Origin of the sequence: Yersinia sp. 2540 StPb PI (genome assembly GCF_052217165.1) — a bacterium.
In the GTDB taxonomy this organism is placed as follows: domain Bacteria; phylum Pseudomonadota; class Gammaproteobacteria; order Enterobacterales; family Enterobacteriaceae; genus Yersinia; species Yersinia enterocolitica_E.
On the sequence record NZ_JAZGQC010000001.1, the window covers coordinates 5,016,351 to 5,074,021 of the forward strand.

Consider the following 57,671-nt stretch of genomic DNA (forward strand, 5'->3'; position numbering starts at 1 on the left):
GCATGGAGTGGTTGGCGGCGCATGACGTGGCATTGGATAAGCAGGGCCGCGTAGTGGCCCCTGAGAGCACTGATAATGCGTTTCAGACCAGTAACCCGAAAATCTTTGCCGGTGGCGATATCGTCCGTGGCTCTGATCTGGTGGTGACAGCCATCGCCGAAGGCCGCAAAGCCGCAGATGGCATCATGAATTATCTGGAAGTCTGACAGTAAAAGTATCCTGCCATAGACTTAACACTAGAGGGCTGGTTATCCAGCCCTTTTTACTGTTTTTTTCCACGCACATCCACTTCAACTCAAGATTTTGTAACAATCTCAACCACCTTATTTGCAGCAATTTATAGCTGAAGCGCTATAGTAAAGGCCGAGCTCCGATAGGTTTATGCTTTCCGTACTTATACTTTCTGTATCTATGCTTTTTGGCCTGACCCCATGGCCAGCCTTATTGTTACGCCTTGTTTTAAATAAAGGATTATCTGTTATGAAATCTCACTTACTTTTTATTGCTGGCGGCTTGCTGGCGATCAGCAGCAGCGCATTGGCTATGTCTTTGAATTATCAAGAAGTTGGTTATAATATTGAGGCGCGTGGCGCGCGCGCTGTGGTAGCCGAGCTGGCAAAAGCGGGGCAACTGCCTGCGGTAGAAAATAATATTAAGCTGGGTGATGACAACTGGATTGCCATGGCCCCTAAACTGGCCGATGCCGGTAATGCGAATTTCACTGCTGGGGTGAAATCGGCACTCTCTTCTGCACTGATTTATAACCCGGCCGCAGTACTAAAAGCGGTGAGCGACAGTAAAACACTAACGGTATCAGATATTTGTACCGCACCGGCAGATGTCAAAGACAGTGCTGCCAAAGCCAGCTTCCAACAGCGCGCATCTCATACCTTATCGACTATCAGAAATAGCGATATGATGAGTCAACGTGATAGCTGTCTGGCTGAGTTGAAAAAGCTGTCTTAATTATTGGTTATTTGGCAGAAATAATAAGGGCGGCTAATGCCGCCCTTATTGGGTATGGTAACGCTTGGTGCAAAAGAACAGTGTTGTTCGTTACTTAACAACCCGTAATGCTGGGCGACCACCGCTACGTGGCGGTTTTGGTGGCTCATCATCCGGTGAATGACTATCGTCCTGTGATACCTGAGTATCACCAGTGACTAATGTCAGGTTCTCAGCCGGTGCCGTCTCGCTACCTTCCTCTGTGAAAGCCTCAAAATTGCCATCAGCATCAGAATCGTAAGCTTCTTCAGGCTCAAACATAGTGCCAGAGCCGTTTTCACGCGCATAGATAGCCATTACCGCAGCCATCGGCACGGTAACTTGACGAGGAACGCCACCGAAACGGGCATTGAAACTTACACCCTCGTTACCCAGCTCCAAATTACCCACGGCACGCGGTGCTACATTCAATACAATCTGCCCATCGCGGGCAAATTCCATCGGCACCGAAACACCCGGCCGGGTGACATCCACAACCAGATGCGGAGTCAGTTGATTATCAATCAACCACTCGTAAAATGCGCGCAACAGATAGGGACGGCGCGGAGACATATCCGACATCTCCATAACAATTAACCTCGGGTTTTCAGGTGCATTTCACGTTCAGCTTCAGTCAGGGAAGCCAGGAACGCATCACGCTCAAACACACGTGTCATATAACCCTTCAACTCTTTAGAGCCAGCACCGGTTAACTCGATACCTAATACAGGTAAACGCCACAGCAGCGGAGCCAGATAGCAATCAACCAGGCTGAATTCTTCGCTCATAAAGAAAGGCATTTCATTAAATACCGGCGCGATAGACAACAGAGCTTCACGTAGCTGCTTGCGGGCTGCTTCAGCTTCCTGAGCATTACCTTGTTCGATCTTATGCATCAGGGAATACCAGTCTTTCTCGATGCGATTCATCATCAAACGACTGCTACCACGTGCAACAGGGTATACCGGCATCAATGGAGGATGAGGGAAACGCTCATCCAAATACTCCATGATGATGCGGGATTCATACAATGTTAACTCGCGATCAACCAAAGTAGGAACGGTCTGGTAGGGATTGAGGTCAATCAGGTCCTGCGGCAGATTACCAGCTTCAACCTGCTCAATCTCAACACTGACACCTTTCTCCGCCAGTACGATACGTACTTGATGGCTAAAAATGTCGGTCGGGCCGGAAAACAGCGTCATTACCGAACGTTTGTTGGCAGCGACAGCCATGAAAACCTCCAAGATTATCTAGAAAACAGTGCGAATAGCCCACGGTTAGGTTGCTATCCTGAGTCGTTTTACCGCCGGTTCGTCATCTCGACAGCTGTTGCCGTAAATAAGCCTTGGTCGAGATAGTTATTCAGCCAGGGAGATACACGGACGCCAACAGTTCGCCGAACAGGCACAAAAGTGGGTGATAGTTTACCAGATTTTGCATGTTTTGTGGGGATGGTGCTGCGATTTCGTGATTAATTGTTTATCAGACAACGGTTTAGCAACGAAAATATAATATGTGATGCTATGGAAAGTGGTTTTTCAGGCATAAAAAAACCCGGTGAGACACCGGGTTTTTACCATTAATCTGATGCCGTAGAGGCAAAAAATTAACGTTTGGAGAACTGTGGACGACGACGTGCTTTACGCAGACCCACTTTCTTACGCTCAACTTCACGCGCATCACGCGTTACGAAGCCAGCTTTACGCAGTTCACCACGAAGAGACTCGTCATATTCCATCAGTGCACGGGTAATACCGTGACGGATAGCACCAGCTTGACCAGAAATACCACCACCTTTAACAGTGATGTACATGTCAAACTTGCTAACCATATCTAGCAGTACGAGCGGTTGCATAACAACCATACGGCCAGTTTCACGACCGAAGTACTCTTCGATGCTACGTTGGTTAATAACGATATTACCGCTACCCGGCTTAAGAAAAACGCGTGCAGCAGAACTTTTGCGGCGACCAGTGCCGTAGTATTGATTTTCAGCCATTGCCATAATCCCGATTAAATGTCCAGAACTTGCGGTTGCTGCGCCGCATGATTGTGCTCAGTACCCGCGTAAACTTTCAGTTTACGATACATTGCACGACCCAGCGGACCCTTCGGCAGCATGCCTTTAACCGCGATTTCAATCACACGCTCAGGACTGCGGGCAATCATCTCTTCAAAGGTCGCTTGTTTGATACCACCGATATGACCGGTGTGACGGTAATAAATCTTGTCTGTACGCTTGTTACCAGTTACGGCAACTTTTTCTGCGTTCAGAACGATGATGTAATCACCAGTATCAACGTGCGGGGTGTATTCCGCTTTGTGCTTGCCGCGTAAGCGACTAGCCAGTTCAGTAGCGAGGCGACCTAAGGTCTTACCGCTCGCGTCAACAACATACCAGTCGCGTTTTACAGTTTCTGGTTTAGCTGTGAAAGTTTTCATTATAAAAGCTTACCCAATTAATAAGTTACACGTTGGTGAACACCCAAACGTTCAAAAACAGTTGAGGCTCACACGACCATCAGTCCAGCAAACCTACCCCTTCGAATAGCCAATGCCGGCACTATCAAAGTTTTTGGGAAAAAAACTTTGTTGTAACGTGGGGTCGCAAGATTATAGAGAAGTCGACGTTAAAGATCGAACTGTTTTTGACGAGAAAGGTATAAATTAAACATGTTAAGTTAGGGCGAAGGAAAATCGCCCACCACAGAATAGCATTTTAGCGGGTCAAAAGTGAATAACGGTCGTGCAGATTATCCCTATGGCAGATGCGGTAAAGAGAGATACTCTTCACTTTGCATCTCTTGTAACCGCGATAAACAGCGTTGATATTCGAATTTAAGGCGCTCACCGCAATAAATATCGAACATTGATACTTCTGCCGCAATAATCAATTTTACCCGCCGTTCATAAAACTCATCCACGAGTGCCAGAAAACGCCTGGCCGTATTCTCATCTCGCGTCTCCATGCGGTGGACGTTGTGCAGTAATACCGTGTGATAGAGCTTGGACAGTGCAATGTAATCCAACTGGCTGCGGGCTTCTTCACACAGTGTATGGAAATCTACCGCCAGAACACCCTGTGCTGAGCAAATAGCAGGCAATGGCCGATGGTTAACTTCCAGTATCGGCGCTTGGTCCCCCTCTTTACCGGCCAGTTTGACAAAAATATCGTCCATCGCTTGTTCAGTTTGTGGATTCAAGGGCGTCAGATAAAGATTTGCCTGAGTCAGGGTCCGCAGGCGGTAATCAATCCCCGCATCGACATTCATCACATCACAATACTGTTTAATCAATTCAATGGCTGGCAAGAAGCGGGCACGCTGTAAACCATTATGATACAAATTATCCGGTGGAATATTGGAGGTGGTAACCAACGTGATACCTCTGGCAAAGAGTGCCTCCAGCAATGTCGCCAGTAACATGGCATCAGTAATATCCGAGACAAAAAACTCATCAAAGCACAGCACATCAGTCTGTGCTTTGAAACCGTCGGCAATAATCTCCAGCGGATTTTCATGACCTTGCAGCTCAGTCAGTTCTTGATGTACCCGTAGCATAAAACGGTGGAAATGCAGTCGCAGCTTGCGCTCACCCGGCAAGCTGTGGAAAAACAGATCCATCAGCCAGGTTTTACCCCGCCCAACACCGCCCCACATATACAGCCCCTGGGCGGGTCGTATGGGGGGCCGGGGTACTGCTCGCCCAATCAAACGGTTCAGCCGCCCGCGCAGACTCGCGCGGGTCGGCGCTATACTCTGGCGTTGATTTAGTTCCTGATAAAGCCTATCCAGCCGTGCTACAGCACGCCGTTGTACCTCATCAGGTTGGTAGTCGCCGGCATCAAGTGCCTGCTGGTAAAGTGCTGTAGGTGTACTTGGTTGCATGTTTATCAACAATCCCTGATAAAATAGTTATCTACTTTTTGCGCGACTTTGTTGCTGATTTATCGGGCAATCGCCGCATTTACCGACACTGCCACTGCGAAGAAAGCCTGATAACCATAAGCAAAGTTGCATCAGGATTCCACTCCGACAAGGTTAACGGTTATAGTGGGTATTATTAAGTGAAAAAGTCCTGCTGAACAATGAAGTCAAAAAAGGAGTCATCATGACCTGGGAGTATGCGCTTATTGGGTTGGTTGTTGGTATCGTGATTGGCGCGGTGGCTATGCGCTTTGGCAACCGCAAATTGCGTCAGCAGCAAGTGCTGCAAAATGAGCTGGAGAAAAGCAAAACTGATTTGGAAGAGTACCGTCAGGAACTGGTTGGGCATTTTGCCCGCAGTGCTGAGTTGTTGGATAATATGGCTCGCGACTATCGCCAGCTCTACCAACATATGGCGAAAAGCTCCAATAACTTATTACCGGACTTGCCACTGCAAGATAACCCGTTCCGCTATCGTCTGACTGAATCTGAAGCAGATAATGATCAGGCACCGGTAAAAATGCCACCTCGGGATTACTCTGAAGGCGCATCGGGGTTATTACGCCCGGAGCATCAGACCCGCGATTAAGCACGCGTTTAGCTATCATACTGACTACGGTGGGGTGCATCTCACATTACCGTGGTCAGTACATTTACACTTCTATACTTACCTCTCCTTGAATTGCTTCATAGCGAGCCTTATATCAAGCCATATCTTAGGATGCTTATATTTAGGACAGCAGTAGCCTTTTGAAATAAGTGAATTTTTTAGCTAATCCAGAGTCTTAATTTACAACGGGCCTGTAACAGCCATTCATCCTATTCATTCACCGTTAGGTATTGAGAGAGTTTAAATCAATGAAGAAAAAGTCATTATTTCTTAGTGCGCTGGCAATGAGTGTCGCCCTGGGTCTCGCGTCTGTTCCAATGGTGAACGCAGCAGCACTGCCGGCAGCCGTGGCCGGGCAGGCAGTTCCTAGTCTGGCACCGATGTTGGAAAAAGTTTTGCCCGCGGTAGTCAGTGTTCATGTGTCAGGAACACAGGCACAACAGCAACGTTTGCCGGAAGAATTCAAATTCTTCTTTGGCCCGAATGCACCCGCCGGTAAAGAAAGCAGCCGTCCATTCGAGGGGTTAGGGTCGGGTGTTATCATTAATGCCGAAAAAGGCTATGTGCTGACAAACAACCACGTTATCAATAATGCGGATAAAATTCGCGTTCAGCTCAATGATGGTCGTGAATATGATGCGAAGCTGCTAGGACGTGATGAACAAACCGATATCGCGTTATTGCAGTTAACCGATGCCAAAAATCTGACCGCGATTAAAATGGCCGATTCCGATAACCTGCGAGTGGGTGATTTTGCCGTTGCTGTCGGTAATCCATTTGGTCTGGGGCAAACAGCAACATCGGGGATTATTTCCGCCTTGGGTCGTAGTGGCTTGAATTTGGAAGGGTTGGAAAACTTTATCCAGACCGACGCCTCCATCAACCGTGGTAACTCTGGCGGCGCGCTAGTTAACCTCAATGGTGAATTGATTGGGATTAACACCGCAATTCTGGCCCCAGGTGGCGGCAACATCGGTATCGGCTTTGCTATTCCAAGTAACATGGCGCAAAACCTCAGCCAACAATTGATTGAGTTTGGCGAAGTGAAGCGCGGGTTGTTGGGCATTCGTGGCAGCGAAATGACCGCTGACATGGCCAAAGCCTTTAATATTGATGCTCAGCGTGGCGCTTTTGTCAGTGAAGTGCTACCAAAATCAGCCGCATCTAAAGCAGGCATCAAAGCCGGTGATGTGTTGGTTTCTGTTGATGGGAAACCCATCAGTAGCTTTGCTGAGTTGCGGGCCAAAGTGGGCACCACCGGGCCAGGTAAAGCCATTAAAGTTGGCATGCTGCGCGATGGGAAACCGCTTGAAGTCACCGTAACCCTGGAAAACAGCAGCCCAACGTCAACTAGCGCAGAAACCTTATCGCCATCATTGCAGGGTGCATCCCTGAGCAATGGGGAAATAAAAGGGGGCAGTAAGGGCATCAAAGTTGAGAGCGTGACCAAAGGCTCACCTGCAGCGCAATCTGGTTTGCAGAAAGATGATGTGATTATTGCTGTAAACCGTGTCCGGGTTCAGGATATTACTCAGTTGCGCAAAGCCCTTGATGCGAAACCGGCGGTAATTGCACTGAATATTGTGCGCGGTGAAGAGAATATTTACCTGTTAATACGCTAATTTGCAGAAAAATCGGACACAGCACAATGCTGTGTCCGCCAAACTCATGCTATCCTCCTGTCATCCATCCATTTACGCCTTAAACCTCATGTTTCTTAAGCTATTGCGTTCTATTATTTTGGGGCTAATTATTGCCGGTGTCTTGCTGGTCGCAATACCTATGCTCCGTAGTCCGGGCCATATCTTTTCCGGCAAGAGCAATAGCATAGATGAAGAGGTTCCAGCCAGTTATAACCAGGCGGTACGCAGAGCTGCCCCTGCGGTGGTTAATGTCTATAACCGTAGCCTAAGCTCGACACAAGATGGACTGGCTATTCGTACATTGGGTTCTGGCGTAATCATGAGTGATAAGGGATATATCCTTACCAACAAGCACGTTATCAATAATGCTGAACAGATAATTGTGGCACTACAAAATGGCCGAGTATCCGAGGCATTACTTGTGGGTTCCGATGGCTTAACTGATTTAGCGGTACTAAAAATTGATGCGGTGAACCTACCAGTAATTCCAATCAATATTAATCGTGCCCCCCATATCGGTGATGTCGTGCTGGCAATTGGCAACCCTTATAACCTTGGCCAAACCGTCACCCAAGGGATTATCAGCGCCACTGGACGTATTGGTTTAAGTGATTCCGGGCGACAAAACTTCCTTCAGACCGATGCTTCAATCAATCAGGGGAATTCTGGCGGGGCGCTGGTGAATACCTTGGGCGAACTGATGGGAATTAACACTCTGTCCTTTGATAAGAGCAGTAACGGCGAAACACCGGAAGGGATTGGTTTTGCGATTCCAACAGCACTTGCGACCAAAGTGATGGAGAAGCTTATCCGTGACGGTCGAGTGATACGTGGCTATATCGGAGTTACCGGCGAGGAATATCCGCCCTTCAATGCCAGCGGCAATAGTACGGATCGGGTGCATGGGATTAAGGTCAATGACATATCAGCTCATGGCCCCGCAGTAGATGCAGGTCTGCAAATTGGCGATATCATCCTTAGTGTTAATAATAAACCTGCGACATCCGTTATCGAAACGATGGATCAGGTAGCAGAAATCCGCCCCGGTACCACCATCCCTATCTTATTGTTACGTAACGGCCAACAGATGACGGCACAAATCACTATCAGCGAGTTAGATCAAAATGCCGTGCTAGGTCATCAGACAACACCACAACCGTAATAGTCATCTTGAAATTCGGGTAAAAAAGCGGCCAACTGCACTTATATCGTGATGGACGAAGAGTTTAGCCATAAAAAATGCCAGCGCGATATCATCGGCTGGCATCTGTTTTTCTTGCGTTTTAGCGGGTTTATTCGCCTTTTATACGCTCAATCTTGGCACCCAAGGCACGCAATTTATCTTCGATACGCTCGTAGCCACGGTCGATATGATAAATACGATCAACGATAGTTACCCCGTCAGCAATACAGCCCGCTAATACCAAACTGGCTGAAGCACGCAAATCAGTGGCCATCACCTGGGCACCTGATAGTTGCTCAACACCATAACAAATCACGGTATTGCTCTCGATTTCTGCATGTGCGCCCATCCGAATAAGCTCAGGCACATGCATGAAGCGGTTCTCAAAAATGGTCTCAGTGATAACACCGGTTCCTTCCGCCACCAAATTCAATAAGCTGAATTGAGCTTGCATATCAGTTGGGAAACCAGGGTGCGGCGCAGTGCGTAGCGTAACCGCTTTCGGACGCTGCCCATGCATATCAAGGCTTATCCAGTCGTCGCCAATCTCAATATCAGCACCCGCTTCACGCAGTTTAGCCAATACCGCATCCAGCGTATCAGGCCGAGTTTGACGGCACACAACCTTACCACCAGAGATGGCCGCTGCAACCAGGAAAGTACCGGTTTCAATGCGATCAGGCAGCACACGATAAACACCACCCCCCAAGCGAGCAACGCCCTCGATGGTAATTCTGTCAGTACCTGCACCACTGATTTTCGCACCCAGCGTATTGAGGAAATTAGCCGTATCGACAATTTCCGGCTCACGGGCCGCATTCTCAATCACAGTGGTGCCTTCAGCTAATGTGGCAGCACTCATAATGGTAACAGTCGCGCCAACGCTGACTTTATCCATGACGATATGCGCGCCTTTCAGGCGGCCATCGACGGATGCTTTAACATAGCCCTCTTCCAGCTTGATTTCAGCACCCAGTTGTTCCAAACCGGAAATATGCAAATCAACCGGACGCGCACCGATAGCGCAGCCGCCGGGTAAAGAGACCTGGCCTTTGCCAAAACGGGCAACCAGTGGCCCCAATGCCCAAATAGAGGCACGCATGGTTTTGACTAAATCATAAGGAGCGCAAAACTCATCCACGCCGCTGGCATCAACAAAAACTGAACCAGAGTCATTACGCTCAATTTTTGTGCCTAATTGGCTGAGCAGCTTAATGGTGGTATCAATGTCTTTTAGCTTTGGGACATTTTGCAACTCTACTGGTTCTTCAGCCAGCAACGCAGCAAACATTATTGGCAATGCGGCGTTTTTCGCTCCTGAAATAGTGACTTCACCGCTTAGGCGAGTCCGCCCCTGCACACGAAATTTATCCATTGTGACCACTCTCTGTTGTCAATTCGAATTTACTGCCCGCCTTAGAACTGTCGACGCTTCGTTAAACAGCTCTCGGGCCAACAGCATTAAAAGCCGTTTAGTTTGCGATCCCGTTGCCACTCTTGCGGCGTATAGGCCTTAATTGATAAGGCATGAATACGGTTATCAGCGATATATTCCATCAAAGGCGCATACACAGCCTGCTGTTTTTTCACCCGGCTCATATCGGCAAATAACTCACCGACAGCAATCACCTGAAAGTGGCTGCCATCACCGGTAACATGCGCTTCTTGTAATGCTAATGCTTGCATCAGCACGTCTTTAATTTCGTTAGTATCCATAAGATTCATTCTATTTTAAGAGGATCGTTATTTTTAAGTGAAGCATAGCCAGCCAAACATATTAGTGGAATACGGCGAGCTCCGAAACTAAAGAAAAGCCCCTGTTTCGTTGTTACGCACAGGGGCCTTTGAATATCTTTGGCTTTTATACCCTTCTTACCTGGGTATAGCTTTTGGTATAGACGACACAGAAAGCCGCGAACTTAACTAACGAGCCATTTCTACCGGAATGATGTGCTGGAGGTTGTACAGCTCAATCAGAGTAGACAACCGATCACTGACACCAGTAATCGTTAATGAGACACTTTGTTTGCCTGCCGGTTCATGAAGAGAATGCAGTTCGCGAAAGTGCACCAGCAATGCCAGACCGGATGAGTCGACACGCTGTAATTGGCTGACATCAATATGAGTCTTACCCGCCAATAACGCCTCACGCTGCTGCCAAAGTGGTAGCAGTGTTTCACGATCTAATTCACCTCGCAGCACCAGCGTTTCTTGCTGTGACTGCCAGCTCAATTTATCTACCATAATTATTGCTTATCTAACGTAATTGGCTGTTTCGCGGCGATCAACAACTGCTTAGTCAGGCCATCAACCCCTTGCTGACGCAGGATAGAAGCCCACTCATTTTGCTTAGTGCTAATCATGCTAACCCCTTCGGCTATCATGTCATACGCCTGCCAGTTACCGGTTTGGCTATTTTTACGCCATTGAAAATCTAAACGCACAGGTGGTCGGCCATTTGGGTCAAGAATAGTCACGCGAATAGCAACAATATTGGCATCACCCAGTGGTTGGTCTGGTGCAACATCGTAAGTTTGGCCGTGGTACAGCGCCAATGCCTGACCGTAAGCCTGTTCCAGATATTGACTGAACGCATTGAAGTACGCTTCGCGTTGCGCAGGGGTCGCCGCTTTATAATAGCTACCCAGGACTAACGCACCGGCGTATTTGATCTGGACAAATGGCAACAGTTCTTCACGTACGATAGTGCGCAAATAGTCTGGGTTCTGTTTGATCTTAGGTTGTTCGGTTTTTAAGCGCGTGAATGTTCTTTGCGCGGCTTCATCCATCATTCGGTATGGATTAGTTTGATCGACAGCATTCGCCAGTGGTGCTACCACCAGCAACGCAACCATAAGTAAACGTTTAAACATTCAGAGACCCTCTTAAGGATGTTGAGTTGCAGGTAAGCTGCCGTTATCTGTCGGTGTGGGCGCCGCTGCCGTTGGGGCTGCTGGCTCACTTGCTGGCGCATCAGAATTACCATCCCCGCCACTCTTGTACAAGAACTGGCCGATAAGATCTTCCAACACCAGTGCAGATTTGGTGTCTTGAATTATACCGCCATCTTTCAAAATAGTGGTGCCCATATCCGGGTCTTCAAAACCGACATTTAGTGCCAGGAACTGTTCACCCAATAAGCCAGAAGTGCGTACCGCCAAAGAGCTGGTATCCGGGATATGGTTATAACGTTGCTGAATATCTATCGCCACACGTGGGCTGTAGTTTTTGGTATCCAGCGTGATGTCAGCCACCCGCCCCACCACAACACCGCCAATTTTGACCGGCGAATTGGTTTTCAGGCCACCCACATTGTCAAACGTTGCATAAATTCGATAAGCCGGCTGGTTGCCTACTGATTTGATATCCGCAACCTTCAGGCAGAGAAATACGACCGCCAGAATAGCAATCAGTATAAACAAACCTACCCAGACTTCACTTTTCTTCGTTTGCATCGACTCAATTCCCAAACATCAGTGCTGTCAGCACAAAATCCAATCCCAATACCGCCAGCGATGAATGCACTACGGTACGGGTCGTTGCCCGGCTAATCCCTTCAGATGTTGGGATCGCATCATAACCATTGAACAGCGCAATCCAGGTCACAGTAATAGCAAATACCAGACTCTTAATTAGGCAATTCAGTAAATCGGTACGCCACTCCACAGCATTTTGCATCGCCGACCAGAAGAAACCGCCATCGATCCCTTTCCAGTCAACCCCCACCACAGAGCCACCCCAGATACCGACGGCAACAAAAATAGCGGTTAATAATGGCATACTGATAAGACCTGCCCAGAACCGGGGAGCCACCACTCGGCGCAGCGGGTCGATTGCCATCATTTCCAAACTGGAAATCTGTTCAGTGGCTTTCATCAAGCCAATCTCCGCGGTTAGAGCAGAACCAGCGCGACCGGCGAACAACAGTGCGGTTACCACCGGCCCCAACTCACGTAGCAGTGATAAAGACACCATCATCCCAAGACTGGCTTCAGCACTGTATGTGGTGAGGATCAAAAAGCCCTGTAACCCCAGAACCATGCCGATAAACAGACCGGAAACCACGATAATCAGTAGCGATTGCACACCGACGCTATAGAGCTGTTTAACCAATAATGGCCATTGTTTTCGCGGTTCAGGCCGCCCGACAAGGGCATTGAATAACATTAAACCCGCGCGACCAAAGGATGCGCTGACATTAATGCCCCGGCGCCCTAAAGACGCTAACGCCTGTACTAACATGAATACTCCATCAGCCTATCTCCTTCGTATTTGAAGCTACAGGGGGTTAGCTACGATAACTCCCGAACCACTTAACCGAGTAAGTTCATCGGGCTTCGCTCGCTTACTGCCTACCTGCAAATCCAATTACTTTGGGTATAACAGCTCAGTTTTATAATCACCGGCCGGGAAACGGAAAGGCACCGGCCCGTCGGCAATACCATCAAGGAACTGGCGCACCTGCATATCGCTATTGGCTTGCAACTGTTCCGGTGTTCCTTCGGCAATAACATGCCTTCCGGCAACAATATAGGCATAATCAGCAATACTAAGGACTTCAGGCACATCGTGGGAGACCACCACGCAAGTCACGCCTAATGCATGATTCAGCTCATCAATCAGTTTTACCAGCACCCCCATAGTTATAGGGTCCTGACCCACAAATGGCTCATCAAACATAATTAATTCAGGATCAAGGGCAATGGCCCTTGCCAGTGCAGCACGCCGCGCCATACCGCCGGATAGTTCGGCAGGCATCAGATTAGCCGCCCCACGCAGCCCCACGGCTTCCAACTTCATCATCACCGTACTGTGCAGCAATTCCTCCGGCAAACGGCTATGTTCGCGTAATGGGAAAGCCACATTCTCAAACACGGTCAAATCAGTGAATAACGCACCAGATTGAAACAGCATGCTCATTTTCTTACGCACATCATACAAACGCTGACGTGAAAGCGCCGGAATATTATCACCATCAAACCAGATTTCACCTGCATCCGGTACAAGTTGCCCACCGATCAGGCGCAACAATGTGGTTTTACCAATTCCTGATGGCCCCATAATCGCAGTCACTTTGCCGCGGGGGACCGTCATGTTGATATCGGCGAATATCGGACGCTCACCACGGGTAAAACTCATCCCGCGGATCTCTATCAAATTCGACGACAATTGCTTCATTATCATTCGTCCCTTTAGGCCTTTAATTACTCATCCGAGCGCCAATGCTACATCAAATGGCGGCAACGAGCACAATGGGAAGTATTTTGGCAACTTATTGTCACTTTTTCGTAGCCAAAGTTGCCATAAGTTTTACTTTTCTGGCACTCACAGTCAAAATTAGGGTTAACTCAAAAAAGAGCGTAAAACGCTGTTAGTTGTTTTTACCCATGGGCTAGCTGTTTTCAACCGAAAATGGGTTACCAACAGTCAGCTTCTACCAACGGATCGGGATTATATACCCAAAGTAATTGGAGTTGCAGGTAGGCAGCAAGCGAGCGAAGCCCGATGAGCTTACATTAAGTAAGTAATTCGGGTGACAAATCTGCCGGGAGCTGATTTGAACGCTGCTTGCAGCGGCCTCAACGAGGTGAGGCCCATGGATGGGCCGAGTAAAGAACGTAGCTAACACTCCTGTAACTTCAAGGACGCCGGGTATACCTAATAAAGGACTTTGCATGTTTCTTGCGATAACACTATTAATCATCGGCTTGGTCTTATTAGTGTATGGCGCTGATCGATTAGTTTATGGCGCCGCTGTGTTATCCCGTTCTTTCGGCATCCCCCCCCTTATTATTGGGATGACCATCGTCGGTATCGGCACATCGCTACCTGAGTTGATGGTTTCGGTGACTGCAGCACTGAATAATCAGACCGATATGGCGGTTGGGAATGTGCTTGGCTCTAATATTACCAATTTACTGCTGATTGTCGGTGGTGCCGCCCTTATACGCCCATTAACAGTACGATCAGAGATTTTACGCCGTGAATTACCGTTGATGCTGGTAGTGACGGTGCTATGTGGTTTCCTGCTGGCTGATAACCATCTCAGCCGTGGAGATGGTATTATTTTGCTGGTAGCAGCGGCGGCGTTTATTATTCTGATGCTGAAAATTGCCCGTCTGGCCCATGCGGAAGGCAATGACATCCTGACTCGCGAACAGTTGGCTGAATTGCCTCAAGACAGTAGCAATACCGTCGCTCTTTTGTGGTTAGTGTTAGCTTTCATTATCTTGCCGCTCTCGGCCAAAATGATTATCGATAATGCCACGGTCATTGCCCGGGTCGCAGGTGTCAGTGAACTGGTTATAGGGCTGACTGTTATTGCCATCGGCACCAGTTTACCTGAACTGGCTACTTTTATCGCTGGCGCGTTGAAAGGGGAAGATGATATGGCGGTCGGCAATATCATTGGTTCGAACATTTTTAATATTGTGATTGTGTTAGGTGTACCTGCTCTGCTCTCCCCTGGCGACATTAATCCAGAAGCTTTCCAGCGCGACTATTGGGTGATGCTCGGTGTCAGTGTGATATTTACCCTTCTTTGCTTGGGGCGTAAACATCGCATCAGTCATATGGCAGGTGCTCTGTTATTATGTGGGTTTATCGCTTATCTAGCGGTGCTGTTTTTTGCACCCTTTAATGTGGCATAACCATGTTCATTCAATGGGAACCAAGTATGTCTTCTTATGATTTACAGCCAGCAACTGATTCACCGTCGGGTATTAACTCATTGCCTAGAGTGGATTTTCAACAGGCGGGTAAACAGGTGCTACAGATTGAGCGCGAAGGACTGGCACAACTCGATCAATATATTAATGACGATTTTGCCAAAGCCTGCGATGCAATATTTAACTGTCATGGCAAAGTTGTGGTTATGGGGATGGGCAAATCTGGCCATATTGGTTGCAAAATTGCCGCCACCTTCGCCAGCACGGGAACACCTGCCTTTTTCGTCCACCCCGGTGAAGCCAGTCATGGCGATCTCGGCATGGTCACGCCACAAGATATTGTGCTCGCCATCTCTAATTCAGGGGAATCCAACGAGATCCTCGCTCTCATCCCGGTTCTAAAGCGCCAAAAAATTCCGCTAATCTGCATGAGCAATAATCCTGAAAGTAGCATGGGTAAAGCGGCCGATATTCATTTGTGCATCAAGGTCCCACAAGAGGCCTGCCCATTAGGGTTGGCGCCGACCACCAGTACCACGGCCACCTTGGTGATGGGGGACGCGCTTGCAGTTGCATTGTTACAGGCTCGAGGCTTCACGCCAGAAGATTTTGCTCTCTCCCATCCAGGCGGAGCACTGGGGCGCAAGTTACTGTTGCGAATCAGCGATATCATGCACACTGGTGCAGAGCTCCCGCACATCAGTCCCGATGCGTCATTACGCGATGCGTTACTGGAAATTACTCGGAAGAATCTGGGTTTAACTGTCATCTGTGACGATTTGATGATGATTAAAGGTATCTTTACCGACGGTGACTTGCGCCGGATATTTGATTTGGGTGTCGATCTGAATAACGCGAAAATTGCGGATGTGATGACCAGTGGCGGTATTCGAGTCCCTCCAACCATGTTGGCTGTGGATGCACTCAACCTGATGGAGTTGCGCCATATTACCGCCGTACTGGTCGCAGATGGCGATCAGTTGCTGGGTGTGGTGCATATGCATGACATGCTGAGAGCCGGCGTGGTCTAACCGTGGACTGTCTGGTGAATAAAACAGCTAACAACGCTGCAACGTCAAGTAAGAAGGGTTTCCCAAATTAATTGGGGTTGCAGCTAGGCCGCAAACGAATGCATCCCGATGAGCTTGCATAGTCAAGTGATTCGGGTGAAAGAGAGCAGCTAACAACGCTGCAACGTCAAGTAAGAAGGGTAAAATGAGCGACACCGTATATCAGGACACATGCTATGGACCAGTAGCCGACACTGTGATGTCACGTGCGGCGAAAATTCGCCTACTGATTTGTGATGTCGATGGTGTGATGTCCGACGGCCTGATTTATATGGGTAATCAGGGCGAAGAGCTGAAAGCTTTCAACGTGCGTGATGGCTATGGTATCCGCTGCCTGATAACCTCAGGTATTGAAGTAGCCATTATTACTGGCCGTCGCGCAAAATTACTGGAAGACCGCGCCAACACCTTAGGCATTACCCACCTTTATCAAGGGCAATCTGATAAGCTGGTGGCCTATAACGAATTGTTGGTAGCATTAGCATGCCAGCCTGAGCAGGTTGCTTATATTGGGGATGACCTGATTGATTGGCCGGTCATGGCACAAGTTGGGTTATCTGTTGCAGTCGCGGATGCCCATCCGTTACTTCTTCCCAAGGCACATTATGTGACGCGAATCCATGGCGGGCGCGGTGCAGTACGCGAGATATGTGATTTGATATTATTAGCTCAAGATAAACTTGAAGGTGCCAAAGGATTGTCGATATGAGTAAAACAAGACTATGGATAACATTATCCTTGGCACTGATTGCTTTGGCATTGATTGGCTGGAATATATCCGGCTTTAATCAGCAGGACACGCAAACCGTGGCCACTGATAATGAGCCCTCTTCGCAGAGCCAGCATACTGTGACCGTGGTATTCAATCCGGTCGGGCAATTGAATTATAAATTGGTGGCGGAAGACGTACAAAACTTCAGCACTCAAGAGTTAACCTGGTTTACCAAGCCGGTCATGACTCTGTTTGCGGAGAATGCAGTCGCCACTTGGACAGTGCGCGCCGACCGCGCCAAACTGACCAATGATAAAATGCTGTATTTGTATGGTCATGTTGAAGTTGATAGCCTGACACCAGACGCACAGTTACAAAAAATTAAAACCGATAACGCCCAGGTTAATTTGATCACTCAGGATGTATCCTCAGACGATGAAGTTACCCTCTTTGGTGTTGGATTCACATCTAACGGCATGAAAATGCGTGGGAACTTGCGGGACAAAACCGCTGAGCTGATTGAAAAGGTTAAAACCTCTTATGAAATCCAAAAATAAACTTCGTCATTTTTTGCTTGCCAGTTCACTTTTGGCCGCAAGCCTGCCCGCTCTGGCGTTAACGGGTGATACTGATCAGCCCGTCACGGTTGACTCCGTTAAACAAGCGTTAGATATGGAGGCCAATACTGTCACATTTACCGACAATGTGGTTATCAAGCAAGGTACCATTGAGATTAAAGCTGATAAAGTCGTGGTTACGCGCCCAGGCGGAGATCAAAGCAAAATGGTCATTGAAGGTTATGGTAATCCAGTAACTTTCTACCAGATGCAAGACAGTGGCAAACCCGTAAAAGGCCATGGGCAGAAACTGCGTTATGAAGTCGCAAATGATTTTGTGGTGTTGACTGGCAATGCTTATCTGGAGCAACTTGATAGTAATATCAAAGGTGATCGCATCACTTATCTGGTGAAAAAACAGCAGATGGAAGCCTTCAGTGATAAAGGCAACCGCGTCACCACCGTGTTATTACCGTCCCAATTACAAGACAAAGGGCCAGCAGCTTCAGGCCAAAAGAAGAGTAAGTAATCATTTATGGCAACATTAATCGCAGAAAAGCTGGCTAAGGCGTACAAAGGCCGTAAAGTGGTCGAAGACGTAAGCCTCAATGTGAAATCCGGTGAGATAGTGGGCCTGCTTGGGCCGAACGGCGCAGGGAAAACCACCACTTTTTATATGGTCGTCGGCATTGTCCAGCGTGACGCCGGGCGTATTGTGATTGATGATGAAGATATCAGCCTCTTGCCTCTCCATGAACGCGCCCGTCGCGGTATTGGTTATTTACCGCAAGAAGCCTCTATTTTCCGCCGCCTGAGTGTATTTAACAACTTAATGGCGGTGCTGGAGATCCGTAAAGACCTCTCGGCTGAGCAGCGTGAGGAACGGGCTGATGAATTAATGGAAGAGTTCCATATCACTCATTTACGTGACAACTTGGGGCAATCGCTTTCCGGTGGTGAACGCCGCCGTGTTGAAATAGCCCGTGCACTGGCGGCAAATCCTAAGTTTATTCTGCTGGATGAGCCTTTTGCCGGGGTTGATCCGATTTCCGTTATCGATATTAAAAAAATTATTGAACATCTACGCGACAGTGGTCTTGGCGTTCTTATTACCGACCATAACGTGCGTGAAACGTTAGACGTCTGTGAGCGGGCTTATATCGTAAGCCAGGGTCATTTAATCGCTCACGGTACGCCACAGGAAATCCTGGCTGACGAACAAGTTAAGCGTGTTTACCTCGGTGAAGAATTCCGTCTCTGACCTTTTTCCCATACCCAATAGATTTCAAGGTGCAGAAAGGCGGCAAACAATAAAATCGGTCATAAATCGATTTAAACAGCATTTATGCTAGCCCGCAGGTGCGGCCAAGTAACCGGCAGCCAATACCCCTGCAATTTGAAAGATGACGGATATTCCGTCATCCATAAAGGAAAATTGATACCGCATTATGAAGCAAGGTTTGCAACTCAAGTTCAGCCAACAACTGGCTATGACTCCGCAGCTTCAACAGGCTATTCGCTTGTTGCAGCTTTCTACACTTGAACTCCAGCAGGAGATTCAGTTAGCGCTGGAGAGTAACCCCCTGCTTGAGCAAACTGATCTTCATGAAGAGATAGATGCAAAAGAGACCGTAGACAGTGAATCGCTTGATACCCGCGAGGCGCTGGAACAAAAAGATATGCCTGAAGAGTTGCCACTTGATGCCACCTGGGATGAGATCTACACCGCAGGCACGCCATCAGGAATGGGCAATGATTATAGCGATGATGAGTTGCCGGTTTATCAAGGGGAAACGACCCAAACGCTGCAAGACTACCTGATGTGGCAAGTGGATTTAACCCCATTCTCTGATACTGATGTTGCCATTGCGACCTCTATCGTGGATGCGGTCGATGAAACCGGTTACCTTACGGTGCCACTGGAAGATATTCTGGAAAGCATGGGGGACGAGAACGTCGCACTGGATGAAGTAGAAGCGGTGCTTAAGCGGATACAACACTTTGATCCTATTGGTGTCGCGGCACGTAACCTGCGTGAATGTCTGTTGGTACAGTTGTCACAATATGACAAAGATACCCCCTATCTTGCCGAAGCACGTCTGGTGGTTAGCGATTATCTGGATTTGCTGGGTAACCATGATTTCCGTACGATGATCCGCTTGAGTCGGCTAAAAGAAGATACACTTAAAGAAGCGATCGGCCTGATTCAGTCTCTGGATCCGCGTCCGGGTCAATCCATCAATACCGGGGAGTCCGAGTACGTCATTCCCGATGTTTTGGTGCGTAAAGACAAAGATCAATGGACGGTCGAGCTGAATGCCGATAGCATTCCACGCCTAAAAATCAACCAGCAGTATGCGGCGATGGGTAGCAGTACCCGCAATGACAGTGACGGGCAGTTTATCCGTAGCAATTTGCAAGAAGCAAAATGGTTGATAAAAAGCCTTGAAAGCCGCAATGAAACACTGCTGAAGGTGGCGCGTTGTATTGTAGAGCAGCAAGTAGCGTTTTTTGAGAATGGGCCTGAATTTATGAAACCCATGGTACTGGCCGATATCGCCCAGGCTGTGGATATGCATGAGTCGACAATCTCTCGCGTGACCACGCAGAAGTTCCTGCACAGTCCACGGGGTATTTTCGAGCTAAAATATTTCTTCTCCAGCCACGTCAATACCGATAGCGGAGGTGAAGCTTCTTCCACTGCAATTCGTGCACTGGTGAAAAAATTGGTTGCAGCAGAAAATCCTGCTAAACCTCTTAGTGACAGTAAGCTGACCACATTATTATGTGAACAAGGCATCATGGTGGCACGGCGTACCGTCGCGAAGTACCGAGAGTCGTTATCCATCCCGCCGTCAAATCAGCGTAAACAGTTGGTTTGACCTGAACTGAGAAGGAAGACACTATGCAGCTCAATATTACCGGACATCATGTCGAAATAACCGAAGCATTACGCGAGTTTGTTACCACTAAATTTGCCAAACTTGAGCAATATTTTGATCGCATTAACCAGGTATATGTGGTTTTAAGTGTTGAGAAAGTAAAACAAATTGCAGAAGCAACGGTACATGTGAATGGAGGCGAGTTGCACGCAAGCTCAGAGCAGGAGGATATGTACGCCGCAATTGATATTTTGGTTGATAAACTGGCCCGCCAGTTGAACAAACATAAAGACAAATTGAAACAACACTAAGAATCCTTGCGACTGTTATACCCAAAGAACATGGCGTTGCAGGTAGGCAGCAAACGAATGACAAATCGGCCAGAAGCCGATTTTAATCGTATTTCTGCAAGCAGGCTTATTGATCTCGATGAGCTGACTAAAGTCAGTGATTCGGGTAAGTCAACGTAGCGAACAACCCTGTAGTTTCAAGTACAAAGGGTATATTCACCCATAAAGGTTCTACACTCGCTACATAACCGTTTCCCGCGTCGGGAGTGAATCCCCGCTGGAAACGGTTTAAAACAGCGCTTAAGTGAAAGATGAGATGATCAACGATCCAGCATTGCAATTAAGCTCGGTATTAAATATCGAGTGCACCAAAAGCTCCGTACATTGCTCAAGTAAAAAACGGGCTTTGGAAATTATCAGCGAGTTGGCTGCCAAGCAACTTAACCTACCTTCACAGGTAGTTTTCGATGCTGTCTTAACCCGCGAACGTATGGGCAGCACCGGTATTGGTAGTGGTATCGCGATACCTCATGGCAAGTTGGAAGAAGACACACTGCGTGCAGTGGGTGTATTTATCCGTCTGGAACAACCTATTGCCTTCGATGCTATTGATAACCAACCGGTTGATCTGTTATTTGCCTTGTTGGTTCCGGCAGATCAATGTAAAACTCACTTACACACTTTGTCTTTAGTGGCCAAGCGATTAGCTGATAAAACAGTGTGTCGGCGTCTGCGTGCAGCACAAAGTGATGATGAGCTTTATCAAATCATTACTGAATTACCACCGGAAACGGCGTAATTGGGAAAGTGGAAACTATTTTATCCGTTATGCCCGGATCTTGTAGCCGGAATATAGGGTTCTAATGTATACCCAATAAATTTCAAAATGTGGGCAAGCACTCAACACGCCTACAACTTGAAAGATAACGGGGATAAATACCAAGGGGAGTTACTCACATGGTGCTGATGATTGTCAGCGGCCGTTCCGGTTCAGGGAAGTCTGTTGCTTTGCGCGCATTGGAAGATATGGGCTTTTATTGTGTCGATAACTTGCCTGTGGTTCTGCTGCCGCAATTGGCGAGTACACTTGCCGATAGGAATATCTCTGCCGCAGTGAGCATAGACGTACGTAATATGCCTGAATCACCTGAGGTATTTGAACATGCCATGACTCAACTGCCGGACAGCTTTTCACCACAGTTGCTGTTTTTGGATGCCGATCGCAATACTTTGATTCGTCGCTATAGCGATACCCGTCGCTTGCATCCGTTATCGACCAAAAACCTGTCATTAGAAAGTGCTATTGATGAAGAAAGTGACCTGTTGGAGCCTCTGCGCTCACGGGCTGATCTGATCATTGATACCTCTGAAATGTCAGTGCATGAATTGGCTGAGATGCTGCGTACCCGCCTGTTGGGTAAACGTGAACGCGAATTGACGATGGTGTTTGAGTCCTTTGGCTTTAAACACGGTATCCCCATCGATGCCGATTATGTTTTCGATGTGCGTTTCTTGCCAAACCCGCACTGGGACCCTAAATTACGCCCAATGACAGGTTTGGATAAGCCAGTAATCTCTTTCCTGGATCGCCATACCGAAGTACATAACTTTGTGTATCAGACCCGCAGCTATCTGGAACAGTGGCTGCCGATGCTGGAAACCAATAACCGCAGTTATTTGACGGTTGCCATTGGTTGTACTGGTGGTAAACACCGCTCGGTTTATGTCGCTGAACAGTTGGCCGATTATTTCCGCGCTCGCGGCAAAAATGTCCAATCACGCCATCGTACTCTGGAAAAGCGTAAATAATGACAATCAAGCAGACCGTTGAGATCAAAAACAAGTTGGGGATGCACGCCAGACCCGCAATGAAATTGTTCGAGCTGGTTCAGAGTTTTGATGCTGAAGTAATGTTACGCAACGACAGCGGTACCGAAGCTGAGGCCAGCAGTGTTATTGCACTGCTGATGCTGGATTCAGCCAAGGGCCGTCAGATTGAGGTTGAAGCGACCGGCCCTGATGAAATTCAGGCGCTGGCGGCAGTGATTGAGTTATTTAATTCCGGCTTTGATGAAGATTGATTTTCACCGCTCAGGTGAGCGGTGCCCAAACAATCACTAATGGGTGAAGCACACCACCTTTGCAATTCAACATTTTCACACCTATCCCCCTTAACCGTCGTCCACGCTGACCGATCCGCGTGATTATCGCCTTTTGGTGCTATCCCGGTCCTTTCAATTAAATACAGCGCCCCCCTTTTCACTGCCAGAATGCTAACTGATGGTCACCACCAACAGCATGACTCCCATCCCAGCTCCGATACTCCTCCCTTTCAGCGGCATCGATAAATCGTGATGTTCTTATCTGTTGGCCGATACAACGGAGTTTCCTGTTATATCAGTGCCGGCCACACCTGTTGCCCTCTATTCCCGATTGTTCCTCCATTTATAGCTCGCTATAGCTGGATTGATGTTTATTTTTGTGAAAATTTGAATTTTAAATCCAATTTAAATCAAAGCATTACATTACCTCCGTTACCTATTGTTAACAATTGTGAGTTTAATCGCATTTACTTGCTGAAAAAACCCTTATTTTTAACTTTATTAAACATTAAATAACTAAAATTAACATCCTCTATTTCTGTACAACGCCAGCGCGATAACCAAACGGATTTTCGCTGAACCTTGTTCCCCTGCAAATAACTAAAATAAGAGGCTCCATCATGTCTGAATCACCCACTGAACAATTAGTGATACCTAACGCGGTCCCTGCGGAGAACCATGCCTATCGCAAGGCTGCGTGGCATATTTTACCCTTACTGATGCTGTGCTATGTCGTCGCTTATTTAGATCGGGTTAACGTTGGCTTCGCCAAATTGCAGATGGCGGATGACTTACAATTTTCAGAGGCGGTGTATGGATTCGGCGCCGGTATCTTTTTTATTGCCTACTTCTTTCTGGAAATCCCCAGTAACCTGATGCTGCACCGCGTAGGGGCACGGTTGTGGATTGCGCGCATTATGATCACCTGGGGCATCATCTCGGCAGGGATGGCTTTTGTCACCACACCGATGTCATTTTACGTAATGCGTTGCTTGCTGGGAATTGCAGAGGCTGGATTCTATCCCGGCGTCATTCTTTATCTTTCTTATTGGTTCCCAACTAACCGCCGTGGCCGCATGTACGCCTTATTCGCCACTGCCGTTCCATTATCCGGCGTGATAGGCGCACCGTTATCGGGTTGGATCATGGGCGCATTTAATGGATTCCATGGCTTTGCGGGTTGGCAATGGATGTTTATCCTGGAAGGTATCCCATCCGTTTTAATCGGTATTTTGGTGATTTTTAAACTGACTGACCGTATCAGTCATGCCAAATGGCTAACCGACGAAGAGAAAAAGATCTTACAAACCAACATTGATAACGACACACAACATCATGTCCACAGCAGCCTGAAAGAGATTTTCCTGCAACCCCGAGTCTGGTTGCTCACGCTTATCTATTTCTGCCTGATTGCAGGTTTCTACACTATCGGCTTCTGGTTACCAACACTGATCAAAGAGAGTGGGGTAAAAGACGTACTGAGCATTGGTTTGTTAAGTGCCATTCCTTACGGTGCCGCCGCCCTGACCATGATCGTAGTATCACGTAGTGCTGACCGTTTGCGCGAACGGCGCTGGCATCTGGCTTTAACCGCGACATTGGGCGGGATCGGGATGATTATTTCCGCCAGTTTCAGTGACAACATCGTTATTGCCATGATGGGCTTAACTCTGGGTGCCATGGGGGCATTGAGTACCTTGCCACTATTTTGGAGCCTGCCAACTGCGTTCCTCGGTGGAACCGCAGCCGCAGCCGGCATCGCTCTGATTAACTCCTGGGGCAACCTGGCAGGCTTTGTCGCACCTTATATGATGGGCTACCTGAAAGACCTGACCCAAAGCACCACTACCGGAATGCTGATTATTTCCACCATGCTATTTATTGGTGCGGCGCTCGTATTTTTAGTCCCGGCCAAGACAGTAAACCGCTAACAATGCAGATAAAGGATAAGACGATGAACATAATGGTAACAGGAGCGGCGGGCTTTCTTGGTCGTCGATTGATTGAACATTTACTGACACAGGATTATCTGACCGACCAGCAAGGTCAGCAGCGCCTGATCAGTAAGATTATAGCCTGTGATGTGGTGCCTCTGGAGGCGATTACAGATGAACGGGTACAGGTTTTTTGCGGTGATATCGCTGATCCGCACTGGCTTGCCAGCGTTTTTAATCAACACGTTGACACCGTTTTCCACCTGGCAGCGATTGTCTCCAGTCAGGCAGAAGAAGATTTTGATTTGGGTATGCGGATCAATTTTGATGCTACCCGCAGTTTACTCGAGCGCGCTCGTCAGCTTGGACACTGCCCTAAAGTGATTATCACCAGTTCAGTGGCGGTATTTGGCGGTGAGTTACCGGCTGTCGTGCCGGATGAACAGGTATGGTCGCCTCAGAGTTCCTATGGTACGCAAAAAGCATTAAACGATTTATTGTTAGCAGACTATAGCCGCCGGGGATTTGTTGATGGTCGTAGCCTGCGTATGCCAACCATTGTAGTACGCCCAGGAAAACCAAACCGCGCGGCCTCCAGTTTTGCCAGCGGCATTATCCGTGAGCCGTTGCAAGGTATTGACGTGGTTTGCCCTGTTAGCCTGCAAACACCGTTATGGCTGCTATCGCCGAAGATGGCAATTAATAATCTTATCCATGGTCACCAATTGGATGCCAGTCAACTTAAGGGTGGGCGGGTGATTAATTTGCCTGGGCTATCTATTACCGTACAGCAAATGATTGATGCATTGCGGCGTATTGCGGGTGACGCTGTCGCTGATCACATTAAGATTCAGCAAGATCCATTAATTGAGAAGATCGTAAGCTCTTGGCCTGGGGATTTCGCAGCGCATTATGCCAAAGCATTAGGCTTTAAGAGCGATAAGGATTTTGACAGTATCATCAATGATTTTATCCTCGGTAATTTACCTGGCAAGCTAGTCAAATCACTTGAATAGCGGGCGACAAAATCAGGTTGTATTCCCTCTGGTGATAATGCCATCCAGAGGGCGGCCATTGGCATTACTCATCAGATAATTGAAACCAATCCTGATGAGTAATCGTTTGCTAATCGCAAAAATGCGGCTTTTACCCCTTGCAGAGAAACCACACGCGAGTATAATTCGCCACAATTTGCCGGGAGATATGATGGAAAGCCAAGTGCGTTTTGTTGAAAATGACCCTCTCGATGGTCGACAAAATTGCCTGCCAACAGGCAGCCAACTGCCGTTCTTTCTCCCGTTGCTAAACCGATCCCGTAAGGCCCCTCGTTGAGGGGCTTTTTTTTGTCTGCTGATCGGTGCCGAATTAAGCATTATCACCAATTAAAATATATACCCTAAATAATTCGAGTTGCAGGAAGGCGGCAATTGAGTAAATCCCCAGGAGCTTACTTATTTTAAGGTCAACGACAAGTAAGTCACCGGGATGAGCAAAAGCAGCCAACACACATGCAGCTGGAAGTATAACGGGTCATAGAGGAGAGCGAAAAATGGCCAACACGTTGTATCACAAACATATCATCTCAATTAACGATTTATGTCGCGACGAACTGGAGTTGGTGCTGCGTACCGCCGCCAGCCTGAAAAGTAGTCCGCAACCTGAGTTGCTAAAACACAAAGTGATCGCCAGTTGCTTTTTCGAAGCCTCGACCCGCACTCGTTTGTCATTTGAAACCTCCATACACCGTTTAGGTGCCTCAGTGGTCGGTTTTTCTGATAGCAGTAATACCTCCCTTGGCAAAAAAGGCGAGACGCTGGCAGATACTATGTCAGTCATCAGTACCTATGTGGATGCCATTGTCATGCGTCACCCACAAGAAGGGGCGGCCCGTCTGGCCGCTCAGTTCTCGGGGAATGTACCGGTAGTTAATGCCGGTGACGGTGCAAACCAGCACCCGACGCAAACACTGCTCGATCTGTTCACCATTCAGGAAACCCAAGGCCGGCTGGATAACATCAATATCGCCATGGTCGGCGACCTGAAATATGGCCGTACCGTGCACTCACTCACGCAGGCGCTAGCCAAATTCACCGGCAACCGCTTCTTCTTTATCGCCCCGGATGCTCTGGCAATGCCTGCTTATATCCTGCAAATGCTGGCAGAAAAAGGTATCGAATACAGCCTGCACGAAAGCATTGAAGAAGTGGTGCCAGAACTGGATATTCTCTACATGACCCGGGTGCAAAAAGAGCGCCTTGACCCGTCAGAGTATGCCAATGTCAAAGCGCAGTTTATCTTGCGAGCGGCTGATTTGAATGGCGCGAAAGAGAATCTCAAAGTGCTACACCCGCTGCCAAGAATTGATGAAATAACCACCGATGTCGATAAGACCCCTTATGCCTACTATTTCCAACAGGCAGGTAACGGGATTTTCGCACGTCAGGCACTGCTGGCACTGGTTTTAAACGCAGAATTGGCTCTTTAAGGGGGATTGAACATGACTCAGGATTACAAACTACAGGTTGAAGCGATTAAATGTGGCACTGTGATTGACCATATTCCGGCACAAATCGGCTTTAAATTGTTGTCGCTGTTCAAACTGACCGCCACTGATCAACGTATTACTATTGGATTGAATCTACCGTCTAAACGGTCAGGACGTAAGGATTTGATTAAAATAGAAAATACCTTCCTGACAGAGCAACAGGCCAACCAACTGGCGATGTATGCACCAGATGCTACCGTTAACCGCATCGATAACTACGAAGTGGTGAAGAAACTGACCCTAAGCCTGCCAGAGCAGATCGATGGCGTCCTCACTTGCCCAAACAGTAACTGCATCAGCCACAATGAGCCAGTCGACTCCAGCTTTAAAGTAAAAGCACAACAAGGTGAAATCCACCTTAAATGTAAATATTGCGAGAAAGAGTTTGATCACCAGGTAGTGCTGCAAGCGGATTAAGTGCTGCAAGCGGATTAATGCTCGGCTTAAGCGAATATTGCTGCCCGTTAATATTTACAATAGTGGCAATATTCGCAGCAATGCGACATCGCAAATTTGATTCACGTGGGTTGCCGTAATCTACCCCATCTTTATAATATAGAAATAATTAAACCCAATAGATTTCATGGTGCAGGAAAGCGGTAAACGCTGGCCCGCAGGATGAGGCTTATAGTCCCGATGAGCGCATCACGCTAAGTGATTCGGGTAATTGAGCGCAGCCAATATGCCAGCAACATGAAAGATGACGGGTTCCTTCCGCATTACGTAACCAGGAGTCAACATGTCACGCAATATCAGCACTGAGCTCGCCCCTGCCGCCATCGGCCCTTATGTTCAAGGTGTCGATCTGGGTAGTATGATCCTCACGTCAGGCCAGATCCCTGTTGATCCAAAAACAGGTTTGGTCGCCGATGATGTATCAGCACAGACGCGTCAGTCACTGGAGAATGTAAAAGCTATCGTTGAAGCCGCGGGTTTGAAAGTTGCCGATATCGTGAAAACCACTGTATTTGTGAAAGATCTGAATGACTTCACCACAGTTAATGCCACTTACGAAGCTTTCTTTACTGAACACAATGCGCCATTCCCTGCACGTTCATGTGTTGAAGTTGCGCGTCTGCCAAAAGATGTGAAGATCGAAATCGAAGCTATCGCGGTACGTCGTTAATTCTGATGTCATTGCGTCTACGGCTGGTGATTACCAGCCGTTTTTTATTGCTATCCTGCTAATATTTTCTCTCTGCCTTTCACAATGCGCTATTGCAGATCATCATGATCATGATGTGGCAACTTTCTGCTCAGTAATAATGCACTACACTCACTAATTGCACCTTAATAGGGCTGAAATCGCTCTAATCCCCTTTATTTTGCCTGTTTTACGAGCTGGCACAGTTTATGCGTGATCACCAATACAGCCTGTTCTGTTAGCGAGGTGATAATGCTGAACATCGACCTTTCCGTATCACGATTTTTCGATGAAATGTTACTGGCTGAGGGGCAACACCGAGGCCATTACGATGCCTATTGGCAATGGTTACAACAGGCCGATCAGCTAACCATTGCGCGTAAGCGTGAAGAAGCTGCACTGCTATTTCACCGGGTAGGCATTACCTTTAATGTGTATGGTGACGATGATGGCGCAGAGCGATTAATACCGTTCGATAGCGTGCCACGCATTATTCCCGCCAGCGAATGGCAAATGCTGGATCGCGGCATTCGCCAGCGCGTACAAGCGTTGAATGCGTTCTTACATGATATTTACCATGAACAACATATCCTGAAAGCGGGCATTATTCCGGCCGAACAAGTGCTGGCGAATGACCAATATCAGCCCTGTATGCAAGGGGTGAACCTGCACCGTGATACTTATGCACATATCATCGGTGTGGATATGGTCCGCAACAGCGATGGTCTCTATTACGTGCTGGAAGATAACCTGCGTACCCCGTCCGGCGTCTCGTATATGCTGGAAAACCGTAAAATGATGATGCGGCTCTACCCGGAGTTGTTTGCACAACAACGCATTGCACCTGTTGAGCGCTACCCTTCTCACCTGTTACAAACGCTGCGCGAAAGCACACCGGTCAACGACCCTACCGTAGTAGTGCTAACCCCGGGGCGCTTTAACAGTGCCTATTTTGAACACAGTTTTTTGGCTCAACAGATGGGGGTTGAACTGGTTGAAAGTGCTGACTTATTTGTCAAAGAAGGGGCAGTATTTATGCGAACTACCGCAGGCCCCTGCAAAGTCGATGTTGTCTACCGGCGGGTGGATGATGCCTTCCTCGATCCGCTGGCTTTCCGCCCTGACTCCATGCTCGGTGTCCCCGGACTACTGTCGGTATATCGCGCAGGTGGTGTGGTATTGGCTAATGCGATTGGTACTGGCGTCGCCGATGATAAATCCATCTATCCTTATGTCCCTGAAATGATTCATTTTTATCTTTCCGAAGAACCGATTCTGGCGAATGTTCCCACCTGGCAATGCCGCCAACCCACTGATCTTTCATATGTATTAGCTAATCTGGATCAGATGGTAGTGAAAGAAGTTCATGGAGCCGGGGGATATGGCATGTTGATTGGACCTGCGGCGACACAAGCTGAAATAGCCCAATTCCGCCAGTTACTCTTGGCGCGACCACAAAATTACATCGCACAAGAAACCCTCGCCCTTTCTACCTGCCCGACCTTTGTGAATAGCGGACTTGCACCGCGCCATATTGATTTACGTCCTTTTGCCCTGTGTGGTGCAGAAATTCGTTTAGTGCCTGGGGGCTTAACCCGAGTCGCACTGGCAGAAGGGTCGTTGGTCGTTAACTCTTCGCAAGGTGGCGGAACCAAGGATACCTGGGTATTGGAGGACGATGCATGCTAAGCCGAACAGCCAGTGAGCTTTATTGGATGGCCCGCTATCTGGAGCGGGCAGAAAACATCACCAGGGTGCTGGATGTCACCAACCGGTTATCGATGATGCCAACCAGCAATCGGGTGAATTTTGATCTACTGGTGCCACTCAGCCTGAGCAACACCCAGACACTGTTTACCGAGCACTATCCGCAGGTCTCGATGACCCATCTGCTGAATTTCTTCGTGCTCGACAGCAACAACCCTAGCAGTATTTTTAGTTGTTTGCAGATGGCGTGGAACAATGCCCATGCAGTACGCGGCAGCTTATCGTCCGAGGTTTGGGAAAGTATCAATGCCACCTGGATTGAGATGAAACAGCTACGCCGCCAAGGTATCAGCGCTGCCGGAATTGATGCCTTTTTTGATTGGGTTAAGGAGCGCTCACATCTATTTCGCGGTGCGGTATATGGCACCTTGCTGCGCAGTGATGCACTCTATTTTATTCGACTGGGTACCTTGATTGAACGGGCTGACAGCACCGCGCGCTTGTTGGATGTGAAAAACCAATTACTGGATAGCGACGATGACCCGGTACGCGAATACTACCGGATGGATACTTTATTACGCGCCGTCAGTGCTCGGGAGGCATACCACAGTTTATATAAGCAGCAACTGAGTCGGGAGGCGATTGCTGAGTTACTGATTTTACGCAATGAGATCCCGCGTTCGCTGCTGGCTTGCATTAACGATATGGAACAGCAGTTGGCGTTGATTGGTGGCAATCGTAGCAACCAACCTCGGCGGCTGGTCAATATTTTGCTTGCTGAGCTGCGATTTAGCTGCATTACGGATGTGATGGCCGACGGATTACACAGCTATCTGATGGATTTTTTAGGCAAGATCAACGCTATCGCTGACAGCATCCGCCAAACCTATCTGGAGGTCCAATGAGACTGAATGTCGATCACAGCACCCATTACACCTATGCACAACAGGTGCAACACAGCACTCAGTATCTGCGCCTGACCCCACAGGATTCAGCCCACCAGCGCATTTTATCCTGGCAACTGACCTTACCGGAAGAGGCCATTTGTACCACGGATGCCTTTGGTAATGTGCTACATGTACTCACTCTGGATAAGCCTCATCAAGCTATCACCATTCAAGCTCAGGGCGTGGTAGAGATTGCAGACAATGTAGAAGATGACAGCGGCGACCACCTCTCTCCACTGGTCTTTCTTCGCCACAGCCCATTGACTCAGCCAGATGCCGCCATTCGCCAGTTTGCTTCAGGTTATTGTCAGGGTGCTACCCACGCCGATGCGCAATTAGACTGCCTGACGCAAATGATGGGTGAATTGCTGGCAAAAATGCCCTATAGCCCCGGCACCACCACGGTACAGGACAGCGCGGCACAAGCTTTTGCCGCCGAACAAGGGGTGTGTCAGGATCACACCCACGTCTTTCTTGCCTGTTGCCGAAGTTTAAATATTCCGGCACGCTATGTGAGCGGCTATCTTTATACAGAATCCTCCAGTCATGTCGCGACCCACGCATGGGCAGAAGTGTGGCTGAATGGACACTGGCAGAGCTTTGATGTCACCAATAATACCTGTCAACCGAACCAGCATTTAAAACTGGCGGTGGGCATTGATTATCTGGATGCCTGCCCGGTGCGAGGTATTCGCCGTGGTGGTGGCTTTGAAGATATGCAGACCATCGCAGCCGTGCATATGTTATCTAACCCGCGACGCGATATGTCGCAATAAAGCGCGTTGCTGGCAAATAAAATAGCCCTAGTGAGATAGGCTCTAAGGATACTGTGTTATGACCTACTGTGTGGCCATGCGGCTGTCATCCGGGTTAGTCTTTGCCTCTGACTCCCGTACCAATGCCGGGGTGGATCATATTTCCACTTTTCGCAAATTACACCTGTTTCAGCAAGAGGGTGAACGAACGCTGGTGGTGCAAAGTGCGGGGAATCTGGCAACCACACAGAGTATTGTCAGTTTGCTGCAACGCCGCTGTCTGGACCCGGAACAAACTAACCTGCTGAATGTGCGATCGATGTATGAGGCCGCAACACTTCTGGGGGAGACGGTGCGCGAGGTGATTAACCGAGACAGCGGTGCGCAGCAAAACAGCGGCGGAACCGATTTTAACTGTAACCTATTGTTAGGCGGGCAAATTAAAGGTGAAGGACTGCGGCTGTTTCATATTTATCCGCAGGGTAACTTTATTGAAGCCACGCAGGACACCCCCTACTTTCAAATTGGCGAAAGTAAGTATGGCAAGCCGATTATTGATCGGGTGTTGAATTACCACACCACGTTGGATCAGGCCATGCAGTGCGCGTTGATCTCTATGGACTCAACTTTGCGCAGTAATTTATCCGTCGGCTTACCGCTAGATGTGATGATCTATCCACTCGATAGTTTCAGTACCGAACAGCAATATCGCATCACCGAAGATCATCCCTATTTTATGATGATCCGTAAGGGCTGGGGCGAGGGGCTGGTGAGTATTTTCTCTCAGCTACCAGCGCTGAAGTTGGGGAAGTGATTTAGTTTTGGTGATGGATAGGTTCTGGTTTCGGTTGATATGCGTTCAGTGTTCACCTAACCATTGCGGCCTCCATCCTCGTCGGCAATATTCCTGATTGCGCTCAACGTCAAAAGAGAGTCAGAATCAAAACCATAGCCTTTTGTTTTGAATTGGCCTTTGAAGTTAAAAGCACATTTGGGCTGCCGAGCAAGGAGAGAAGCCACTGATCTGAACTAAATCAATCTCTCACCCAATAAATCCCCTCATATGCCCGCAATACCATCTCCTGCGGCTGGAATGCACTTTCGCCGTAGCTGCTCATCAACAATTGCCAGTTACCGTCCAGCGCAATCTCCTCTGGCTGCCATTGTTGCGATTCACCGCTCAGGTTAGCCACCACCAACAACTGCTTACCCTGCCAGTGGCGCAAGTAGCACCACAACTCTGGATGTTGCGGGCAGAGATCACGATAGTCACCAAAAGTGAACACATCATGTTGTTTACGCAGGGCTATCAGATATTGATAGGCATAAAACACCGAGTCAGCATCAGCCAGCGCGCTATCAACATTAATTTCAGCATAGTTACTGCAGGGTTCGATCCATGGAGTTCCCTGACTGAAACCGGCATTACGGCTGCGATCCCATTGCATCGGGGTACGACTATTATCACGGGATTTGGCTGCCAGAATCGCTAATAACTCGTCAGGATCGCGACCTTGTGCAGTTAGCTCAGCAAACATATTCAGACTTTCGACATCACGGTATTGATTAATCGAGGTAAAATTAGGATTGGTCATGCCAATCTCTTCGCCTTGGTAGATATATGGCGTACCTTGCATACCGTGCAGTACCATTGCCAGCATCTTGGCCGCAGGCACGCGCAGTGCACCTTCGTCACCAAAGCGCGATACAATGCGCGGCTGGTCGTGATTACACCAGAACAACGCGTTCCACGCACGGTTATGCATCCCCTGCTGCCACTGGTTAAATATCTGTTTGAGTTCCACCCGATCCGGCGGCATTAGCGACCATTTTGCCCCATTAAGATAATCCACTTTTAGATGATGGAAATTAAAGGTCATCGACAGCTCATCCCCGCCCAATGCGGCATAACGCTGGCAATGCTCAAGGCGGGTGGACGACATCTCGCCAACCGTCATCAGGCCGCGCGGCTGAAACACCTCACGGCTCATTTCTTGTAAAAATTCGTGGATACGGGGGCCATCGGTATAGAAACGGCGGCCATCACCCACAAAATCATCCGGGAAATCTTGCTGTTTGGATACCAGATTAATTACATCCAGGCGCAAACCATCCACACCAATATCAGCCCAAAACTCGCACACTTTCTTCAGTTCATCACGTACCGGCTGGTGCTCCCAATTAAGATCTGCCTGCTCGGTAGCGAACAGGTGCAGATAATATTGGCCGCTTTCAGCATGCCATTGCCAGGCATTACCACCAAATTTCGAGCGCCAGTTATTTGGTAAATTATCACCCTCACCATCACGCCAAATATAGAACTGACGGTACGGGCTGTTGCGCTCTGCTGATGCTTTAAACCAGGCATGTTCAGTCGAGGTATGATTGAACACCATATCCATTACGATACGAATACCCCGCTGATGAGCAGCCGCAACCAACGTTTTGAAATCATCTAAGCTGCCGTAAGCAGGGTCAATGGCGCAGTAGTCGGCAACGTCATAGCCGTTATCCACTTGTGGCGAGACATAAACCGGTGTCAACCAGAGGGCATCAACGCCGAGTTTGTGCAGATAATCCAACCGTTGCGTCACGCCAGCCAGGTCACCATAGCCATTACCGGTGCTATCCTGAAAACTCTTCGGGTAAATCTGATAAATGACGCCGTTTTGCCACCAAGGGATAGGATTATTCATAGCAGGCTCTTATTCGTAGTAAAAACAGAGAAAATTAAAGAAACAGCTCCGCCACAGGATAACCTTTGGCGGAGGAATACGATTTAGACCGGTAATTCGCCACGACTCTCTTTACGTTTGTAAACCAGTATAGTCAGCACCAATGGCACCACGATCGCCACTAACATTGCCACAGCATAAATCGCCCAGAACTGTGGTTTGATGGATAAAATACCCGGCAGGCCACCGACACCAATACCGTTCGCCATCACCCCAGTCAGACCACAAATGAGGCCCGCCAACGCAGAACCAATCATGGCGCACAACATCGGGAAGCGATATTTGAGGTTGATACCGTACATTGCCGGTTCAGTAACACCCAGATAGGCTGAAATTGCCGCAGGTACTGATATTTCGCGCTCATTGATCTTGCGGCTAATGATAATAATGCCCAATACCGCAGATGCTTGTGCAATGTTAGACAGCGCAATCAGCGGCCATACCGGTGTACCACCCATGCTCTGAATCATCTGCATATCAATGGCTAACGTGGTCTGATGCACGCCGGTAATGACTAGCGGCGCATACAAGAAGCCAAACAGTGCGGCACCAATCGGCGCGAAGCTGCCTGTCATGACAGCTTTCACTCCCCAGGCCACACCATCACCAATCATGCGGCCAAATGGCCCGATAAGCGTATGGGCGAGGAATACCGCCAGCAACAGGGAAACTACCGGCACCACCACCAAATAAAGATAGGCTGGAATGATTTTCTTCAGATTAGTTTCAATCCAACCCAGCGCCAAACCTGCCAAAATCGATGGAATGACCTGTGCCTGATAACCTACTTTTTCAATGGTAAACCAGCCAAAGTTCCAAACTTCGGGGATCTGTTGTCCCAGCAGGTAGGAATTCATCAGTTGTGGTGATACCAAGGTGATACCCAACACAATCCCCAATACCGGGGTGCCCCCCATCTTCTTCACTGTCGACCAGCAGATGGCCACCGGTAGGTAGAAGAAGATGGCTTCGCCCAGCAACCAGAGAAAGTCGTAAATGGTTTTCCATGCCGGATACATCTGTGCCAGCGTTTTGCCATCAGACATCGGAATATCGCCAATCACATTACGGAAGCCAAGAATCAAGCCTCCGCTGATCAGCGCTGGCAGCAACGGGAAGAAAATCTCGGCAAAGTGAGAAATACCACGTTCAAACCAAGTCATGTTCTGCCGTGCAGCCAGTTTGGTCTGCTCTTTATCCACTTCATTCAGGCCAATTTTAACAATCAGCGCTTGATAGTAATCGTCAACTTCAGGCCCGATAACCACTTGAAATTGCCCGGCATTAGTAAAGCAGCCTTTAACCATCGACAGATTTTCAATTTCTTTAGGTGAAGCTTTAGAGGGGTCATTCAACACAAAGCGTAGCCGGGTAATGCAGTGGCTGACGGTGGCAATATTATCTCTGCCTCCCACCAGTACGATCAATTGATCGATATCTTGTTGTTTTACTTTGCTCATTTCAACGTACCTTTCGTAAAGGTGAGATAACGTGCGACTTATTCGTTTTTCTTAATAAAAGCAGTAGGGTCAGTCTTAAAGAAAAAATACATCGATAGCCTGTTAAATATACAGCTTATTAAAGATTAGCTATGTATTGATTTTTATGGAATGGGAACGTTCCCAACTTGCGTTAGAGATCACAATTTGACAACTTTTTATGATGTTCTTGGCCGTAAACCATGGGTTCGCCCATCACGCACTCCCACCACACAGGGTGGGAGTTCAGATAGCATCACGTCGAGAAAAGAAGAATCAGGCCAGTTGACCAGGAATGATAATTTGTTGAATTGATTGACTATGATTAAGTTGGTCAAGTAATTGTTGGGCGGCTTTCACTCCAGCGGTGCCATAACCCAGCTCGACTGACAGGGTATTTGGGAACAAAAAGTGCAACAGCGGTGTATTACCAATGCCGCAGACCTGAATGTGTTGCAGGCTCTGCTGTTGTAAATACTTACTCACCCCCATAGCGATAGTGTCAGAGGCACACACCAACGCCGAGGTATCGGGTTTTATCACCTGAGGTGCAAGCTGGAAGCCACTTTGATAACTCAGTTCACCCAGTGCAACTGTCGGTAGCAGGCCATGTTGTTGGCTGTAATCAAGATAAGATTGATGACGACGCATGCCGGTAGTGGCATCCGACGGCTGCACGCCAATATAGCTAATATGTCGATGCCCGGCGTGGCGTAACTTATCCATCAACAGGCGCACAGCCCCGTCGTCGTCGTAGCATACGGAAGAAAAGCCCGCATACTCGCGCGCCAGTACCACCATTTTTTCCTGCCATGGCGAGAGCATTTCTGCGGTTAACCCAGTGAAACCAAACAAAATGACGCCATCCACATGGCGCTGTTGCAGCACATGTAAATGTTCACTGACCAATTCAGGATCAAACTGGCTCTCCATCAGGATAGGATCATAACCTTGCTGATAGAACAGTGGCAGCATCGTGCGCACCGCCTGATTTTCAGATGGCGAATCCAGACGCGAGACAATAATACCCACGACTTTATCACTCTGCCCCCGCATGGCCCGGGCTGATTTTGACGGGGTAAATCCCTGCTGACGGATGACAGCTTCCACTCGTTCACGAGTTTGTGGACTGACGCTCCCTTCGTTATTCAATACCCGTGAAACCGTGGATTTTCCAACTCCACTCATGCGGGCAATGTCCTTTATGGTCAAACGGTTTTGCATGGTTTACCTAATGTTTAGGTTTGGAAACATATAATAAACTGATTATTTATATTATCGAAGTTGTGGGAAGTCTAGCATGCGCAGAATCAGACTCAGCGCATGATATCCCAATGACTCGCAGCATATTACTGCCCTAACGGCATATCTTACCGTCGGGGTGGTTTTTGGCGTGGCGAGAACAGTGATGCGGTTTAATGTCTGTTTAGCTGTTAGACAGCCGCTAACAATCTTTAAATAAAACCGGAGGTTAATTACCCAGTGGACCCTGTTCCCTCGACCTACACCTTTTGGTGTGTCCGGTAAGGTAATTCCCCATTCAGGGTGGCTGCTTTATCGGATAACAATCTGATAAGCGGTCACTACGCACGTCCTTGCGTTAGTTTCTGCTGATGATGTTTTTGCCCTCTCTACGGCAGATTTGCCGTGGGCGCAACATAAAGACCGTCCGACAAACGGCTTTGTGACATGACAGTAAGGCTCAAACCATGCAAGTTAAAAATTTCACCCGGCAGTTGCTCAATGTGTTGAGCCGTAACCTGCCTCGCCGCCTAATTCGCCGGGAAACCATGTTAGATGGCTTGCCGCAGGGAAGTGCGACAAAAGATTTGCCCGCAGCGCTGACTCAGCAACGTTTGCAGTGCGCGAATGAAACGCCACCACAACTTTATCGGCGTTTTCAGAGCCACCCCGAAGGGTTAACGGAACAAGAAGCAGCAGCCATTCGTCTGCAAAATGGCAGTAATATCATTGAAAATCAGCAAGCTACCCGTTGGTGGGTCCACTTATGGCACTGCTATCGCAACCCGTTTAACTTGCTGCTCACCATTCTGGCTCTGATTTCCTACGCCACCGAAGACCTCACCGCCGCATTGGTGATTGGTGCTATGGTGTTAATTTCCACCCTGATGCATTTTATTCAGGAAGCACGTTCTAACCGCGCTGCGGATGCTTTAAAAGCCATGGTCAGCAATACCGCAACCGTGGTGCGCAGTGATGCCCATACGGGCAAGAGCGAGCATCGCGAGCTACCGATCTCTCAGTTAGTGCCCGGCGATATCATCAAACTATCTGCGGGCGATATGATCCCGGCGGATTTACGTATTCTGGTGGCCAAAGATCTGTTTATCAGTCAGGCCGCCTTAACCGGTGAGTCACTGCCGGTTGAGAAAGTGGCGCAATGCCGTGAGTGTGAGGAACAAAATCCACTCGAACGAGACACGCTGTGCTTTATGGGCACCAATGTGGTTAGCGGTTCGGCACTGGCTATCGTGGTAGGCACCGGTAACCAAACCTATTTCGGTCTGCTGGCAGAGCGCGTGACGCATCAGGATGAGCAACCTAATGCCTTCCAGAGTGGCATCAGTAAAGTCAGTTGGTTGCTGATTCGCTTTATGTTAGTCATGACACCTATCGTGTTGTTGATAAACGGTTTTACCAAAGGTGACTGGTGGGAAGCCGCGCTGTTCGCGCTCTCTGTTGCTGTGGGTTTAACCCCGGAAATGCTGCCGATGATCGTCACGTCGACGTTGGCAAAAGGGGCGGTGAAACTGTCCAGGCAGAAAGTGATCGTCAAGCGCTTAGATGCTATTCAGAACTTTGGCGCGATGGATATTCTGTGTACCGATAAGACCGGCACCCTGACGCAAGATAAAATTGTGTTGGAAAGCCACACCGATGTATTTGGGGCCAATTGTGAGCGGGTGCTGCACTACGCCTGGCTCAACAGTTATTACCAAACGGGATTGAAAAATCTGCTGGATGTCGCGGTGTTATCTTCCATGGCTGAGTCAAAAAATGCAGAATCTCGGGCGGCCGATACGCTGGCAGGTTACCGCAAAATCGATGAGATCCCATTCGATTTTGAACGCCGTCGCATGTCAGTGGTGGTCAGCGATAAAGCGGATTATCACGAACTTATCTGCAAAGGCGCGCTGGAAGAGATGTTGTCCATTTGCCGTCATGTGCGCCAAGGGAGTGAAATTATCCCATTGACCGACGCGCTGTTGGCACGCATCCGCCGCATTACCGATGAACAGAACCAGCAAGGACTGCGAGTGGTGGCGGTTGCCACCCGTATCATGCCAGCTTATCAGCGGGATTATGCTGTTATTGATGAATATGACCTGATCTTGGAAGGGTATATCGCCTTTCTCGATCCGCCGAAAGAGAGCACAGCGCCGGCGCTGCTGGCACTAAAACGCAATGGCGTTAACGTTAAAATTCTTACCGGTGACAACGAGTTAGTTGCGCGTAAGGTATGTAAAGATGTTGGATTATCTGTCGAGCATGTCTTGCGTGGCAGTGATATCGAGCAGATGACGGAGACACAACTGACGCAGGCCACCCGCACCACCACGGTGTTCGCCAAGCTGACACCAATGCACAAAGAACGCATCGTACAGAACCTGCGTAATGCCGGTCATGTGGTCGGTTTTATGGGGGATGGCATCAATGATGCACCAGCACTGCGTGCTGCTGATATTGGGATCTCGGTGGATTCAGCAATAGATATTGCTAAAGAAGCCGCCGATATCATCTTGTTGGAAAAGAGCCTGATGGTGCTGGAGCAAGGGGTCATTGAAGGCCGCCGCACATTTGCCAACATGCTGAAATACATCAAGATGACCGCCAGTTCTAACTTTGGTAACGTCTTCAGCGTCCTGATTGCTAGCGCATTTTTGCCCTTCCTACCCATGCTGCCACTCCATCTGTTAATCCAGAATCTGATGTACGATATTTCGCAGATTGCTATTCCATTCGATAACGTTGATGAAGAGCAACTGGCAAAGCCACAACGCTGGAACGCCGGCGATTTGGGGCGATTTATGGTGTTCTTTGGTCCGATAAGTTCTATTTTTGACGTACTGACTTTTTGCCTGATGTGGTGGGTATTTAAAGCCAATACGCCAGAAATGCAGACGTTGTTCCAATCCGGTTGGTTTGTTGAAGGACTGCTGTCCCAGACCTTAATTGTGCATATGATCCGTACCCGTAAAATTCCCTTCATCCAGAGCCGCGCCTCTTGGCCGCTATGTCTAATGACACTGGCGGTGGTGGCCATTGGTATCGGGCTAACCTTCTCTCCACTGGCTGGATTCCTGCAATTGCAAGCGCTGCCACTCTCTTACTTCCCGTGGCTGATGGTGATCTTAACCGGCTATATGGTGACAACGCAGTTAGTGAAAGGGTGGTTTGTGAGGAGATATGGCTGGCAGTGATATCTTTAATTTGGTTATCGGTTCGGTTGATCGGATCAGGCTTCGGTTGATATTCGTTTAGTGCTCATCTGATCTCTATCGCCTCAACCGAGAAGGAGGGCAAGCCGGCCCTCCTTCACCTGCGGCTTGCGCGAAATATTGCCCTGCGGGTAAACCGCCTGCATCTTTCAGGCTGACGAGCCAGCGCGATTCGCATCCATGCTCAAGCGCGCTTTTCGCCGCCGTCCATGGCGGCTCACTCTACCCTCCCTCCTTGTCGGCAATATTCCTGATTGCGCTCAACATCAAAAGCTAATTCAAAACCCTGTTTTTAGGTTGTGATGTTAAAAGCACATTTGAGCTGCCGAATGAGGAGAGTAGGTAGGACGCGAGGCAGGGAAGCCGAGCGAGACGTGCTTGAGCAGGAGCGAATCACGGCGGTCTGTCAACCGAAACGATGAAAGAGGGTATCCACGAAGTGGACAAGCGATACGTGCGTAAGCGCAGGGGTTCCAAGGGGGTTACGCGCTTGTAACCCCTTTGGCGGTTGAGGCATCGGAGGGGAATTGAGAACCAATCTCATATCAACCGAACCGATAACTAAACGAACATCAACCGAATCAATCCACTAAATCAATAACAAAAAATTAAATTCGACTCAAACAATCAATCGCTATCGCCTTGAAGCTATCAAAATGCTGACTGCTCAATAAACGGCTCATTGAACGCTCTCGCACAAAAGTAACGAACAAGTCGTAAATCGCCATCGCTTCTTCATAATCAGTTTTACTGATAGCTAACAGGAAAATGACATGGGCTACCTCACCATCACCCCAGGCAATGCCATTGGGGGCTAGCAGGGTAACCACCACGGTCTTTTTGGCTAACAGACCGAGTGAGTGTGGCAGTGCAATCCCCTCCCCCAGCATGGTGGAGACAATCGCCTCACGCTCCACCACCGATGGGTAAAAGTCCGCATCAACGAACCCTTCCTCTTCCAACTGACTGCACACTTTTTTAAATAACTGCTCTTGTGTCATCGGCTGGTCGATAATCATAAAATGATTACTGTCGAAAAACTTTTCCAACATATAAGGGCGAGTGCGATCCACTAGCACCAACTTACCCAGTTGTTCTAACTGATATTCAGTCGGAAACGGTGACATTACTACCACCGGCTTATTCTTTTCCGCCAGACGTGAGTTAGAAATAATAAAATCTTCGTCGATATGGTCGAGATTTTCGTAATCACGCAGGGAAATGATCTGTGTCATCACGATCTGCGGATACTTACGAGCAATCTGCGCCTGAATCATTCGGGTAGTGGAGTTACCGGTATCACACACCAACATCACCTGTGGATGACGTTGATAACCAATATTGTAATGGCGTTCCAACCCAACACCGATGTGCAGTACCAGATAACCTATCTCATTCTCACTCAAGCTATAAGGCGTATATTTGCCCCAACTGGATACCGCCGCCAGTGTTACGTCATAAGCCATCGGATAGTGCTGTTTAATATTGGATAACAATGGATTAGGGATAGTTATCTGATACTTCACCCGCGTAATCATGGTCTTGATATGGGTGAGTAAATCAATTCGTAACTGCTTATCGCCCTGCAAATTGTAGTTATAGTGGGCGTTGATATAAGAGAGGATGTAATCCACCAATGTCTCTTCATCATCGGCGTTGATTTCACTGGGGCGACTGGTACCAGGCTGGCTGACTTGCACCCGGCGGGCGGCAATATTGACCCGCAAATACGCTTCTTCTGCTGCCGAAATGTCTTTGCCCGATAATAGTTTCAACTCATTTGCCAAACGGCCGGAGGCGAGTTTGACCGCCTCATCCACATCTTCGGCATCAAAGTCTGATAACGGATAACCGTCAGCGATGCGTTTGATCGCCACAGCACAGTAGAAAATCAGGTAGTGCTCGCCCTCATCAGTTAACCGTACCGCATATTGCGCCAATAGCTCATGCAGCAATCCCGTTAATTCGGGGATAGTCTGAATGTTAAGAAACTCATTCTTTAATAATGGGTTATCAGCATCTTGCAGATGTAGCTGAAACAAAAGGTCGGTCAAACACGTGCGGATAGCCAACTCGGCACCAAACAATTTCATGCCGTAGCGTGGCTTGGTTTCAATCGTCAGATGGTATCGGTTTAGCCTTTCTCTCACCTCAGCCATATCATTTTGCAATGTGCCACGGCTAACGAACCATTCATCAGCTAAATCTTCCAGCTTCAATGAAAAAGCAGAGGTCAGAAAACGGATTAACAGGTAATGCACTCGCTCATTGGCAGTTCGCGGGGTTAGGTGCGTTTTGCGGTTTTGCTGCTGTAGAGCACGAAAGCGTTCAGCATCATCGATCATCAATCGGTAGCCAAAGCCACGGTTATGGATAAAGTGCGCACCATAATGTTCAAGGATCTCATTCAACGCCGTAATATCTGCCCGCACGGTACGTGTCGAAACCGCAAAACGTTTCGCCAGCTCATCCTGAGGCAGCGTTTCCGATTGCAATGCATCGAACATGTAGGCCAGACGTTGATAGGGAAATCTCACTGCTCCACTCCGTTATTCAGGGTGTATAGGCATCCCCCCCGCCACCATGGCCAGAGGGGGAGCGTTATCTCACACGGCAACACAGGCCTTCACCGCCAGTGAGTTTATATCAGGTAAATCAAATAATTACGGTACTATTTTTTTCACGATAGCTAATAAGGTTCGCACATCTTCTGGGCGAGTATTGCCCGTTTTGCTGTCGATTATCGAACTGTAGATATGCGGGATAATTTTCGTTACCCCGGCATCCAGTGCGATTTGTACGATTTGTTCAAAATTATCCAGACTGATGCCGCCGGTGGGTTCCAACCAGAAGCCGGTAGCAGCACAAGCCTCAGCCACAAAACGGTACTCATCGATAGAGTCCAGCCCGTTCATTGGGAAAAACTTTAGCGAACTGCCGCCCATATCTTTCAACATAGCAATGGCGGTGGTCACTGGAACAATCGCTTCCTTTTGCTGTGAACTGAGTGGCCCGGTGGAGATATTTACGTAACCCACTTTGCCGGTCGGCGAAATCAGGCCGTTAACCACCGTATCATGCTGCCCCAATAAAGCACGACTTGTGCCAACACCGGTGAACACTTGATTCACATGTTGCGGTTGAACCTGCTGCGCAATCTGGCTGACCATTGTTGATTGCTTCGGGTCCCCCGCGCCCAACCCTACCGACAGGGCATTATCGATAACAGCCGCGTATTCGCGCATATCTTTGACTGCGCTATCGACATCCGAATAGTTCTTCGATAACACTCCCACCAGAACATGGCCTTCAGCGGCTTGATAAATCTCGCGTGCATTCTCTTTTGAACCGGCCAGCACATTCAGGCACACCCGGTCACGGTAATAATTCGGGGTCAATTTCATCAGTCAGGCTCCCTTAGCCAGGCGGTTAATGCAGGTATAAATAATCTCGAGTTGCAATGGCGTGACACTGCGCACATCCACTTCAATTTTGCCTTCATTAGCTTTATAGGCGCGGAAGTAGATAGCAATATCGCCATTTTTCAGCGCATCCACCAGATCCGGTGTCGAGCGCCCCATTTTAGCTTCATCAAAACTGATTTCAGTACGGGCAATATCACGCCCGGCAGCATCCCAAACCACTTTCGCAGACACACCGTCAATGGTATTTAACTGACTGATAAATGGTGTCATTTTTTCTATCATTTGCTGGCCGGTCTCTTTTTCCAGCGTCATATAGCTTTCAATAGCACGGGTCAGGCCGAGAATACCCTCTTTACCCACTTTCATCGCCCGGCCAATACCACTTGATTGCAACTTCACCCAATCAATATAGGTCTTCTTGCCTAACACCAGCCCGCTGGTTGGCCCTTCAATAGCTTTGGCACCACTGTAAATCACCAAATCTGCACCCATCTGGTAATAACATTGCAAGTCTTCTTCTGCAGCCGCATCAACAATTAATGGCAATTGATGCTTGCGCGCAATTACTACCGCTTGCTCAACAGATAAAATGCTTTTTTGCACACAATGGTGGGATTTTATATACAAGATCGCCGCAGTATTTGGCGTGATCGCCGCTTCCAACTGTTCCGGTAAACATTCGTTGGCATAACCGGCTTCCACCACTTTGCCTCCCCCCAGCGTCACCATGGTATCGACCGGCGCACCGAAGTTAACGTTATGGCCCTTCGGTAGAACAATTTCATGCGGCACTGTGCGCGGGGCAGCATGCAGATTAACCAGCAAATTGGCATCATCTTTCACGATCACCGCAGCAACCGACTGAGCAATACCGGCAGAAGCACAGGAGACAACCACCGCGCTCTCAACATTCAGCAAATCAGCAATGTAAGCACCGGTCTTATTGACCAAATCTTTCATTTCGAAGTAATGGTTTAGGCCCAAATCTACCGCCTCAACCACATCCTGCCGTGGCGTTGAAACGCCCAACATCGTCATGCGACCAGAAGCATTAATTACATGTTTTAACTGGTATTTTTCATAGACTGAAGACATCTTTTGACTTCCCTTCGTCAGTTAATACTACGTCACCAGCAACGACCGCCGCCAGTGGCACCAGATATGTCTCACCGGTAACCGATTTACCTTCTGAATCACTGAATAGCTGAGGTTGCTGTTTCAGCTCAAAAATCGTCAGGTCAGCGTCATAGCCCGTTGCCAGCATCCCTTTGTGAGTCAAATGCAGGGCTTGCGCGGCATTTTCTGTCACACAAGCAATAACCTGTTTAAGGCTCAAACCGAGGGTGAAAAATTTGGACATCACCGTCGCCAGGCTGTGCACTGGCCCATTAATACGGTTGCGACAATAGATGTCGGAGCTGATGGTGTGCGGGTAAATACCTTGCTTGATGGCCAGTTCGGCAACATCAAAGCTGAAACTGGCACTGCCATGCCCAACATCCAGTAATACACCGCGTTTCAATGCGCGTTGGATAGAATCACGCAAGGTCCCGGCAGGGGTCAGAATACGATTGGGTTTACCGTTATAGCAGTGAGTAATAATATCGCCTTGCGTTAACAAGTCGGCAATCTCATCCAAGTCCGGCGGGTTATTGCCAATATGTACCATCAAGGGTAGCTGATTATTTTCTTGTTGAATCTCTTTGGCTCGCACCAACGGTTTAATGCCGTTTTTACCGACCACGCTGCTGCTCATGCGGGCTTTAATACCGATAATAAAACCAGGATTACGGGCAATAGCCTGACTGACACTTTGCTTATCAATCTGCGCCATATCCGCTAATTCGTTTTGCGTCACGATGCCGGTTTTCGCAATATTCAGAAAAGCATAAACATGGGTTTTGGCGGCACGAGTTAGGCGGTAAAAATCATCCACATCATTGGCACCGGTGCTGCCGGCATCCACCACCGTCGTCACGCCACTGGCGACTCCGACCAAATCAGCTTCGTCATGATAAATAGGAGATGCGGGGTAACAATGCACATGGGAATCAATCCAGCCAGCACTGATGTAATATTTCCCGGCCAAATCCAACACTTTTCTAGCGCAAGAAATTGAAGGCTCGGCTTGATTATTATCTTCAGTGGCAATAGCCGCATCGACGGCCACAATTTTCCCATCATTAATTACGATATTAACCTGATGGCCGTCAACTAATAGTGCGCGTGTGATAATAAAGTCATACATTATCTTTATTCTCCATTATGTCCTTCTTACTTGACGTTGCAGCAGTGTTAGCAGGGTAAATATCCGGTAATTTGAATCTTTACCCCTGACATCATGAAATAGCGACTGGGAAAATAGACCCTAAAATCATGGCACCCAAAATCGCGCCGCCGGTAATTGGTTTATTCCACAGATAAAACAGTAAAGCGCCACCTAAAGAACCAATCCCAATTGGAATTGATGCTGTTATGGCTGACAGGATAATCAATGGCCCGAGGAAACGGCCAGAGGAGTTACCGGCCCCCATCATAACGTCGGCACCATAAGTAGAATTACTTTGGTTAATCGTAAATTTACGCGCCAAAATAATCAGATAGCCGATAGCTAAACCAATAATCAGGCCGGTTACCAGTGAGGCGGCAAAATTAGCCACCGGGAAGACAAATCCGGCACCCAGTAATAATGCTGGCACACCCAGACCGACACCGGTTTGAATCGCGCCACCAATATCCAAAATACCGACAAGCGAACCTTCAATAATACGGGCGAATAAGAAGCTGGCACCAAATGCAGCCACCGCACCATAAACACCGGTATCCATACCAGCACGTAGCATTGAAACAAATGCCACTTCGTTAAATGCACCGATACCATATAAATAATACATATGAGTACCTGCAAATACGCCGGAGGATAATAATCCTACAAAGATTGGAAATGACCAGTCGGCATACCAGAAGTTATTCTTGGTTTGTTCATCCATCATCAAGCTCCTCTCGTTGTATTATTTTCCGCTCAATGCGTTATGAATGGTATCGAGCCAAACCGGCGCGCTCAGGCTAAATGACTCCAGGAATTTCAGATCGAATCCGCGGAAGAAACCACTGAGCACAAATAACAGAACAATCACTGTCATCATGATCTTAGTCACTTTATTCCAGCCGCTTTCCTCAACACCTTTACCAATTAAAATACCCAACACCAGACCAGGTACGGCGTTACCCATAATTAGCTGAGCCAACCCGCCAAAAATAGTGGCCCAGAAACCAGAGCGACGCCCGGCATCAATAGCCGCCAGCCAGAAAATAACCGGCATCACGGTGTTAACCAGAATATTTGCTGCTGGTACCAATACTTTAATGGCAGTAACCTGTAATGCTGCTGGTACCGCAGAAGCAGTGGTGTTTAGGAAACTGACAACAATAACCCCGATAATCCCGCAGGCAATTGCCATCTTTTTCGGGTTATGCATGGTTTCCGCTACATTACGATTTTTAATCATCAATGCGGCGGCACCCCAGTTAGGAATGATGCGGTGGTCGACATCCTGAGTAAAGGCACCTGCTGCCACCGAAGAGGCCCAGGCGTTGAAGAAGAAGCCTAATCCAAAGGAGAAGTGCGACGCCGGATCTCCCTCGCATGAGTTCAGTTCGCCCAAGGTACGAAATGCCCCCATCCCCTGTATTGTCGGTGCATGAAACATACGGGCGGCCCCAACACCTACCCCCACACCGACCAGTCCGCCGATAATAATCGACTTAAAAAGAATGATTAGAAACATCAGTATATCCTTTTCATTTAGATATGAAGACGACCTTATCCGTATTAATAATTGTCACGTTCACGGTAATATCTAATTCAACGCTATATGTCTTTCTTTCACGCGGCAGGAAAAAGAATAAAAACTTCTCATTTTTAACTGATAATTCTGCGTTTAATACTTTTACGTCTTGTGGCTCAATCCGTAACAGAATATTTTGTGTCGATTTCAACACCGTATTCTGGACATTACCGAGTGCGTTAGCGAAAGCTTTTTCCTTAGTATCGCCTTTACCTTTCACTTGCACCTGAGTGGTATATTGCTCTTTCATTACGGTTGACCGTATTTCTTGATATAAGCTTCGACTAATCTCTGGCCTAATTCTTCTTTATCCATAAATCCGAAGCCCAGCACTTTGCAGCCTTCATTTATTGCCGTCACGCCTTCTTCCACAGAACGCATGCCGTATTTTGCTTTGTAACCATATTTATTTTGCGCCGTAATAGCACCCGCACCGCCACTGCCGCAGAATGAAATGCCAAAGTCAGCTTTTTCACTGTTCATCACATCACCCAATTTCATGTCTGCGGCAACACCGGGAATAACCACTACGCGGCCACCAGCCAATTCAACACCCTGGCCCACTTTTTGGCCTTTACCTAAACGGTCGCCAATCACAACGGTAATTTGACTCATAGTCACTTCTCCAGATCACTGTTTTATGGGTTATTGTCTTTCGCTACTTCAAAATGCACCGACAACAAATAGGCTTCTTCAATGGGCAAATTGGCAAATTTATCGACCACTTGCTGGGCCATTTGCATCGAATGTGCTGAAATCTCATCAAATAATGATTTATCCACTTCAGGTAATGGCTCACCAGTTATGGAACGCAATACCATGGCACGAATATGTGATGTCAACATTTGTTGCTGAACTTTATTGGTAAAAATATTTTCACTATTTAACATCGCGGTAATTTCAGCTAATACCCGCTCAGTAATAATCATTACCTCTTCTTTTCCAGGTTCCTCGGCGGCATTTAATGCGGCTACATCATTCACGCTGGCAATCCCCTATTTTTGCTATATCCGTCATACTTCAGGTTGTAGGGCCGTTGGCTGCGTTTTCTCGCCCTAGTGACTTACTTCAGGGACTCACTCCTTTGCCGCCTACCCACAACTCGAATTATTTAAGGTCTGTAACAACTTTCTGACGATAAAGATAAGTTCAGTTATCTTCTCTCTGCGCTGTAACATCACCCTACCTACAAGCGGAATAGCTGTGTAGCGGCTTTTTTTCCAGTTCAAAGTGGAAATGTAATGTACCGGTGGGATCACTTTCGCAAAAAACGCCTGTTAGATAGTTAACTTAATCATTAACAACAAAATAACTTTTATATAAATACGTCAGTGCGGTTTGTAGTGGAAAAAAGTTCGTGATCCTGATCTCTTTCTTTTCTAGTCAGAAGCGCCTAATATCAGATAAATATTTAGCTATTTTCTAACACCCCCTCTCCTATGGCGCGGGGGTGTTGTTTTTATACCCTAAATAATTCGAGTTGCATGAAGGCGGCAAGGGAGATAATCCCGATGAGCTTACTGTGTTGTAAGTGATTCGGGTTATTGAGCGCAGCTAACACACATGCAGCTTGAAGTATGACGGGTATATGTTTTGTTGAAATTGAATTGGAGAGTAGTATGACCAAGCCAACCATCACGATTAACGAGCTGGATGCTGAACGTTTGGATGCGTTACTGGCGCAACCGGCTTTTGCCGGTACAGTGGTCGCTCAAGCGCTCAATGAAGAACTGGATCGTGCAGAAATTCTGCCACCAAACGCCATTCCGGCAGATGTGGTGACCATGAATAGCCGTGTGCGTTTTCGCGATCTGAATAACCAGGAAGAGCATATCCGCACGCTGGTGTATCCGGCATCGCTAAAAGACAGTAACGAACAACTTTCAGTGATGGCTCCGCTGGGCGCGGCATTGCTGGGGCTGCACGTCAATGATGAAATTAGTTGGAAGCTACCAGGTGGGGATGAAGCCCGCATTACTGTGTTAGAACTGCTGTACCAGCCAGAAGCAGCCGGTGAATATCACCGCTAACACTATGACCAAAGCCATTGGCGTTACCGCCAGGCGGCAAATGGACAAGCCCCGAATCACTGACTCAAGTTAGTGATTCGGGTGAAAGGGATTATTAACGATACTTTTTATGGTAGGTATCGCGGGTCGGTTTAAAGTCTTGCGCTGCTTTTTTAGCTTCATCGAGCTTGCCTTGATTCGCTAATGCCAGCGCACCATCAATCTGCCCGATAAATAAGTCCAAACCATGACGGAAATCCTTCACCTCCGCGCTACCCTCGCCTTTACTCTTCAACTTGGTAGGTATGCCCTTTTGTGCATCCTGCGCCGCTGCACGCATCGCCTGCAAGCCTTGCTTCATCACATCAGTAGAGTCAGCCTTCAACACTTTGCCGTAATTATCAGCAATGGTTTCCATGTTATCAGCCACGCTGGCAGCCATCGCTAAAGTGCTGGCGCTGAGTAACACCGCCACCATTAACACCATCATTTTCTTACCCATGCTCACATTCCTTCTATACCCTTCTAACGTGGCGTTGCAGCAGGGTTTCGCAGCAAGACCAAATTGGGGATGGGATTATTGTTATTGAGATACTGATCATTAGTACATTGCTCACACTTAACATAGGCAATAGATACTGAAACTGACAATGATTTCTTGTAATCAATTAATAAATGAGATGAGGGCTGAATAAAAATCAAAAAAAAAGCCAGCAACCAATGCCAGCTTTAGATGTGAAGCTACACGATGTTATTCGCCCGCAATCTTCATCGCAGGTAATAAAACAGAGCCACACTGAATGTTACTGCGGGTTTCGATATCACTGCCTACGCTGACGATATTACGCAGCATATCTTTCAGATTACCGGCAATCGTTATCTCACTGACTGGATACTGAATCTCACCGTTTTCAACCCAAAAACCTGCCGCGCCGCGGGAATAGTCACCGGTTACGGTACTGACACCCTGGCCCATCAGTTCAGTTACCACCAAACCTTTGTCCAATTGCTTCAGCATCCCGGCGAAATCCTGCCCCTGACCGGCAATGCGCCAGTTATGGATGCCACCAGCATGACCGGTACTTTGCAGCCCCAGTTTACGGGCTGAATAGCTGGTCAACAGATAGGTTTGCAGTATCCCATCTTTAACGATTTCCCGTTGTAAAGTACGCACACCTTCACTATCGAACGGGGTCGAAGCTAGACCACGCAGTAAATGTGGGTGCTCTTCAATAGTTAACCACTCAGGTAAAATCTGTTTACCCAAATGATCGAGCAAGAAGGTCGATTTACGGTAGATATTGCCGCCGCTGATCGCCGAAACCAAGTGACCAAACAAACCGGTCGCCACTTCAGCGGCAAACAGCACCGGTGATTGCATGGTCGGCAGTTTACGTGGCGATAAGCGGGATAAAGTACGACGAGCGCACTCCTCACCAACCCATTCCGGGCTGGCTAAATCTTCCATCCGCCGGCCAATGGTATAAGCGTAATCTCGCTCCATATCACCATTATGTTCAGCGATAACGCTGCTGGAAAGCGAATGGCGACTTGAGCAATAGCTCTGTAACATGCCGTGGCTGTTACCAAACACCTTGATGCCATAATGGCTGTTAAAACTGCCACCTTCGGTATTGGTAATCCGCTTATCGGCCTGCAATGCAGCCTGCTCCGCCCGGGCGGCCAGCAAGATACCTTGTTCTGCATCCAAATCGCTCGGATGGAACAGATCCAAATCAGGCGCCTCAAAAGCCAGCAGCGATTTATCTGCCGCGCCAGCGTAAGGATCAGGTGAAGTGTAACGAGCAATATCCAGCGCAGCCTGCACCGTGCGGGCGACTGCATCTGGATTTAAATCGGTGGTAGACGCGCTACCTTTACGCTGCTGGTGATAAACAGTAATTCCCAGCGCACCATCGCTGTTGAACTCCACATTTTCCACTTCACCAAAGCGAGTGCTGACACTAATTCCGGTGGTTTTACTTACAGCGACTTCGGCCGCATCAGAACCCGCACGGGCCAATTCCAAAGCCTGTGCAACCGCTTGTTCCAGCGTTTTACGCTGTTCTGCAACTTGAGTGACTACTTTCATCAGTCTGCCATAATTAATGAGATAATCGTTCAGGAAAGAGTCGTAACACGACGACTTACACGGATACAATATAGAACGCCATGGTTCTGAGTCTATCAGAGATCTTTGTACTATTTCGCAGAAAGCCAACAACCTGCTACGATTAGCCTCTTTTTAAGGAATTTGACCATGAACAAACAGCCCGAAGATTGGCTAGATGAAGTCCCAGAAGATAAAGACGAAGATGACGATGAAATTATCTGGGTCAGTAAAAGTGAAATTAAACGTGATGCCGAAGCACTGAAAGAACTCGGCACCGAGCTGGTTGAGCTGGGTAAAAATGCGCTGGAGAAAATCCAACTGGATGAAGATCTGCTGGCAGCCGTTGAACTGGCACAGAAAATCAAGAAAGAAGGCCGCCGCCGCCAGATCCAGTTAATTGGTAAAATGCTACGTGCCCGTGATGTAGAACCTATCCAAACCGCATTGGATAAGCTGAAAAATCGCCATAACCAACAAATCTCGCTGTTCCACAAGCTGGAAATGCTGCGTGACCGTTTGGTTGAAGAAGGTGATGTCGCGATCCCTACGGTGTTGGATCTATATCCAGATGCGGATCGCCAACAACTGCGTAGCCTGATACGTAATGCCCAGAAAGAGAAAGCCACTAACAAGCCGCCGAAATCATTCCGTCAGATCTTCCAATATCTGCGTGAACTGTCTGAAAAGCAGCAATAATCGGGCGGGGCCGGGTCTGACTCGGCTCCCGACTCAAGAAGGCTAATTCACACTATATTGAAACGCAGGCTGCCTGCTAACTCCTCTTCCGCTTCCTCAAGCAGCAGCACAATCGCACCAAAGCGGCGTTTGTGGCGGTGATTGAAATGAATAAATTCAATCTCTACCGGTAAGGCTATCTCACCGGTGACCACATCCCACAGAGCATCCAGATTGGCGCCAAAATCTTCGCTCAGCGCAAATTTTTGGCAAAATGCGCGGTAAAATGCAGGAAGATCGGATATATGGTCAAAATCAAATACCACTTTTACCATCTTCTCACTCCATCCGAATGAAACGCTTGTAGTGATCCTGAGTTAGATAAATCAGGCCATCATTGGAGTACAGCAAACGATCGCTACCGCGATGCCCACAACGATAATTAACATCGGCTTCACGCCAGTTACGGCCTTTCGCCTCAGGCAGTTGGCGTTCACGGTTAGAAAAACGATCGCCGCCAATCGCTCTGCCTGGCAATACTTTACACAGATTGCCGTCTTTGGGATCCCAGCCCTGCGCACGCGCCTGCTGCTTGGTAAGATAAAAATCCGGCAGGCGATGATGCACTTGTAGGTATTTAGCCACCTGCTGGTGCTGGGTCAATTGTTCAATCGATGCAGGTGCCGATAAAGGTGGGCGTTCCAGATCCGCCGATTGGCCGATATCACGCGCCGTGACACCGCCAATCCCCTGCAATGCCGCCACAGCCAGCAACAGTATCGCGCCCAGAATGGCCATAAGTCGTTTATTCATGGTTCTCCTTAACCCTCAGGCTGCCAATAACTGTTGTGCTGCTCATTGCGATAACCCATGCCCACGTTTTATTCACCAATCCAATTTATAAATTACCCAAATGCAGGGTTTTGACTTCCATAAACTCATCTAACCCCAGCACTGACCCTTCACGGCCAAGGCCAGACTCTTTAACACCACCGAAAGGTGCCAGCTCAGTAGAAACTGAACTTTCATTGACACCAATCATACCGCTTTCCAATGCATCTGAAACCCGGAATACACGTTGCAGATTCTGAGTATAGAAGTAAGCTGCCAGCCCGAACGGCGTGTCATTAGCCCGTTTGATAACTTCCTCTTCGGTTTTGAAGCGGAAGCAGGCAGCCAGTGGGCCAAATGTCTCTTCAGAGGCGACTTTCATCTGCTCATTAGCATCGGCAATAACTGTAGGCTGGAAGAAATTCCCCCCCAGTTGATGACGACTGCCCCCCACCAGCAGGCGACCGCCCTTCTCAAGCGCATCTTTGACGTGATCCTCGACTTTCTCCAGCCCGGCGAGATTAATCAATGGCCCCATATTGACGTCTTTATCCATACCATTACCAACATGCAGTTTTTTAACCTCAGTGGCTAAACGGCTGACAAACTCGTCATACACGCCATCCTGAATATAGAAGCGATTGACGCACACGCACACCTGCCCAGCATTGCGGAATTTACATGCCATCGCACCAGCAACTGCGGCATCCAAATCAGCATCATCAAACACGATATACGGCGCGTTACCGCCCAGTTCCATGGAAATTTTCTTCATGGTGGCTGCGGCATTACGCATTAAGGTTTTGCCAACTTCGGTTGAGCCGGTAAAGGAGATTTTACGCACTTCCGGGCTGGCCATGATGGCATCACTGATGGCATGCGTGTCACCCGCAACACCATTGAGTACGCCAGCAGGCACACCGGCTTGCTCTGCCAATGCCAGTAAAGCAAACGCGGATAACGGCGTGTTATTGGCCGGTTTAATCAATCCGGTACAACCGGCAGCCAATGCTGGCCCCAGTTTGCGGGTTAACATTGCCAGCGGGAAATTCCACGGCGTGATGGCCGCCACCACACCAACCGGTTCGCGAGTAGCCAGAATGCGTGCCCCCTCTTTGGCTGGCGGAATAATCTCACCATTGGCACGTTTGGCCTGCTCACTAAACCATTGAATAAAGCTGGCGGCATAGGCGACCTCGCCTAAGGCTTCGTTCAATGGTTTACCTTGCTCAGAAACCATTATCTCAGCCAATGATTGCTGATGTTCCATAATCAACAAATACCAACGCTGAAGAATTTCCGCCCGTTGCTTGGCGGGTGTTTTTCGCCAGGCGGGGAAAGCCGCACTGGCGGCCTTAATCGCGGCTTCAGTTTCTTGGGTACCCGATTTAGCCACTTTCGCCACCAACTGGCCGGTAGCAGGGTTATGTACGTCGAAAGTGTCCTGCGCCTGATGCCATTTACCACCAACAAAATAGCCGATATGGTACACACCGTCGCTGTGTCGTTGGTTTTGTAATGGATTTTGCAATGGATCGCGTAATAGATTTTGTGCTGACATCTTGTCGACCTCCTGAGGGAAAGGATGCCCCCATCAATGGAGGGCGAGGAAGGTTGCTTCACTATGAAGTATATACCCAAAGAACTTGGAGTTGCAGGCAGGCTGCCAGTGAACGCATCCCGATGAGCTGACTCAGGTCAGTGATTCGGGTAAGTGAGCGCCGCTAACAACCCTGTGGTTTCACTCTAAAGGGGATACTCAAAGTCATTGGAATCACAGGTAGGCTGCCAGTGAACGCATCCCGATGAGCTGACTCAGGTCAGTGATTCGGGTAAGTAAGCGCCGCTAACAACCCTGTGATTTCACTCCAAAGGAGATACTCAAAGTCATTGGAATCGCAGGTAGGCAGCCAGTGAGCGCATCCCGATGAGCTGACTCAGGTCAGTGATTCGGGTAAGTGAGCGCCGCTAACAACCCTGTGATTTCAAGGACGAAGAGTATCGCTAGATAAGCGCACTCTGATAACGATGCAACATATCCGCCAACCGCTTTACCGGGCGGATAACAGAATCAGGCGATTGATAATCGACTAATTTCTGCTGATATTGATCCAACTCTTGTAGTAAGCGAGCAAAGTAATAGCGCCGCTTCTGGTCATTTTTGGCATTGATAACCCGATCGGCGGTATAGCGGATCTGTTTGTGAAAAGCACTCAATTCAGCATTAACTGGGATCTCGGTGTTATTGAGCCGCTGATGGGCGATGATCAGCGTTAATGCCAGTCGATACTTATCAATATCACTGGGGAACATCATCAATAATTGATTCAGTTGTTGATACAACGCCGGTAGATGATTTTCGCTGCGGCGGGCTTTATTGGTGGTCAATGCCGATACAGCGCTGTAAACAAAGCGGTTTAGCAAGGTTCTGCCGGTTCGGTCCTTGGCATTATCGCGGATCAACAACAGCACAATCAGAGAAACGAAACAGCCGACAATCTGCCCCAGCGCACTGTCGAGGAACATACTGACATTAAACTCCATCGGGTTGCTCAACACCATAATATTGATGGTACTGGCCAATGTTCCCAGCGAGCCAAGACGGCGCTTTTGCACTTCGATACCAATAATAAATGCCAGTAATCCCAGACTGATACACAGCAACAGCATACTTTGCTGGGTCGCAGGGATAATAAACATGAAATAGAGCGCCCCAATAGGTAGCGCCATAATCACCCCTAGCAGGAAGTCGATCGCCACCATCCGTGGATTGGGGGTGCGCATTGCCAGTGAGGTCACCACCGCAATCATGACCATACAGCCCGCCCCGGATGTCCAGCCAGTCCACAGCCAGAATAGGCCGCCGATCGCCGTAGCAATACCGGTACGCAAGCCATTGATCATCGCATGATGACCTTCGGCTGAAACATGTTTGATTGGCTCATCGCCGTCCAGAATACCCTCTTCCACCCGGCTGATACTGCTGTTGGTATGAATCCCTTTTGATAGCAATAAATAGCGTGTCGCCGCCCCCACCCAACTGCTGATGGTCGCAGGGATCGCCGCACTGTGACTACCGCCAATATATTGACGCAATTTCTTCATCTGCTGATGAATTTCAGCCGGCGTCTCTGCCGGTTCACTCAGCATCGCTTTCAGCTCGGCACTGAGTAAGTCAGGATGATTGATCAATACCAGATAGGTTTCGCAGGCTTGAGTGATCAGGGCTAATGACGCCGTGTGCAATACCCGTAAGCGGCGGTTACAGCGCTGCCAGCGGGAAGACTCCATCATCAGATAACTACGCATCCCATTCAGTGCCGTGGTATTTTTAACCAGATCATTCCAGGCGCGATCGATATCGTTTTTTTCTGCCGGACGAATACATAACTGCAATAATTTATATTGATCTACCAACACCTTATCGACCAGACGATCAATATCCTGCTTGATCGATCGTGGTGAAAACAGCAGATCCGCCATCACCGCGCAGACGATCCCCAGCACAATCTCGCTACAGCGCTCGACTGCAAACTGCGGTGTCAGTAATGGCGTTTCACCGGTGGTGACAATGATAATCAGCGCGGTGTAACCCGCCAGCCCGAATGCGTAAGAGTTCTCAACCCGAACCAGTGAGGAGATCCAAGTACAAACGCCAGCCCACAAACAGCAAAGCATCAGGGTTAATACTGGTGCTCTGATAGTCAGAACGATGATAACCAAACCACCGATACAGCCGATGAATGTCCCGATAATACGTAACCAGCCTCGGTGACGAATCGCACCAGAGAATGGCTCACCGCCCGCAGCAAATGCCGGGCCAGCAGCAACAATGGCCGCCGTCAGCACCGACCAGCGTGGTGTTTCCAATTGCAGATGAAAGCCCAGAAACAGCGCGGCCACAATGGCAAAACTGAGTTTGAACGCAAAGCGCAGGCGAATAAAGGTCGGGCTGTTCATCTTAGCCGAACTCACGCAGGCGATGCATCAACTTAACAATCGGCGAAGCCTGATTAGGATTGCGATCAGTCGCCCCGGTTATCACCACGGTAGCCGTCGTCCCTGCGGGATAGGGATGCTGTTGATCTTCACTGTCCAAACGGATCTTCACCGGTACTCGTTGCGCCAACCGCACCCATTCCAGATTATTGTCAATCGTCGCCAACCCTTTGCTATCGACACTGCTACTGCTGTTGGTGACACCGGCGGAGACACTGTCGACAGTACCGTGCAAAATACGGTTGCTGCCCAGTGGGGTGATTTCCGCCCGATACCCGGCTTTAACCCCTTCCAGCTTGGTCTCTTCCAAATAGGCCAAAATATAGAAAGTATCTTTTTTCACCAGTGCAACGGCGGTGGCGCCACGGTTAATAAACTCCCCGGCATGAACATTCAGATTAGTCACCCAACCTTGTGCGGGCGCACGCACGGTGGT

Annotated in this window: 59 protein-coding genes (2 of these 59 cut by a window edge); 28 read left to right on the forward strand and 31 right to left on the reverse strand. The window is 48.4% G+C overall.

All coding sequences use genetic code 11. The features are described from left to right. Positions 1-206: the 3' portion of a glutamate synthase small subunit gene (locus V1956_RS23360; RefSeq protein WP_420071281.1), read on the forward strand. Its footprint begins 1,213 nt before the window's first position; 206 of the gene's 1,419 nt are visible here — the last part of the coding sequence; the start codon falls outside the window, past its left edge; it ends in the stop codon at positions 204-206. 274 nt (positions 207-480) lie between these two features. After that, on the forward strand, positions 481-966 hold the full coding sequence (locus V1956_RS23365) for a hypothetical protein (RefSeq protein ID WP_420071282.1): 486 nt from the start codon (positions 481-483) through the stop codon (positions 964-966). 90 nt (positions 967-1,056) lie between these two features. On the opposite strand, the gene sspB is transcribed toward V1956_RS23365, so the two are convergent. From sspB to zapE, 5 genes are all read right to left on the reverse strand, one after another. Next, entirely contained in the window at positions 1,057-1,572 is a 516-nt protein-coding gene (sspB, locus tag V1956_RS23370; RefSeq protein WP_083162290.1) for a ClpXP protease specificity-enhancing factor, read from the reverse strand. A gap of 5 nt (positions 1,573-1,577) precedes the next feature. Next, complete coding sequence (gene sspA, locus V1956_RS23375; RefSeq protein ID WP_083162288.1) at positions 1,578-2,219, reverse strand: stringent starvation protein SspA; 642 nt, start codon at positions 2,217-2,219, stop codon at positions 1,578-1,580. Between the two features lie 374 nt (positions 2,220-2,593). Then, positions 2,594-2,986, reverse strand: coding sequence for a 30S ribosomal protein S9 (rpsI, locus tag V1956_RS23380; RefSeq protein ID WP_019080041.1), 393 nt, complete (start codon positions 2,984-2,986; stop codon positions 2,594-2,596). A 14-nt stretch (positions 2,987-3,000) separates the two neighbouring features. Further along, positions 3,001-3,429, reverse strand: a complete 429-nt coding sequence (gene rplM, locus V1956_RS23385) for a 50S ribosomal protein L13 (protein ID WP_005188409.1) — start codon at positions 3,427-3,429, stop codon at positions 3,001-3,003. 317 nt (positions 3,430-3,746) lie between these two features. Further along, positions 3,747-4,874 carry a cell division protein ZapE gene (zapE, locus tag V1956_RS23390; RefSeq protein ID WP_420071283.1) on the reverse strand — a complete coding sequence of 376 codons (1,128 nt, stop codon included), beginning with the start codon at positions 4,872-4,874 and terminating at the stop codon, positions 3,747-3,749. Between the two features lie 223 nt (positions 4,875-5,097). Between zapE and zapG the strand changes: the two genes are divergently transcribed. The 3 genes from zapG (at position 5,098) to degS (ending at position 8,328) form a co-directional block, all read left to right on the forward strand. Beyond that, the gene (gene zapG, locus V1956_RS23395) at positions 5,098-5,502 is read left to right on the forward strand and encodes a Z-ring associated protein ZapG (RefSeq protein WP_004714934.1); all 405 of its coding nucleotides are present in this window, start codon (positions 5,098-5,100) and stop codon (positions 5,500-5,502) included. A gap of 269 nt (positions 5,503-5,771) precedes the next feature. Continuing rightward, positions 5,772-7,145, forward strand: coding sequence for a serine endoprotease DegQ (gene degQ / locus V1956_RS23400; protein WP_372560440.1), 1,374 nt, complete (start codon positions 5,772-5,774; stop codon positions 7,143-7,145). A gap of 88 nt (positions 7,146-7,233) precedes the next feature. After that, positions 7,234-8,328: an outer membrane-stress sensor serine endopeptidase DegS gene (degS, locus tag V1956_RS23405; RefSeq protein ID WP_372560439.1), complete on the forward strand. Its 1,095-nt coding sequence runs from the start codon at positions 7,234-7,236 to the stop codon at positions 8,326-8,328. A gap of 130 nt (positions 8,329-8,458) precedes the next feature. Here the strand turns inward: degS and murA are convergent, their stop codons facing one another. The 7 genes from murA to mlaF all read right to left on the reverse strand — a co-directional run bounded on the left by murA (position 8,459) and on the right by mlaF (position 13,527). After that, positions 8,459-9,724: a UDP-N-acetylglucosamine 1-carboxyvinyltransferase gene (murA, locus tag V1956_RS23410; protein ID WP_372560438.1), complete on the reverse strand. Its 1,266-nt coding sequence runs from the start codon at positions 9,722-9,724 to the stop codon at positions 8,459-8,461. 86 nt (positions 9,725-9,810) lie between these two features. Then, the gene (gene ibaG, locus V1956_RS23415) at positions 9,811-10,065 is read right to left on the reverse strand and encodes a BolA family iron metabolism protein IbaG (RefSeq protein WP_004710915.1); all 255 of its coding nucleotides are present in this window, start codon (positions 10,063-10,065) and stop codon (positions 9,811-9,813) included. 207 nt (positions 10,066-10,272) lie between these two features. Then, entirely contained in the window at positions 10,273-10,593 is a 321-nt protein-coding gene (mlaB, locus tag V1956_RS23420; protein WP_083162280.1) for a lipid asymmetry maintenance protein MlaB, read from the reverse strand. A gap of 2 nt (positions 10,594-10,595) precedes the next feature. Further along, positions 10,596-11,222, reverse strand: coding sequence for a phospholipid-binding protein MlaC (mlaC, locus tag V1956_RS23425; protein WP_372560437.1), 627 nt, complete (start codon positions 11,220-11,222; stop codon positions 10,596-10,598). A gap of 12 nt (positions 11,223-11,234) precedes the next feature. After that, positions 11,235-11,804 (reverse strand): outer membrane lipid asymmetry maintenance protein MlaD, encoded by a 570-nt coding sequence (gene mlaD / locus V1956_RS23430; RefSeq protein WP_442825751.1) that lies wholly within the window; start codon positions 11,802-11,804, stop codon positions 11,235-11,237. 4 nt (positions 11,805-11,808) lie between these two features. Continuing rightward, positions 11,809-12,591 carry a lipid asymmetry maintenance ABC transporter permease subunit MlaE gene (gene mlaE / locus V1956_RS23435; RefSeq protein ID WP_083162274.1) on the reverse strand — a complete coding sequence of 261 codons (783 nt, stop codon included), beginning with the start codon at positions 12,589-12,591 and terminating at the stop codon, positions 11,809-11,811. Between the two features lie 126 nt (positions 12,592-12,717). Next, complete coding sequence (mlaF, locus tag V1956_RS23440; protein WP_372560435.1) at positions 12,718-13,527, reverse strand: phospholipid ABC transporter ATP-binding protein MlaF; 810 nt, start codon at positions 13,525-13,527, stop codon at positions 12,718-12,720. 497 nt (positions 13,528-14,024) lie between these two features. Between mlaF and V1956_RS23445 the strand changes: the two genes are divergently transcribed. The 20 genes from V1956_RS23445 to V1956_RS23540 all read left to right on the forward strand — a co-directional run bounded on the left by V1956_RS23445 (position 14,025) and on the right by V1956_RS23540 (position 32,476). Next, positions 14,025-14,999 (forward strand): calcium/sodium antiporter, encoded by a 975-nt coding sequence (locus V1956_RS23445; RefSeq protein ID WP_372560434.1) that lies wholly within the window; start codon positions 14,025-14,027, stop codon positions 14,997-14,999. Between the two features lie 26 nt (positions 15,000-15,025). Beyond that, positions 15,026-16,048, forward strand: a complete 1,023-nt coding sequence (gene kdsD, locus V1956_RS23450) for an arabinose-5-phosphate isomerase KdsD (RefSeq protein ID WP_372560433.1) — start codon at positions 15,026-15,028, stop codon at positions 16,046-16,048. A gap of 184 nt (positions 16,049-16,232) precedes the next feature. Further along, a complete protein-coding gene (gene kdsC / locus V1956_RS23455) occupies positions 16,233-16,796 on the forward strand; it encodes a 3-deoxy-manno-octulosonate-8-phosphatase KdsC (RefSeq protein WP_083162270.1) in 564 nt (187 codons plus the stop codon). Then, positions 16,793-17,356, forward strand: a complete 564-nt coding sequence (gene lptC / locus V1956_RS23460) for an LPS export ABC transporter periplasmic protein LptC (protein WP_083162268.1) — start codon at positions 16,793-16,795, stop codon at positions 17,354-17,356. The genes kdsC and lptC overlap by 4 nt, the downstream gene beginning before the upstream one ends. Continuing rightward, positions 17,340-17,885 carry a lipopolysaccharide ABC transporter substrate-binding protein LptA gene (gene lptA, locus V1956_RS23465; RefSeq protein ID WP_050087620.1) on the forward strand — a complete coding sequence of 182 codons (546 nt, stop codon included), beginning with the start codon at positions 17,340-17,342 and terminating at the stop codon, positions 17,883-17,885. The genes lptC and lptA overlap by 17 nt, the downstream gene beginning before the upstream one ends. A gap of 6 nt (positions 17,886-17,891) precedes the next feature. Beyond that, positions 17,892-18,617 (forward strand): LPS export ABC transporter ATP-binding protein, encoded by a 726-nt coding sequence (lptB, locus tag V1956_RS23470; protein WP_372560432.1) that lies wholly within the window; start codon positions 17,892-17,894, stop codon positions 18,615-18,617. A 187-nt stretch (positions 18,618-18,804) separates the two neighbouring features. Continuing rightward, positions 18,805-20,238, forward strand: a complete 1,434-nt coding sequence (rpoN, locus tag V1956_RS23475; protein ID WP_083162264.1) for an RNA polymerase factor sigma-54 — start codon at positions 18,805-18,807, stop codon at positions 20,236-20,238. Between the two features lie 23 nt (positions 20,239-20,261). Continuing rightward, on the forward strand, positions 20,262-20,549 hold the full coding sequence (gene hpf, locus V1956_RS23480) for a ribosome hibernation promoting factor (RefSeq protein WP_004392031.1): 288 nt from the start codon (positions 20,262-20,264) through the stop codon (positions 20,547-20,549). Between the two features lie 295 nt (positions 20,550-20,844). Next, the gene (gene ptsN, locus V1956_RS23485) at positions 20,845-21,327 is read left to right on the forward strand and encodes a PTS IIA-like nitrogen regulatory protein PtsN (RefSeq protein WP_032906970.1); all 483 of its coding nucleotides are present in this window, start codon (positions 20,845-20,847) and stop codon (positions 21,325-21,327) included. A 158-nt stretch (positions 21,328-21,485) separates the two neighbouring features. Next, a complete protein-coding gene (gene rapZ / locus V1956_RS23490) occupies positions 21,486-22,337 on the forward strand; it encodes an RNase adapter RapZ (protein WP_019212425.1) in 852 nt (283 codons plus the stop codon). After that, positions 22,337-22,609 (forward strand): PTS phosphocarrier protein NPr, encoded by a 273-nt coding sequence (gene npr / locus V1956_RS23495; protein ID WP_019212424.1) that lies wholly within the window; start codon positions 22,337-22,339, stop codon positions 22,607-22,609. The genes rapZ and npr overlap by 1 nt, the downstream gene beginning before the upstream one ends. A gap of 641 nt (positions 22,610-23,250) precedes the next feature. Beyond that, positions 23,251-24,561, forward strand: coding sequence for an MFS transporter (locus V1956_RS23500; RefSeq protein WP_372560431.1), 1,311 nt, complete (start codon positions 23,251-23,253; stop codon positions 24,559-24,561). A gap of 23 nt (positions 24,562-24,584) precedes the next feature. Then, positions 24,585-25,580 (forward strand): D-erythronate dehydrogenase, encoded by a 996-nt coding sequence (denD, locus tag V1956_RS23505; RefSeq protein ID WP_372560430.1) that lies wholly within the window; start codon positions 24,585-24,587, stop codon positions 25,578-25,580. Positions 25,581-26,113: 533 nt separating this feature from the next. Further along, positions 26,114-27,049: an aspartate carbamoyltransferase gene (gene pyrB / locus V1956_RS23510; RefSeq protein WP_083162258.1), complete on the forward strand. Its 936-nt coding sequence runs from the start codon at positions 26,114-26,116 to the stop codon at positions 27,047-27,049. Positions 27,050-27,061: 12 nt separating this feature from the next. Beyond that, entirely contained in the window at positions 27,062-27,526 is a 465-nt protein-coding gene (gene pyrI, locus V1956_RS23515; RefSeq protein WP_083162256.1) for an aspartate carbamoyltransferase regulatory subunit, read from the forward strand. 322 nt (positions 27,527-27,848) lie between these two features. Beyond that, a complete protein-coding gene (gene ridA / locus V1956_RS23520) occupies positions 27,849-28,235 on the forward strand; it encodes a 2-iminobutanoate/2-iminopropanoate deaminase (protein WP_083162254.1) in 387 nt (128 codons plus the stop codon). A 270-nt stretch (positions 28,236-28,505) separates the two neighbouring features. After that, entirely contained in the window at positions 28,506-29,942 is a 1,437-nt protein-coding gene (locus V1956_RS23525; RefSeq protein ID WP_420074336.1) for a circularly permuted type 2 ATP-grasp protein, read from the forward strand. Beyond that, a complete protein-coding gene (locus tag V1956_RS23530; RefSeq protein ID WP_420074337.1) occupies positions 29,936-30,865 on the forward strand; it encodes an alpha-E domain-containing protein in 930 nt (309 codons plus the stop codon). Before V1956_RS23525 ends, V1956_RS23530 begins: the two co-directional genes overlap by 7 nt. Next, positions 30,862-31,683, forward strand: a complete 822-nt coding sequence (locus tag V1956_RS23535; protein WP_372560426.1) for a transglutaminase family protein — start codon at positions 30,862-30,864, stop codon at positions 31,681-31,683. Before V1956_RS23530 ends, V1956_RS23535 begins: the two co-directional genes overlap by 4 nt. A gap of 58 nt (positions 31,684-31,741) precedes the next feature. Next, positions 31,742-32,476, forward strand: coding sequence for a peptidase (locus V1956_RS23540; protein ID WP_372560425.1), 735 nt, complete (start codon positions 31,742-31,744; stop codon positions 32,474-32,476). 220 nt (positions 32,477-32,696) lie between these two features. On the opposite strand, the gene treC is transcribed toward V1956_RS23540, so the two are convergent. The 3 genes from treC to treR form a co-directional block, all read right to left on the reverse strand. Beyond that, positions 32,697-34,358, reverse strand: coding sequence for an alpha,alpha-phosphotrehalase (treC, locus tag V1956_RS23545; RefSeq protein WP_442825752.1), 1,662 nt, complete (start codon positions 34,356-34,358; stop codon positions 32,697-32,699). A gap of 83 nt (positions 34,359-34,441) precedes the next feature. Continuing rightward, the gene (gene treB, locus V1956_RS23550; RefSeq protein WP_442825753.1) at positions 34,442-35,857 is read right to left on the reverse strand and encodes a PTS trehalose transporter subunit IIBC; all 1,416 of its coding nucleotides are present in this window, start codon (positions 35,855-35,857) and stop codon (positions 34,442-34,444) included. Between the two features lie 294 nt (positions 35,858-36,151). Then, complete coding sequence (gene treR / locus V1956_RS23555) at positions 36,152-37,099, reverse strand: trehalose operon repressor TreR (protein WP_420074339.1); 948 nt, start codon at positions 37,097-37,099, stop codon at positions 36,152-36,154. Positions 37,100-37,584: 485 nt separating this feature from the next. Here treR and mgtA point away from each other — a divergent pair, with 485 nt between their 5' ends. Further along, positions 37,585-40,317, forward strand: coding sequence for a magnesium-translocating P-type ATPase (gene mgtA, locus V1956_RS23560; protein ID WP_442825754.1), 2,733 nt, complete (start codon positions 37,585-37,587; stop codon positions 40,315-40,317). A 626-nt stretch (positions 40,318-40,943) separates the two neighbouring features. Here the strand turns inward: mgtA and V1956_RS23565 are convergent. From V1956_RS23565 to V1956_RS23605, 9 genes are all read right to left on the reverse strand, one after another. After that, positions 40,944-42,872 (reverse strand): BglG family transcription antiterminator, encoded by a 1,929-nt coding sequence (locus V1956_RS23565; RefSeq protein ID WP_442825755.1) that lies wholly within the window; start codon positions 42,870-42,872, stop codon positions 40,944-40,946. A gap of 126 nt (positions 42,873-42,998) precedes the next feature. Next, on the reverse strand, positions 42,999-43,739 hold the full coding sequence (dagF, locus tag V1956_RS23570; RefSeq protein WP_372569702.1) for a 2-dehydro-3-deoxy-phosphogluconate aldolase: 741 nt from the start codon (positions 43,737-43,739) through the stop codon (positions 42,999-43,001). Positions 43,740-43,742: 3 nt separating this feature from the next. Next, the gene (locus V1956_RS23575; protein ID WP_442825756.1) at positions 43,743-44,855 is read right to left on the reverse strand and encodes a DgaE family pyridoxal phosphate-dependent ammonia lyase; all 1,113 of its coding nucleotides are present in this window, start codon (positions 44,853-44,855) and stop codon (positions 43,743-43,745) included. Next, positions 44,839-46,008, reverse strand: a complete 1,170-nt coding sequence (locus V1956_RS23580; protein ID WP_442825757.1) for an amidohydrolase/deacetylase family metallohydrolase — start codon at positions 46,006-46,008, stop codon at positions 44,839-44,841. Before V1956_RS23580 ends, V1956_RS23575 begins: the two co-directional genes overlap by 17 nt. Positions 46,009-46,099: 91 nt before the next feature. Further along, the gene (locus V1956_RS23585; RefSeq protein WP_032896643.1) at positions 46,100-46,750 is read right to left on the reverse strand and encodes a DUF4310 family protein; all 651 of its coding nucleotides are present in this window, start codon (positions 46,748-46,750) and stop codon (positions 46,100-46,102) included. A 21-nt stretch (positions 46,751-46,771) separates the two neighbouring features. Continuing rightward, complete coding sequence (locus tag V1956_RS23590) at positions 46,772-47,548, reverse strand: DUF4311 domain-containing protein (RefSeq protein WP_004392358.1); 777 nt, start codon at positions 47,546-47,548, stop codon at positions 46,772-46,774. Positions 47,549-47,561: 13 nt separating this feature from the next. Beyond that, positions 47,562-47,858, reverse strand: coding sequence for a DUF4312 family protein (locus tag V1956_RS23595; protein WP_083162226.1), 297 nt, complete (start codon positions 47,856-47,858; stop codon positions 47,562-47,564). Next, complete coding sequence (locus V1956_RS23600; RefSeq protein WP_004878063.1) at positions 47,858-48,223, reverse strand: glycine-rich SFCGS family protein; 366 nt, start codon at positions 48,221-48,223, stop codon at positions 47,858-47,860. The genes V1956_RS23595 and V1956_RS23600 overlap by 1 nt, the downstream gene beginning before the upstream one ends. 23 nt (positions 48,224-48,246) lie before the next feature. Further along, positions 48,247-48,591, reverse strand: coding sequence for a PRD domain-containing protein (locus V1956_RS23605; protein WP_083162222.1), 345 nt, complete (start codon positions 48,589-48,591; stop codon positions 48,247-48,249). Positions 48,592-49,227: 636 nt separating this feature from the next. Between V1956_RS23605 and rnk the strand changes: the two genes are divergently transcribed. Next, positions 49,228-49,638 carry a nucleoside diphosphate kinase regulator gene (gene rnk / locus V1956_RS23610; protein WP_372560416.1) on the forward strand — a complete coding sequence of 137 codons (411 nt, stop codon included), beginning with the start codon at positions 49,228-49,230 and terminating at the stop codon, positions 49,636-49,638. 94 nt (positions 49,639-49,732) lie between these two features. Here rnk and cybC read toward each other — a convergent pair whose 3' ends face one another. Beyond that, positions 49,733-50,119: a cytochrome b562 gene (cybC, locus tag V1956_RS23615; RefSeq protein ID WP_442825758.1), complete on the reverse strand. Its 387-nt coding sequence runs from the start codon at positions 50,117-50,119 to the stop codon at positions 49,733-49,735. Positions 50,120-50,368: 249 nt separating this feature from the next. After that, the gene (gene pmbA, locus V1956_RS23620; RefSeq protein WP_372560415.1) at positions 50,369-51,709 is read right to left on the reverse strand and encodes a metalloprotease PmbA; all 1,341 of its coding nucleotides are present in this window, start codon (positions 51,707-51,709) and stop codon (positions 50,369-50,371) included. Between the two features lie 168 nt (positions 51,710-51,877). Between pmbA and yjgA the strand changes: the two genes are divergently transcribed. Further along, the gene (gene yjgA / locus V1956_RS23625) at positions 51,878-52,426 is read left to right on the forward strand and encodes a ribosome biogenesis factor YjgA (RefSeq protein WP_083162216.1); all 549 of its coding nucleotides are present in this window, start codon (positions 51,878-51,880) and stop codon (positions 52,424-52,426) included. Positions 52,427-52,473: 47 nt separating this feature from the next. On the opposite strand, the gene V1956_RS23630 is transcribed toward yjgA, so the two are convergent. From V1956_RS23630 to aaeA, 5 genes are all read right to left on the reverse strand, one after another. Further along, a complete protein-coding gene (locus V1956_RS23630) occupies positions 52,474-52,740 on the reverse strand; it encodes a barstar family protein (protein ID WP_083162214.1) in 267 nt (88 codons plus the stop codon). Positions 52,741-52,744: 4 nt separating this feature from the next. Further along, complete coding sequence (locus tag V1956_RS23635; RefSeq protein WP_372560414.1) at positions 52,745-53,218, reverse strand: ribonuclease; 474 nt, start codon at positions 53,216-53,218, stop codon at positions 52,745-52,747. Positions 53,219-53,303: 85 nt separating this feature from the next. Then, entirely contained in the window at positions 53,304-54,797 is a 1,494-nt protein-coding gene (locus tag V1956_RS23640; RefSeq protein ID WP_442825759.1) for an NAD-dependent succinate-semialdehyde dehydrogenase, read from the reverse strand. Between the two features lie 443 nt (positions 54,798-55,240). After that, on the reverse strand, positions 55,241-57,196 hold the full coding sequence (aaeB, locus tag V1956_RS23645) for a p-hydroxybenzoic acid efflux pump subunit AaeB (RefSeq protein ID WP_372560412.1): 1,956 nt from the start codon (positions 57,194-57,196) through the stop codon (positions 55,241-55,243). 1 nt (position 57,197) lies between these two features. Then, a protein-coding gene (gene aaeA / locus V1956_RS23650; RefSeq protein WP_372560411.1) for a p-hydroxybenzoic acid efflux pump subunit AaeA crosses the window boundary here: on the reverse strand, positions 57,198-57,671 show its 3' portion. 462 nt of this gene lie beyond the right edge of the window; the window shows 474 of its 936 coding nt (coding positions 463-936); its start codon lies beyond the right edge, outside the window; its stop codon occupies positions 57,198-57,200.

What these genes read in the sequence shown, in the direction of transcription:
- V1956_RS23365 (WP_420071282.1), top strand. Translation starts at nt 481, where the DNA reads ATGAAATCTCACTTACTTTTTATTGCTGGCGGCTTGCTGGCGATCAGC.
- sspB (WP_083162290.1), bottom strand. Translation starts at nt 1,572, where the DNA reads ATGGAGATGTCGGATATGTCTCCGCGCCGTCCCTATCTGTTGCGCGCA.
- sspA (WP_083162288.1), bottom strand. Translation starts at nt 2,219, where the DNA reads ATGGCTGTCGCTGCCAACAAACGTTCGGTAATGACGCTGTTTTCCGGC.
- rpsI (WP_019080041.1), bottom strand. Translation starts at nt 2,986, where the DNA reads ATGGCTGAAAATCAATACTACGGCACTGGTCGCCGCAAAAGTTCTGCT.
- rplM (WP_005188409.1), bottom strand. Translation starts at nt 3,429, where the DNA reads ATGAAAACTTTCACAGCTAAACCAGAAACTGTAAAACGCGACTGGTAT.
- zapE (WP_420071283.1), bottom strand. Translation starts at nt 4,874, where the DNA reads ATGCAACCAAGTACACCTACAGCACTTTACCAGCAGGCACTTGATGCC.
- zapG (WP_004714934.1), top strand. Translation starts at nt 5,098, where the DNA reads ATGACCTGGGAGTATGCGCTTATTGGGTTGGTTGTTGGTATCGTGATT.
- degQ (WP_372560440.1), top strand. Translation starts at nt 5,772, where the DNA reads ATGAAGAAAAAGTCATTATTTCTTAGTGCGCTGGCAATGAGTGTCGCC.
- degS (WP_372560439.1), top strand. Translation starts at nt 7,234, where the DNA reads ATGTTTCTTAAGCTATTGCGTTCTATTATTTTGGGGCTAATTATTGCC.
- murA (WP_372560438.1), bottom strand. Translation starts at nt 9,724, where the DNA reads ATGGATAAATTTCGTGTGCAGGGGCGGACTCGCCTAAGCGGTGAAGTC.
- ibaG (WP_004710915.1), bottom strand. Translation starts at nt 10,065, where the DNA reads ATGGATACTAACGAAATTAAAGACGTGCTGATGCAAGCATTAGCATTA.
- mlaB (WP_083162280.1), bottom strand. Translation starts at nt 10,593, where the DNA reads ATGGTAGATAAATTGAGCTGGCAGTCACAGCAAGAAACGCTGGTGCTG.
- mlaC (WP_372560437.1), bottom strand. Translation starts at nt 11,222, where the DNA reads ATGTTTAAACGTTTACTTATGGTTGCGTTGCTGGTGGTAGCACCACTG.
- mlaD (WP_442825751.1), bottom strand. Translation starts at nt 11,804, where the DNA reads ATGCAAACGAAGAAAAGTGAAGTCTGGGTAGGTTTGTTTATACTGATT.
- mlaE (WP_083162274.1), bottom strand. Translation starts at nt 12,591, where the DNA reads ATGTTAGTACAGGCGTTAGCGTCTTTAGGGCGCCGGGGCATTAATGTC.
- mlaF (WP_372560435.1), bottom strand. Translation starts at nt 13,527, where the DNA reads ATGAAGCAATTGTCGTCGAATTTGATAGAGATCCGCGGGATGAGTTTT.
- V1956_RS23445 (WP_372560434.1), top strand. Translation starts at nt 14,025, where the DNA reads ATGTTTCTTGCGATAACACTATTAATCATCGGCTTGGTCTTATTAGTG.
- kdsD (WP_372560433.1), top strand. Translation starts at nt 15,026, where the DNA reads ATGTCTTCTTATGATTTACAGCCAGCAACTGATTCACCGTCGGGTATT.
- kdsC (WP_083162270.1), top strand. Translation starts at nt 16,233, where the DNA reads ATGAGCGACACCGTATATCAGGACACATGCTATGGACCAGTAGCCGAC.
- lptC (WP_083162268.1), top strand. Translation starts at nt 16,793, where the DNA reads ATGAGTAAAACAAGACTATGGATAACATTATCCTTGGCACTGATTGCT.
- lptA (WP_050087620.1), top strand. Translation starts at nt 17,340, where the DNA reads ATGAAATCCAAAAATAAACTTCGTCATTTTTTGCTTGCCAGTTCACTT.
- lptB (WP_372560432.1), top strand. Translation starts at nt 17,892, where the DNA reads ATGGCAACATTAATCGCAGAAAAGCTGGCTAAGGCGTACAAAGGCCGT.
- rpoN (WP_083162264.1), top strand. Translation starts at nt 18,805, where the DNA reads ATGAAGCAAGGTTTGCAACTCAAGTTCAGCCAACAACTGGCTATGACT.
- hpf (WP_004392031.1), top strand. Translation starts at nt 20,262, where the DNA reads ATGCAGCTCAATATTACCGGACATCATGTCGAAATAACCGAAGCATTA.
- ptsN (WP_032906970.1), top strand. Translation starts at nt 20,845, where the DNA reads ATGATCAACGATCCAGCATTGCAATTAAGCTCGGTATTAAATATCGAG.
- rapZ (WP_019212425.1), top strand. Translation starts at nt 21,486, where the DNA reads ATGGTGCTGATGATTGTCAGCGGCCGTTCCGGTTCAGGGAAGTCTGTT.
- npr (WP_019212424.1), top strand. Translation starts at nt 22,337, where the DNA reads ATGACAATCAAGCAGACCGTTGAGATCAAAAACAAGTTGGGGATGCAC.
- V1956_RS23500 (WP_372560431.1), top strand. Translation starts at nt 23,251, where the DNA reads ATGTCTGAATCACCCACTGAACAATTAGTGATACCTAACGCGGTCCCT.
- denD (WP_372560430.1), top strand. Translation starts at nt 24,585, where the DNA reads ATGAACATAATGGTAACAGGAGCGGCGGGCTTTCTTGGTCGTCGATTG.
- pyrB (WP_083162258.1), top strand. Translation starts at nt 26,114, where the DNA reads ATGGCCAACACGTTGTATCACAAACATATCATCTCAATTAACGATTTA.
- pyrI (WP_083162256.1), top strand. Translation starts at nt 27,062, where the DNA reads ATGACTCAGGATTACAAACTACAGGTTGAAGCGATTAAATGTGGCACT.
- ridA (WP_083162254.1), top strand. Translation starts at nt 27,849, where the DNA reads ATGTCACGCAATATCAGCACTGAGCTCGCCCCTGCCGCCATCGGCCCT.
- V1956_RS23525 (WP_420074336.1), top strand. Translation starts at nt 28,506, where the DNA reads ATGCTGAACATCGACCTTTCCGTATCACGATTTTTCGATGAAATGTTA.
- V1956_RS23530 (WP_420074337.1), top strand. Translation starts at nt 29,936, where the DNA reads ATGCTAAGCCGAACAGCCAGTGAGCTTTATTGGATGGCCCGCTATCTG.
- V1956_RS23535 (WP_372560426.1), top strand. Translation starts at nt 30,862, where the DNA reads ATGAGACTGAATGTCGATCACAGCACCCATTACACCTATGCACAACAG.
- V1956_RS23540 (WP_372560425.1), top strand. Translation starts at nt 31,742, where the DNA reads ATGACCTACTGTGTGGCCATGCGGCTGTCATCCGGGTTAGTCTTTGCC.
- treC (WP_442825752.1), bottom strand. Translation starts at nt 34,358, where the DNA reads ATGAATAATCCTATCCCTTGGTGGCAAAACGGCGTCATTTATCAGATT.
- treB (WP_442825753.1), bottom strand. Translation starts at nt 35,857, where the DNA reads ATGAGCAAAGTAAAACAACAAGATATCGATCAATTGATCGTACTGGTG.
- treR (WP_420074339.1), bottom strand. Translation starts at nt 37,099, where the DNA reads ATGCAAAACCGTTTGACCATAAAGGACATTGCCCGCATGAGTGGAGTT.
- mgtA (WP_442825754.1), top strand. Translation starts at nt 37,585, where the DNA reads ATGCAAGTTAAAAATTTCACCCGGCAGTTGCTCAATGTGTTGAGCCGT.
- dagF (WP_372569702.1), bottom strand. Translation starts at nt 43,739, where the DNA reads ATGAAATTGACCCCGAATTATTACCGTGACCGGGTGTGCCTGAATGTG.
- V1956_RS23575 (WP_442825756.1), bottom strand. Translation starts at nt 44,855, where the DNA reads ATGTCTTCAGTCTATGAAAAATACCAGTTAAAACATGTAATTAATGCT.
- V1956_RS23580 (WP_442825757.1), bottom strand. Translation starts at nt 46,008, where the DNA reads ATGTATGACTTTATTATCACACGCGCACTATTAGTTGACGGCCATCAG.
- V1956_RS23585 (WP_032896643.1), bottom strand. Translation starts at nt 46,750, where the DNA reads ATGGATGAACAAACCAAGAATAACTTCTGGTATGCCGACTGGTCATTT.
- V1956_RS23590 (WP_004392358.1), bottom strand. Translation starts at nt 47,548, where the DNA reads ATGTTTCTAATCATTCTTTTTAAGTCGATTATTATCGGCGGACTGGTC.
- V1956_RS23595 (WP_083162226.1), bottom strand. Translation starts at nt 47,858, where the DNA reads ATGAAAGAGCAATATACCACTCAGGTGCAAGTGAAAGGTAAAGGCGAT.
- V1956_RS23600 (WP_004878063.1), bottom strand. Translation starts at nt 48,223, where the DNA reads ATGAGTCAAATTACCGTTGTGATTGGCGACCGTTTAGGTAAAGGCCAA.
- rnk (WP_372560416.1), top strand. Translation starts at nt 49,228, where the DNA reads ATGACCAAGCCAACCATCACGATTAACGAGCTGGATGCTGAACGTTTG.
- cybC (WP_442825758.1), bottom strand. Translation starts at nt 50,119, where the DNA reads ATGGGTAAGAAAATGATGGTGTTAATGGTGGCGGTGTTACTCAGCGCC.
- pmbA (WP_372560415.1), bottom strand. Translation starts at nt 51,709, where the DNA reads ATGAAAGTAGTCACTCAAGTTGCAGAACAGCGTAAAACGCTGGAACAA.
- yjgA (WP_083162216.1), top strand. Translation starts at nt 51,878, where the DNA reads ATGAACAAACAGCCCGAAGATTGGCTAGATGAAGTCCCAGAAGATAAA.
- V1956_RS23630 (WP_083162214.1), bottom strand. Translation starts at nt 52,740, where the DNA reads ATGGTAAAAGTGGTATTTGATTTTGACCATATATCCGATCTTCCTGCA.
- V1956_RS23635 (WP_372560414.1), bottom strand. Translation starts at nt 53,218, where the DNA reads ATGAATAAACGACTTATGGCCATTCTGGGCGCGATACTGTTGCTGGCT.
- V1956_RS23640 (WP_442825759.1), bottom strand. Translation starts at nt 54,797, where the DNA reads ATGTCAGCACAAAATCTATTACGCGATCCATTGCAAAATCCATTACAA.
- aaeB (WP_372560412.1), bottom strand. Translation starts at nt 57,196, where the DNA reads ATGAACAGCCCGACCTTTATTCGCCTGCGCTTTGCGTTCAAACTCAGT.